We start from the raw sequence: 57,671 nt of genomic DNA, 5'->3' as shown, positions 1-57,671 counted from the left end.
GGTTTCCCCGATTTCCCCGGTGTTCCGGGTTTCCCGTCGTCCTGGGCCGACCCCGCGGCGGAGGGGGCGCCGGAGCCGGGGGCCGAGGAGGAGACGGCGGGCGCGGCCCGGTCGGACCCGCCACCCGAGTCGTTCCCCACGGCCAGCCACACCAGCCAGCCGGCCAGCGCGCCGGGGACGAGCGCGGCGACGGCGACGGTGAGGGGGCCGCGCCGAAAACGCCGCGGCTGGGGCGGATCGAAGTCAGGACCTACGTACGACACGTCAGCCACCCTAGCGGGCGCCCACCGCGTCCACGGGGCCCGCGCCGACGCGAGGCGTACCGGTCCGGAGCCACGGGCCGGTGCCGCCGCTCTCCGCTCAGGGGGCGTGTACCGGCCGTACGGGCGGCAGGCACCGGGCGTTGGTTCAGCGCAGGGCCTCGATGGCTTTCACGACGAGGGCGCGGGCCTCTGCTCCGTAGACCGCCATGGAGCGCAGGCGTTCGAAGGCTTTCAGGTACTGGGCGACCTCGGCTGGTTGGGTCACGTTTACCTCCGCCGATACAAGCTCCACGGACACCAGCTTGTCGTCGTAAACGTGAAAGGTCTCTTCAGGCCAGTGGGTCCGTCTGGTCGCTGCCGGGATGACGCCGAGGGAGACCGGAGGCAGGGCGCCTGCCGTGAGGAGGTAGCCGAGCTGGGCGGCCATGGCGTCGGGGGCGGCGATCTGGCAGTGCAGCACCGACTCCTCAACGACAACCGCCAATCGACGCCCCTGCTCGTGGATGACGCGGGACCGTTCCGTCCTGGCGTGCGCCGCTTCCACGCTGTCGTCGACGGGCAGATCGTGGATCGTGGCGGCCATGCCCAGAACGGCGCGCGCGTACCCCTCTGTCTGAAGCAGGCCAGGGACAAGGCTTGAGGAGTAGATGCGGAAGCACTGCGTCTTCCGGAAGTTGGTCGCACGGGTCTCCTGGATGCGCCGGAGCCCGGAGCGGACCTGGTCGCGCCATTGCCGGTACAGGGATTCGGCGTTGACGGACTGGATGACGAGGTCCTGCGCCCGGTCCTCGGCCCCGGTGGCGGTGCACCACCGGCGAATGTCCGTTGCCGAGGGACCGGTGAGCGCGTTCTCGATGCGTGAGGTCTTGGAGTAGTGCCAGCCGCACGCGGCAGCCAATTCCACGACCGTCAGGCCGGCTTCCTTGCGGAGGTCGCGCAGGCTGTCGGCGACGGTCTGGCGTGCGGCCTGGGCGGAGGAGGAAGGCGAGGCGGGCATGGACTGGCTGCCGGTGCTTTCTGTTCAGCGGATCGTGTACTGGTCGTGCGGAATGGCCCTGTCCCAGACGGCGCCGAATGCCTCGGAACACAGTTTTGCTGCGGCCGGGTCTTCGGAGACTTCGTGCCCGACGATAGCGCCGTCGCCTGAGAAGTAGCCCCAGCGGATCACCTGGTTGTCGAACAGCCAGAAGTCGTTGCCGGGCAGCGCGATGTCCGAGGCGCGTCGGCGGGGAAGCCAGCGCACCTCTTCCCCCGCCTGCAGGTTGACGACCGTTGAGGCGTGCTCGTAGCGGATGTAGTCGGTGACCGGTTCGGACACGATGCGCGCCCGTCGTACGGAGACGCCCCGCCCGACAGTCTGCGAGACGAGAGCGACCCAGGGGGCCCACTCCGACGAGCCGGGGTCCGTGTCGAGGCGCCCGGTGTCGAGCCAGACTTGGAAGTCCTTGGCTTCCGCGGCTGTCCCGTACCGATCCCGCATTTCCAGATGGACGGCGGACCGCGAGCAGCTGCGCATCAGTTCAGCGATCGTCGGTTCGCTCGACGGCATCGCATGCCTCCCTGATCATCGCCGCCATCCTCGCGGGGATACGGATCACCGCTTCGTCCTTGGGGATGCCGACAGCGTGGCCGGGGACCTCGAAGGTGGCGCACTCCGCTTCGAGTTCGGGACCTGGCTTCCAGCCCTGGAGGACGAGTTCGTTCGCCTCTTGGTCGACCCAGACGGTGGGCGAGTCTGCTGCCTTCGTATCGGGGTCGATTCCGATGAACCGTAGCGACATGGTGTTCTCCGTCCTCGGGATGTGCAGTCCTTTGCTCAACCGTCACGCGGTCACGCCCCGCCAGTCAAGGGCGTGAATTCGACAACTCCCTTGATAGGAGCGTCATTCTGCAAACAACTGCACATCGCTGGGCCCTGGCTCGCCCCGCCTCCTAACGTCGTCACCAAGTGACTTTCCAAGGAGCTGCTCCAGCACCCCCACCTCGTGTCCGAGCAGCCCTCGCCGACGGAGGCGTATGGATGATGACTACTCAGGAACCGCCCGTCACCCTCGGCCTGCCGCTCGAGGCGCCCAGGCCCGTTCCGGGCTGTGGGGTCTGTCGGGCCCTCGCGCGTCAGCGAGTTCAGGCCGTGCGGGACGGTGATCTGTCCCGGGCGACGGACTGCAGCGTCGAGTTGCGCAACCACCCCCACGGGGACGGGACGCCATGACAGGCACCCGCCGGGAGCGGCGCGACCACGCGGGCGACTCGAGCCGTCCGCAGCGTGTGTCGCTCGCCGGCGAGAGCAGCCCCTCGCGGACGGCGTACCGCGCGCTCCTCGACCACGGCTCGGCCTGTCCCGCCTGCCGCGCCAACCAGCCCTGCGCGCCCGCGCGGACCCTGCACAGAGCCTGGCGTGAGGCCGGGCGTGACGCCGGACGGGACGGGGGGCGAGGGTCGGGGCGGTCTACCGGGGTGTGACGGGCCGGGCCGTCAGATCCCCGCCCCCGTCCGCCGCAGCACCCGCAGGGAGTCCGTCGCGGTCGTTTCCGTGAACGCGCCCGATTCCAGGGCCCGGAGGTACACCCGGTACGGGGCCTGGCCGGTGAACTCGTCCACGGGGTCGGGAAAGACGTCGTGGATGACGAGGAGGCCGCCCTCGGCTACATGGGGGGCCCAGCCCTCGTAGTCGCCCGTCGCGTGTTCGTCGGTGTGGCCGCCGTCGATGAAGACCAGCCCGAGCGGCGAGCGCCAGAACGCCGCGATCTGCGGGGAGCGGCCGACCAGCGCGACCACGTGGTCCTCCAGGCCCGCCCGGTGCAGCGTCCGCCGGAACGTGGGCAGCGTGTCCATGCGCCCGATCTCCGGGTCCACCGTCGACGGGTCGTGGTACTCCCAGCCCGGCTGCTGCTCCTCGCTGCCCCGGTGGTGGTCCACCGTGAGCGCGGTCACGCCCGTCTGCCGCGCCGCGTCGGCGAGCAGGATCGTCGAGCGCCCGCAGTACGTGCCGACCTCCAGGAGCGGCAGCCCGAGCCGCCCCGCCGCCAAGGCTGCCTCGTGCAGCGCGAGCCCCTCGGCCGTCGGCATGAACCCCTTCGCGGCCTCGAAGGCGGCGAGGATCTCGGGCTTGGGGGCCGCGGGCATGGGGTCTCCTCCATCGGAGCGGACAGCGTCAACGGTGCGCCCGCCGCGCGCACTGCGCCAGGGCGGGACGACCCATCGTGCACCACACCCCCGCCGCGGACACGACGGGGGTGTGGGATCACCAGGGCAGGCCGGTACGGGACAGGTACCGGTACAGGGCAGGCACCGGCACAGGGCAGGCACCGGCACAGGGCAGCCACCGGCACAGGGCAGCCACCGGCACAGGCAGGCACCGGTACAGGACAGGCGCTGGCACAGGGCAGGCACCGGATCAGGGGAGACGCCGGCTCGGGAGGCGAGCCGGTTCAGGAGAGACGCCGCCTCAGGCGGTGACGTCCGCGTTCTCGGCGGGCAGCGGCAGGTCGAGGTGGACCGGCAGCTCGTCGCCCGCGTGGGTCGCCGACGAGGCGAGCGGACCGTGGCCCGCGGCCCGGGCGGCGAGCACGTACGCGCCCCGCTCCGGCACGGCGAGCGCGTAGCCCCCGTCCTCGCCGGAGAGCGTGGCGCCCGCCTGCCGGCCCCGCCGGTCGATCAGCGTGACCTTGGCGCGCGCGACCGGATCGCCGGACGCGTTCAGGACCCGGCCGCGGAAACCGCCGAGCACCTCGTGCGCCCGCTCCAGCGCCGCGTCCTCCTCGCTGCTCGCGCGCAGCTGCGGCGCGGACGCCTGCCGCTGGCGGGGCAGGAAGAGCGCCATCACCAGGCCGACCGCCACGGCCCCCGTGGCGATCATGAACGACACCCGGAAGCCGTGCATGGTCGGGATCGCGACGCCGCCGACGTGGTTCGCCGTGTTGGCCAGCACCATGCCGATGACCGCGCTCGACACGGACGTGCCGATGGACCGCATCAGGGTGTTCAGGCCGTTCGCCGCGCCCGTCTCCGACGCCGGGACGGAGCCGATGATCAGGGCGGGCAGCGAGGAGTAGGCCAGGCCGATGCCCGCGCCCAGGACCACCGCGATGACCAGGGACTGCCACGCGGCGTTCATCAGGCCGAGGCCCGCGCCGTAGCCGATCCCGATGATCACCATGCCGATGATCAGGGTGACCTTGGGTCCGTACTTCGCCGACAGCCGCGCGTACACCGGCGCCGTGACCATCATCGTCAGGCCGAGCGGCATCACCAGCAGACCCGCGCTCACCATCGACTGGCCGAGGCCGTAGCCGGTGGCCTTCGGGAGCTGGAGGAGCTGCGGCAGGACCAGCGAGACGACGTAGAAGGAGACGCCGACCATGATCGAGGCGAGGTTGGTGAAGAGGACGGCCGGGCGGGCCGTGGTGCGCAGGTCGACCAGCGGGGCCTGGATACGCAGCTCCATCACGCCCCACAGCAGCAGGACGGCGACGGACGCGCCGAACAGGCCGAGCGTGGTGGGCGAGGTCCAGCCCCAGTCGCTGCCCTTGGTGATCGGCAGCAGGAAGAGCACGAGCCCGGCGGACAGGCCTATCGCGCCCAGCACGTCGAACGTGCCCTGGGCCCGCATCGGGGACTCCGGGACGACGAGCAGGGTCAGGACGATGGAGAGGACGCCGAGGCCGGCGGCGCCGTAGAAGAGGGCGTGCCAGTCGGCGTGCTGTGCGACGAGGGCCGCCGCGGGCAGCGCGAGACCGCCGCCGACGCCGATCGACGAACTCATCAGCGCCATCGCGGAGCCGAGCTTCTCGCGCGGGAGCATGTCGCGCATCAGGCCGATGCCCAGCGGGATCGCGCCCATCGCGAAGCCCTGGAGCGAACGTCCCACGATCATCGGCAGCAGCGCGCTGGTCAGGGCGCTGACCAGCGCGCCGACGACCATGATGGCCAGGCTGGTCAGCAGCATCCGCCGCTTGCCGAACAGGTCGCCGAGGCGGCCCATGATCGGGGTGGCGACGGCGCCCGAGAGCAGGGTCGAGGTCAGGACCCAGGTGGCGTTGCTGGGCGCGGTTCCCAGCAGGGCCGGCAGGTCCTTGATGACCGGCACGAGCAGGGTCTGCATCACCGCGACAACGATGCCCGCGAACGCGAGCACCGGCACGGTCGCGCCGCTCGGCCTCCGCGCGGGCTGGTCGGTCGTCGTCTGCGTCATTGCGTGGGGCCTCCAGGCCGTAAGCGTGAGAAAGCGAGCACTCGCCGGATCGGCCCACTGGCAAGCGGGCCCGGACGGGCGGCCCACCCCGGGGAGTGGGCCACTCACACGAGTGGCCCACTCCGGAGAGCGGACCCTGTGTGCGATACGTGCAAGGGGAACCCGGTGCGCCCAGGCAACTATTCCGGCGCTTTGGCGTGCCGACGAAATCTTGACCGTTCCATGAGGATCTGACCCGCCATCAGGCCTACCGTCGAACTGGAACGTGTTCTAGTCTGGCGCGGATCCGCGCACCCTGCCTGCCACGAGACCAGGAGCGCCGCTGCCATGAGCGCCAAGAGGGCCAGGACCGGCGTGCCCGCCGGGAAGTCGTATGTCGCCGGGGTCGGGATGACCCGCTTCGAGAAGCCCGGGTCCCGGGACCGGGCGTACTGGGACATGGTCCGGGAGGCCGGTTCCGCCGCTCTCGCGGACGCGGGGATCGCGTACGGCGAGGTGGAACAGGTCCCCGTCGGCCACTGCCTCCAGCCCTCCACCGCCGGCCAGCGCGCCGCCTACGAACTCGGCCTGACCGGTGTGCCCGTGTACAACGTGAACAACAACTGCGCGACCGGCGCGAGCGCGCTGATGCTCGCGCGGCAGCTGGTCGAGGGCGGTATCGCGGACTGCGTCCTCGCGCTGGGCTTCGAGAAGATGAAGCGGGGCGCCCTCGGCTCGGGCGCCGACGGCGGTGACTTCGCCACCTCGCCCGTCGCCCGGCACTACGGGATCATGGCGGCCCGGCACGGCTTCGAGACGACCCCGCCCACCGCGCAGATCTTCGGCGACGCGGCCCGTGAGCACATGGAGCGGTACGGCACCACGGAGGCCCAGCTCGCCGCCGTCGGCGCCAAGAACCACCGGCACTCGGCGAACAATCCCTACGCCCAGTTCCAGGACGTGTACTCCGTCGACCAGATCCTCGCCGCCCCGGTCGTGCACCGGCCGCTGACCAGGCTCCAGTGCTCGCCCACCTCCGACGGGGCGGCGGCAGCGGTCGTCGTCTCCGAGAGGTTCGCCGACCGCCACGGTCTCGGGGACCGGGCCGTCGAGATCCTCGCCCAGGCGATGACCACCGACACCGAGGAGTCCTTCGCCTCCGGCTCCTGCGTCGACGTCGTCGGCCTGCCGATGTCCCGCGAGGCCGCACGCCAGGTCTACGAGCGCTCCGGACTCGGCATCGAGGACGTGGACGTCGTGGAGCTGCACGACTGCTTCTCCGTCAACGAACTGCTCACCTACGAGGCGCTCGGCATGTGCGAGGAGGGCGCGTCCGGCAAGCTCGTCGAGTCCGGCGCGACCACGTACGGCGGGCGCTGGGTGGTGAACCCCTCGGGCGGCCTGATCTCCAAGGGGCATCCACTGGGCGCGACCGGCATCGCCCAAGTGGCCGAGCTGGTCTGGCAGTTGCGTGGCGAGGCGGCGGCCCGCCAGGTACCGGGCGCACGGGTCGGCCTGGCCCACAACATCGGCCTCGGCGGCGCGGCCGTGGTCACCCTGCTGCGCGGGACGGCCTGAACCGGGGCACCGCACCGGGCGGTGCGGTGCGCCGGGGCGGGCGTGAGCAGGGGGGCGTTGGCGTTGCGTACGGGAGCCCGCGCCGGGCCGCGGGGAGTCCGCATCGGGCCGCGCACGGGGGCCCGCGCCGGGCCGTACAGGCTCCGACACGGCCTAGGTCCGGTGGCTTACGACCGGGTGCGTCGAAATCCCGATGCCAGGAGCGTTCGCGGGTTGAGAGCATGACACCCATGCTCCGAGCCGCTGAAGACACCCGAAGATCCGCGCCGGTCGCGCCGCCCACCTGGCTGGTGGTCGCGCTCGCCTGCGCGGGACAGTTCCTCGTCGTCCTCGACGTGTCCGTCGTCAACGTGGCGCTGCCGTCCATGCGGGCCGACCTGGGGCTGAGCGCACCGGGGCTGCAGTGGGTGGTGAACGCCTACTCGATCGCCTTCGCCGGGTTCATGCTGCTCGGCGGCCGGGCCGGCGACCTGTACGGCCGCAAGCGGATGTTCCTGGTCGGGCTCGCCCTGTTCACGCTCGCCTCGGCCGGCGGAGGCCTGGCGCAGGAGGGCCCGCAGCTCCTGGTGGCACGGGCCGTGCAGGGGCTCGGGGCCGCCGTGCTCGCGCCCTCGACGCTGACGATCCTGACGTCCGCCGTCCCGGCCGGCGCCGCACGGGCGCGGGCCATCGCGACCTGGACGGCGGTCGGCGCCGGGGGCGGCGCGGCGGGCGGACTCGTCGGCGGGCTGCTGGTCGACGGGCTGTCCTGGCGCTGGGTCCTGCTCATCAACGTGCCCGTCGGCGCCGTCGTCCTGGCCGGCGCGGCCCGCTGGCTGGTGGAGAGCCGGGCCGGGAACGGGCGCCGCCTGGACCTGCCGGGCGCCCTCCTGGTGACCGCCGGACTCGCCACCCTCGCCTACGGGATCGTCCAGACGGAGGCCGAGGGCTGGGCGTCGGCCGCGACGCTGGTGCCGCTCCTCACCGGACTCGCCCTGATCGGGGCGTTCCTGGCCGTCGAGGCACGGACCAAGGCGCCGCTGATGCCCCTGGCCCTGCTGCGGGTGCGGTCGGTGGCCTCGGCGAACGCGGCGATGCTCGTCAGCGGCTCGGCCATGTTCTGCATGTGGTTCTTCATGACCCTCTACGCGCAGAACGTCCTCGGCTACTCGCCGCTGGGCGCGGGCCTCGCGCTGATGCCCAGCTCGCTCGCGGTGGTCCTCGGCTCCAAGGTGGCGCCCCGGATCATGCCGTTGATCGGGCCGCGCACGGTCGCCGTCCTCGGCACCCTGCTGGCCGCCGCCGGCTTCGGCTGGCAGTCCACGATGACGGCGGACGGCACCTATGTCACCGCGATCATGCTGCCGGGCATCGTCATGATGGCCGGCGCGGGCCTCGCCGGGACCCCCCTCGCCGCCCTCGCCACCTCCGGCGCCACACCGCAGGACGCGGGCCTGGTGTCGGGGCTGATCAACACCTCACGGGTGATGGGCGGTTCGCTCGGCCTCGCCGTCATGTCCACCATCGCGGCGGCCCGCACGGCCGGTGACCCCTCCGCCGGTGCCCTCACCGCCGGCTACGCCCTGGCCTTCCGCACCAGCGCCGTCCTCCTGCTGGCGGGCGCGGCCCTGATGCTCGTATGGCTGCCGCCGAGGACGTCCCGGGAATAGCGTCCGGGGAATGACGTCCCGGGAATGATGTCCCGGGAATGGCCTCTCGGGAATGACGTCCCGGAAATGAGGCAACGCGATCGGGCCCCCGTGGACTCCTTCACGCATCGAGGAGGTGTTCATGGGGGATCGGAAGCAGTCCCGGGACGAGGAGTTCCACCGGTTCGTCCTCGGCCGATGGCCACGGCTGACGCGTACGGCGTTTCTCCTGACCGGCGAGCAGCACGCCGCCGAGGACCTGGTCCAGACGACGCTGGAGCAGGTCTACGTCGCCTGGCGCAAGGTCGCCGCGGCGGACGAACCGGAGGCGTACGTACGCCGCGTGATGATCAACGCGCACGCGCGCAGACACCGCAGACGACTCAAGGAGTTCCTGGCGCCCCGGGACGACTCGGGCCTGACCCACGAGGTCCCCGACCGAGGGGACCCGATCGGGCGGGCCGACGACCGCGGCGCCCTGCTCACCGCGCTCGCCCAACTGCCCCCACGGCAGCGGGAGGCGGTCGTCCTGCGCTACTGGGAGGACCTGAGCGAGATCCAGACGGCCGCCGCGATGGGCTGCTCGGTGGGCGCGGTGAAGAGCAACACGGCCAAGGGCATCGCGAAACTCCGGGCCGTACCCGGCCTGGCCGACGTGACGACGTACGGAGGGCGGGCGTGATGGGCGCGGAAGGGCGGACGGACCACGACACGGCGGCGGACCAGGGCATCGCCCGGCTGCTCGCCGAGGCGGCCGACGGGGTGCGGATCGGCGCCGTCCCCTACCGGGAACTGGTGCGCGGCGGACGCCGGCGCAGGGCCCGCCGGTGGGCGCTGGCCGCGGCGGCGGCCCTCGTCGTCGCCGGTTCCACCGGCGTGCTGGCGTCGGCCGGCGGCGCGGGCGGCGAAGGGCGCCGGGTGGTGCCCGCCGCGACCACCCCGGCACCCCCGGACTACCGGCAGGCGGACAAGGCGCGGAGCACGGCCGTGGCGCGCGGGACCGACCACACGGGGGCCTGGACCGTGGAGGCCCTGGTGTGGGAACCGCCGCGGAACGCCGCGGAGGCGCGCGCCCAGTTGACGACCATGAAGGGGTACGGACTCGCCCCCGCCGGCGTCCACACCCCCGCGGACCTGGTCGGCAAGGGCTGGTACTACGGCCGGCTGATGCGGGACGGCGGGACGGCGCTGACCTTCGTGAACGCGCCGGAGGAGAAGGGCGGCGCACCGGCCGCCGGGCAGGTCGAGGCCGCCGCGACCCTGCTCGACCCGGATGCCGGGGGCGGCTCCCGGCGGCTCCTCGTCGGCCGGGTCGCCCCGACCGTACGGGAGGTCACCTGCACCTGGGCCGACGGCACGAAGGTCAGGGCAGCGCCCGCCGCACCCGGCACGGGCCTCGTCGGCGACTTCGAGGACCTGATCCGTCCGGTGGAGGGCTCACGGGCGAACTGGTTCACCTGCGTGGCACCGGCCGGCGCGGACTACCGCTCGGGGGAGGCGCGGGTGACCAAGGAGGGGGCGGGGGAGTAGGGGGGCAGCGGGCCCACCGGAGACCCAGCGGGCCAGCGGGCCAGCGGAGACCCAGCGGGCCAGCGGGCCCACCGGAGACCCAGCGGGCCAGCGGGCCCTTCGGAGACCCAGCGGGTCGGCGGGCCCTTCGGAGACCCAGCGGGTCGGCGGGCCCTCCGGATACCCAGCGGGCCGGCGGGCCCTCCGGATACCCAACGGGTCGGCCGGGCAACGGCGTTGCCTCTTACAGCCACCCCTGTTGGCGGGCCTCGCGCATCGCCTCCATGCGGTTGCGGGTGCCCGTCTTGCCGATGGCGGAGGAGAGATAGTTGCGGACCGTGGACTCCGAGAGGTGGACGCGGGCGGCGATGTCCGCGACCGTCGCACCGTCCGCCGACGCCTTCAGGACGTCGCACTCGCGCGGGGTGAGCGGACTGGGCCCGGCGCTCAGCGCGGCGGCGGCGAGCGCCGGGTCGATCACCGTCTCCCCGGTCAGCACCCGGCGGACCGCCTGCGCCAGTTCCTCCACCGGTCCGTCCTTGACGAGGAACCCGGCGGCGCCCGCCTCCATGGCCCGCCGCAGATAGCCGGGGCGGCCGAACGTGGTGAGGATCAGCACCCGGCAGTCCGGCACCTGTTCGCGCAGCGCGGCGGCGGCGTCGAGCCCGCTCATGCCCGGCAACTCGATGTCCAGCAGCGCCACGTCGGGCCGGCTGACGAGCGCGGTGTCCACGATCTCGTCGCCCGCCGAGAGCTGCGCGACCACCTCGATGTCCGCCTCCATCCCGAGCAGCAGGGCCAGCGCCCCGCGCATCATTCCCTGGTCCTCGGCGAGCAGCACACGGATGGACTTGGCGGGGCGGTGGTCCCGGGGCATCTCGTTCACGGGCCAAGGGTAGGCGCCGGACACGCCTACCGGCCCGGTCACCGCCCCCTCGCCACTCGGGGTTTCCCCCGGCGAGGCCGGGCCCCGGCGCAGGGCTCCTGGCCGTCCCCGGGTCCGGCACCGCCGTATCCCTGCGGCGCGACCGGCGCGACCGGCGCGACCGGCGCGACCGGCGCGACCGGCGCGACCGGGGTGCGTACCGGCGTCCCTCGCGGGGCCCGAGCCGGTCCCCGCCCCCCGGCGCCCCGGGGCACACCCCCGCCCTACCCCGCTATCCCCGTCAAGTCCGCCGCCCCCACCGGCAGTTCCGCTCTCACTCGGAAGCCGCCGCGTGGGGTGCGGCCCGCCTCCAGGGAGCCGCCCGCCGCCGCCAGACGTTCGGTGAGGCCCTTCAGGCCGGTGCCGGTGGTGCCGGTGGTGCCGGTGGTGCCGGTGGTGTCGTCCGTGCCCGGGTGGGGGCCGGCCGTCCCGGTCTCGGTGCCGTTGTCCGTGACGGTCAGGCGGACCAGGTCCGGGGTGCCGTCGACGGTGATCTCGCAGCGCGTCGCGTCGCTGTGGCGCACGATGTTGGTGACGGCCTCACGCAGCACCCAGCCGAGCAGCGCCTCGGTCTGCGGCACGAGCGGCGGCCCCGACCGCCGGACGACCGGTTCCACCTCGGCCGCCGACAGCGCCGAGCGGGCGCGGTCCAGCTCGGTGGCGAGGCTGCCCTCCCGGTAACCGGTCACCGCCTCGCGGATCTCGGTGAGCGCCTGCCGGCCCACCGACTCGATGTCCGTGACCTGCACGAGCGCCGCGTCCAGGTCGCGCGGGGCCAGCCGGCGGGCCGCCTCCGACTTGACCACGATCACGGACAGCGTGTGCCCGAGCAGATCGTGCAGGTCCCGGGAGAAACGCATCCGCTCCTTCTCGACCGCCTGCCGCGCCAACTCCTCCCGCGCCGCCCGCAGTTCCCGCACCGCCTCGGAGAGGGAGAGGATCGCGGCGGTCACCATCGTCGACAGGAACGTGCCGTACGCGACGTTCAGCGCGCCCCAGCCGGCCTGGAAGGCGGACACCACCGCGGCGAGCACGGTCAGGGCGAGGCCCGCCTTGCCGAGCCACGGACCGCGCAGCACCGCCCCGGTCGCCAGCCCGAGCAGCGGGAAGAAGTACAGCCAGCTCCCGCCGTAGCCGATGGCGAGCCCGCAGGTGATCACGCCCATCACGACGAGCGCCGCCCGGGTCGAGACCGACTCCCGCTTGTCCTTCACGAACGCCCGGAACGTGACGTAGATGTACAGCGAGTTGAAGAGGAACAGGCCAAGACCGCCGATCCAGGGGCTGGGGGTCTTGCCCTGGAGCAGGTTGGAGAAGGAGCCGAGGCCCATCAGCAGCCAGGGCAGCAGCGAGAACCCGGTGGGCGGCGGGCCCGCGTCCTCGGGCACCTTCCCGCCGCCGCGGCGCGCCGCCCGCCGGTCGGCCTTGAACCGCTCCATGTCGGCCTTCCAGACGGCTCGCTCCGCACGCCACGCCCGCACCTGGCAGGCGAGACCTCTCGTCCAGGACATGTTCCGCTCCCCGTTCAGACGGTCCGTGCGGACCGACGGTACGAGATCACGGCGTACGAACCGAAAGCCAGCAGCCAGGCCGTCAGCACCGCCACCGCCGCGAGCGAGGGCGCCCGGCCCTCCGTGACCGACACCCCGAGCTGCGCGAACCGGTTCGTGGGCGTGTACACCGTTATGGACCGCAGCCAGCCGGGGAAGAGGGCCGGCGGGAACCACAGGCCGCCGATCACCGCCAGCCCCAGGTTGCACACCATGTTCGCGACGCCCGTGGTCTGCGCGGTCAGCCGGTAGCCGTTGCCGAGGCCGAGCAGCGTGAAGGGGACCGAGCCCGCCCACAGCAGCACGGCGGTCGCCGCCCACTGCCAGGCGTCCAGCCGTACGCCGTTGACCAGGCCGCCCGCCGCCAGTACCGCCACGATCGCCGGCAGCACCGTCACCGAACCGGTCAGCGCCCGCCCCAGCACCACCTGGCGCGATGTCATCGGGGTGACCCGCAACTGGCGCAGCCAGCCGGTCACCTTGTCCTCGGCGACCCCGCCGCCCGTGTTGAGCGCCGAGCCCACCGCGCCGTACGCGGCCATCCCCACCATCGACGCCGTCTTCCACGCGCCGTCGTCCCCGCCCCCCAGGTTGGTGAACAGCAAATACATCATCACCGGCATCGCCACGCCGCCGATCACGAAGCCGGTGTCGCGCAGCGTCCGGCGCACTTCGAGCCGCAGATAGTCGAACATCACACCGTCTCCAGAGCGTGCGAGGTGAGGGCCAGGAAAGCGTCGTCCAGGGAGGCGGGGGCGACCTCCAGGCCGCGTATCGCCCCCTGTCCCGCCAGCGCGATCACGGTCGCGTCCGGATCGTCCGTGCGCAGCCGGGCCCGGTCCCCGCGCACCTCCACCGCCACCACGCCGGGCAGCAGCTCCAGGCCCGCCGAGCCGCGCCCCGCCAGGTCGACGGCGACCAGACCGGCGCCCGCCGACCGCCTGAGCTGCTCCCCGGTGCCGTCCGCGACGATCCGCCCCCGGTCGAGGACGACGATCCGGTCGGCGTGCGTGTCGGCCTCCTCCAGATAGTGCGTGGAGAAGAGCACCGTGTGACCGCGCCGGGCGTAGGTCCGCATCGACTCCCAGAACGCGTGCCGCGCCTCCACGTCCAGCGCCGCCGTCGGCTCGTCGAGGACGATCAGCGCGGGGTCCCCGGCGAGCGCCACCGCGAACCGCACCCGCTGCGCCTGCCCGCCGGACAGCCGGTCCACCCGCCGCCCCGCCAGCTCCTCGACGCCCGCCAGCCGCAGCGTCTCCGCCACCGGCAGCGGCGCCGGATAGCGGCCCGCGACGAAGGAGACCAGCTCCCGCACGGTCACGCGCGGCACGGGCCGGGTCTCCTGGAGCATCGCCCCGACCTTCCCGGCCCGCACCGACTCCTCCGGCCGGCCGCCGAACAGCGCGACCACGCCCTCGTCCGGTGTGTCCAGGCCGAGCAGCAGCGAGATCGCCGTCGACTTGCCCGCTCCATTGCGTCCCAGCAGCGCCACCGTCTCGCCGCGTGCCACGTCCAGGTCGATGCCGGCCACCGCGCGCACCGCGCCGAACGTCTTGACCGCCCCCGTGAAGGACACGGCCGGTGGTGTCCCCGTCGTCTGTGTCATGACTACGACGCTAGGGGCGCGCCGCGGCCGGCGGCAGATGCGGTTGTCAGCAGTCGGCCGGTACAAATGTCATGGTCGACGTCCTCCGACCGCGCCGCCCCGGTCCCGCCCGGCGGACCGCGGGCACGCCCCGACGCCGTATCTGACATGGCGTCAGCGGTCTTCACAACTGCCGGGGGCTCGGCTATACAGGGGTTCGCCGGACTGGAACGCGTTCTAGAACGGGCGGGTTCCCCGGCCCCGGTGTCGACCTCGGTGCGGCCGACGGTGCGGACGTCCGCACCGAGGTCTTTCACGCAGTCGCAGTCGCAGTCGCAGTCGTAGGCGTGGTTGCTGTTGCAGTCGCAGTCGTAGGCGTGGTTGCTGTTGCAGCCGCTTAGGTGGTTGTAGGCGCTGTCGCAGCCGAGTTCAGCCGAGTTCAGCCGAGTTCAGCCGAGTGCAGTCCAGTCAGGAGCCCCATGCCCATTGACGCCGCCAAGGCCGTCGCCGCCGAACCGCGGACCGGCCAGATCGCCTGGACCCACAAGGACGTCCAGCTCTACCACCTGGGCCTCGGCGCGGGCGTCCCCGCCACGGACCCCGACGAGCTGCGCTACACCCTCGAATCCAGGCTGCACGTCCTGCCGAGCTTCGCCACCGTCGCGGGCGCCGGGTCCCCGGGCGTGATCAGCGGTCTGTCCATGCCCGGCGTCGACGTCGACCTCGCCCGCGTGCTGCACGGCGGCCAGAGCCTGCGGCTGCACCGCCCGATCCCCGCCGAGGGCACCGCGACCGCCACCGGCCGGATCGCCGCCGTCTACGACAAGGGCACGGCGGCCATCCTCGTCATGCGGACCGAAGTGGCCGACGCCGAGGGCCCGTTGTGGACGAACGACGCCCAGATCTTCGTACGCGGCGAAGGCGGCTGGGGCGGCGACCGCGGCCCCTCCACCCGCCGCGAAGCACCGGCGGGCGACCCCGACCGGACCGTCGAACGCCCCGTCCGCGAGGAGCAGGCGCTCCTCTACCGCCTCTCCGGCGACTGGAACCCGCTGCACGCCGACCCCGAGTTCGCCAAGCTCGCCGGGTTCGACCGGCCGATCCTGCACGGGCTGTGCACGTACGGCATGACGCTCAAAGCCGTGGTCGACACCCTCCTCGGCGGCGACGTCACCCGCGTCCGCTCGTACACCACCCGCTTCGCCGGCGTCGTCTACCCCGGCGAGACCCTGCGCGTCCGGATGTGGCGCGAGGACGGCGCGGTCCGGGTCGCGGTGAGCGCGGCCGAACGGGACGACGCGCCGGTCCTTGCCGACACCACCGTCGAGCACACCTGAGCGTCCTGGACGCCGTGACTGTCGCACGAACCGTACCGAGGGGAGCCGCACCATGCGCGCAGCCGTACTGCACGAGACAGGGCAGGACAAGCTCGAAGTCCTCGACGACGTCGAGGCGGTGGGCTTCGGGCCCGGAAAGGTACGCATCCGGATCCGGGCCACCGGCCTGTGCCACTCGGACCTGTCCGCGATGAACGGCGTGCTGCCGCAGCCCGCCCCGTTCGTCCCCGGCCACGAGGGCGCCGGCGAGATCATCGAAGTGGGCGACGGAGTCGGCCACTTGAAGGCGGGGGACCGAGTCGTCGTCTGCTGGCTGCCGGCCTGCGGAGCCTGTCCGGCCTGCAAACGCGGCCAGACCGAACTGTGCCTGGCCGGCTTCATGAACGCCGGCACCCCCAACTTCCGCCGCGCCGGCGGCGATGTCTTCGGCTTCGCCGGCACCGGCACCTTCACCGAGGAGGTCGTGGTCGACGCGGGCTGCGCCGTCCCCGTACCCGACGACGTGCCCTTCGACATCGCCGCCCTGATCGGCTGCGGCGTCACCACCGGACTCGGCGCCGCCCTCAACACCGCCGATGTGGAAGCCGGTTCGTCGGTCGCCGTCATCGGCTGCGGGGGCGTCGGCATCTCCGCGATCCAGGGCGCCCGCCTCAAGGGAGCCGCCGAGATCGTCGCCGTCGACCCGGTCCCCGCGCGCCGCGAGGCCGCCCTCCGCTTCGGCGCCACCCAGGCCGTCGCCCCCGATCAACTCGGCGACGCCAAGCAGTCGGTGACCGCGGGGGAGGGCTTCGACTACGTCTTCGAGGTCGTCGGCAAGTCGGCCACCGCACGCACCGCCTACGACCACACCCGGCGCGGCGGCACCCTCGTCGTCGTCGGCGCCGGTGCCATGGACGACTTCCTCCAGCTCAACATGTTCGAGCTGTTCTTCGACGAGAAGCGCATCCTGCCCTCCATGTACGGCGGCGGCGACGTCCTGCGCTCCTACGAACGCACCATCGCCCTGTGGCGCGCGGGCCGTATCGACCTGGAGAGCCTCATCACCCACCGGGTGCCGCTCGCCGGGATCAACGAGGCCCTCGACCAGATGCGTTCGGGCACCGCCCTGCGGACCTGCATCGAGATCTGACGCCCCGCCAGCGCCCCCGCCGCCGCTGAGCCAGCGTCCCCGCCGCCGTCGAGCCAGCGCCGCCATCGCCGTCGAGCCAGCGCCCTTACGCTGTCCCGCCCCCCCCACGCTGTTCCGACCGCAACCCCGCACCGCTCCCGACCACCGCTAAGGACCCTGATGTCACTGCCACTTGACGGGCTGACCGCGATCGTCACCGGCGCGGGACGCGGTCTCGGCCGGGCCGAGGCGCTGGAACTCGGACGGCTCGGCGCCGCCGTCGTCGTCAACGACTACGGGCAGCCCGGACGGGACGGCACCGGCGAGGCCTCGGCCGCCCCCGCGGAGCAGGTCGCCGCCGAGATCCGCGCCGCGGGCGGCCGGGCCCTCGCCCACACCGGAGACGTCTCCGACCACGAACAGGCCCGCGAACTGGTCGAGTCGGCCGTCACCGGCTTCGGACGGCTCGACATCCTCGTCAACAACGCCGGCATCCTGCGCGACCGCATGATCTTCTCGATGACCGAGGACGAGTGGGACTCCGTCATCCGCGTCCACCTCAAAGGACACTTCAACACCACCCACTTCGCCGCCGCCCACTGGCGCGCCCGCTCCAAGGCCGCCGGGGCACCGGTGTACGGGCGGATCGTCAACACCTCCTCGGAGGCATTCCTCGCCGGCTCCGCCGGCCAGCCCAACTACGCCGCCGCCAAAGGCGGAATCGTCGGCCTGACGACCTCGACGGCCCTCGCGCTCGCCAAGTACGGCGTCACCGCCAACGTCATCTGCCCGCGCGCCCGCACCCGGATGACGGAGGACGTCTTCGCCGGATTCGGCCGCCCCGACGACGGACTCGACCCGCTCGCCCCCGAGCATGTCGCCCCGCTCGTCGGCTACTTGGCCTCACCCGCCGCCGCGCACGTCAACGGACAGCTCCTCGTGGTGCACGGCGGCATGGTCGCCGTGGTCGAACGCCCGCGCGTGGCGGCCAAGTTCGACAGCAAGCAGGACACCTTCAGCCACGACGAACTCGACGCGCTGCTCACGCCCTACTACGCCGACCGGCCGCGCGGCGAGACCTTCGCGGCGGCCGAGGTGCTGGGCCTCAGGAGGGACCGGGACGGCTCTTCTCACTGAGCGGCCGTCCGGGAGCCGCACACGCGACGGCCCCGCTCGTCATGGTGCGAGCGGGGCCGCCGTGTGCTGCGTCGTGCCGTGCTGTGCTCTGCCGTGCTGTGCCGGGCCGGGGGCCGGTCAGGATGCATCCGGCCGGCTCTCTGGCCTTCAGACCTTCAGACCTTCAGGCATCCAGGCCTTCGGGTATCCACGCCTTGACCTTTCGGACTTTCGGCCTTCGGTTCGTCAGCCTCCGGCCTTCCGGCCTTCCGGCCTTCCGGTCTTCCGGTCTTCAGGCCGTCGTGCCGGACTGGCCGGACGGCTTGCGGTGGCGCCCCTGGGGGGTCGCCTCGGCGTCGTGGCCGGAGACCGGACCGCGGTGCTTCCCGTGGCCGTCCGACCGGACCTCCGACGCCTCGTGGACGTCCGAGCCCCGCGTTTCCCTGGTGCTGGTTTCGCTCATGAAAGTGTTCACCCCGTATGCAAGATCCTTCTTTTCAGCCGGGGGATTCTAACGCGCCGTCATCGCCTGGGCGCCGGAGGGTGACGTTTCTTCATCCTCTCCGCCGGCTTTCTCCCCGTCCCCGGCGACGGGCGGCGCGGCCTCGCCCCCGGGGACCGGACCGCTGGGCATCGGCGGGCCCGCGTGCAGGGGGCGGCGGTGGGTCGGGCGGAACTCCGGCTGGGCGGGGGGCGTTTCGGGGCCGACGCTCGTTTCCGCCGGGCGCACCTCGACCTCGACCGGCAGGGTCGCGATGAACCCGGCGCCGAGGCTTCTCCCCGGCGGGGGAGTGTCGGCGACCTTCGTCCAGAGGGCGGGCCTGGGCTCGCGGGCCGGTTGCCCGGCGGGCGCGGATTCCGGGGCGCCGGCGTGATGGCGTACGCCCGTGGCGGGAGCGGTCTGCCCGGTGTCGGGCGCCGAGACGGCCCCGGAATCGGGTCCGGGGACGAACCCGGAGTCGGGCCCGGAGACGAACTCGGAGTCGGACCCGGTGTCGGGCGCTGTGGCGGACCTCGCGTCGGACCCGGAAGCGGGGTCGGCCGTGTCCGTCCCCGGGGGCTGTTGCCGGGCCGCGTCCACGAGGGCCGTCGGCTGGGCTGGGCGGGCCGCGGAGGCGTGGACCACCGGTCCCGCGCTGACCACCGCCTGCCGGGGCGTCGCCAACTTGCTTTCGAGGGGCGCCTGTTGAAGCGGTACGGGCCGGGGCGCCGGGCGCTCCGGGGGAGCCGTGTCCTCCGGGTCCGCTTCCCGCGCCGCCGGGGCCACCGTCAGCCGCTCGACCCCGCACGGCACGGCCCCCGAGGCGTACGGCAGTTGGAGCACGCCCTCCCTGGTCCACAGGCCTGTTCCGGCCAACCACCCCTCGGGCGCGGGCCGGTGGTCGATCCGGCGCTCCGAGGGCCGCCACATCCCCACCCAGGTGCCGCCCGGCCCGTCGAGGCGCAGGGCGACCGCGCAGGCCTCCGGGGTCAGCACCTGGCCCGGCTGGATGGCGAACGGCGTGATCGAGCAGCCCGTAGCGCTCAGGCACTCCGGGAAACGGACCGGCAGGGTGCTGCCGAGCACACCCCAGCCGAGCCGTTCGCGGCCGGGAGAAGGGGCGTCGGAGCGGATCAGGAGAAGTCCGCTGTCGGCGTCCGCGAGGAGCAGCCGGTCGTTGCTGTGCTCGGCGATCTGGAGGAGCGGCGAGACCTCTCCGCCGCGCTCCAGGTCGACCACCACGGTCTTGGTGCGGCCCCCGTGGAACCGGTCCAGCGCGAGCAGCCGGCCCGTGGCGTCCAGCCACACCCCTCCCGAACAGTGCCCCGGCACCTCCGCGAGATGCTCGGGACCGAACGCGCCGCCCGCCACCAGCCACACCGCCGTGGACCCCCGTCCCACGGCGAGGGCGTAGGCCCGCTCCCCGTCCGGCGCGGGCGGCAGCAGCCGCAGCCGGGTGCCGGCGTCGGGGCACTCCACCGCGCCGAGCGGCAGTTCACCGGTGCCGGGGCCGGTGGGGTAGAGCAGCGAGAACGTGTGCCGTCCGTCCGCGATCCGATGGATCAGCACCCTGCCGTCCGTCAGCGGCAGCACCTCGGTGCCCGGCTCCTCCGGCTGATGGGAGGGCAGCGGAACGGCGTAGGGCTCCGGCCCGTCCAGCGTCCAGCGCTCCGGGTACCAGGACTCCCCGTCGCTGGTCAGCCGCGCCCCGTACGTCCCGTCCGCGGTGATGACACAGGCGGGCGGAGCAGCCCACCCGCTCGCGACGTCGTCGTCCTCGTCGCCCATCCCGTCCTCGCTCGCCACCACGGGCTCCGTCGCACCGGCCGTCATCGTTCGGTCACCTCCGGCGACGAAGCTAGTTTTCGCACGCACAGACGGGGGACCGACGGGCTGTGGCTTCACACATAAGGGTGGCCATGTCGGGATTCGCCTGAGGGAAGGGGGGCGGATGTGCTGAGCCGGGGGTGACCGGGCTGGGTCCGTCGCCGGGTTCGCCGCAGCTTCCCCGGTCCGCCGTCGGGGTTCGCCGTGGGCCGCCTCTCGGGGCTCCGCCGCCGGTCCGCAGCAGGGTCCCTCACCGGCTCCACCGTCAGTCCGCCGCAGGGCCGCCCCCCGGGGTCTACCGGCCACCCGCCGTCGGCCCATCGTCGGCCCATCGTCGGTCCGCCGCCGGTCCGCCGTCGGGTCCGGTCCCGGCTCCGCCGTCCGGGCGCGGGTCCCGGGGTCCGCGGCCGGTCGGGGAGGCACCCGGGCCAGGTAGCCTTTCCCCGTGCCCCGTCTGTCTGAAGTCATCACCGCGCTCGAATCCCTCTGGCCCCCTCAGTCGGCCGAGAGCTGGGACGCGGTCGGCACCGTGTGCGGCGATCCGGACCAGGACGTCGCGCGCGTGCTGTTCGCCGTCGACCCGGTCCAGGACATCGTCGACGAGGCGGTGAAGCTGGGCGCCGACCTGCTGGTCACGCACCACCCGCTCTACCTGCGCGGTACGACGACCGTGGCGGCCGGCACCTTCAAGGGCCGCGTCGTGCACACCCTGATCAAGAACGACATCGCGCTGCACGTCGCCCACACCAACGCCGACCGTGCCGACCCGGGAGTCAGCGACGCCCTGGCCGGAGCGCTGGACCTGCGGGTCGTACGGCCCCTCGTGGCCGACCCCACCGACCCCGAGGGGCGCCGGGGCCTCGGCCGGGTCTGTGAGCTGGACCACCCGCTGACCGTGCGCGAGCTGGCCGAGCGGGCCGCCGAGCGGCTGCCCGCCACCGCGCAGGGCATCCGCGTCGCGGGCGACCCCGAGGCGCTGGTGCGCACCGTCGCCGTCAGCGGCGGCTCGGGCGACAGCCTCTTCGACGACGTACGCGCCGCGGGCGTGGACGCCTTCCTCACCGCGGACCTGCGCCACCACCCGGTCTCCGAGGCCCGCGCGCACAGTCCTCTCGCGCTGCTCGACGCGGCGCACTGGGCCACCGAGTGGCCCTGGTGCGAGCTGGCCGCCGCCCAGCTCGACGAGATCTCCGACCGGAAGGGATGGGGACTGCGTGTCCACGTCTCCCGGACGGTCACCGACCCCTGGACCGCCCACGCGGCCTCACACAACGACACATCAGGAGCCCCCAACTGAACGCCGAGCCCGCCGACCAGATCCGACTTCTCGACGTCCAGGCGCTCGACGCCCGCCTGCAGCAGCTCGCGCACCTTCGGCGGTCGCTTCCCGAGCACGCCGAGATCGAGTCGCTGAACAAGGACCTCACCCAGATCCGGGACCTGCTCGTCGCCGCGCAGACCGAGGAGAGCGACTGCGCCCGCGAGCAGACCAAGGCCGAGCAGGACGTCGACCAGGTGCGCCAGCGTGCCGTCCGCGACCAGCAGCGGCTCGACTCGGGTGCCGTCACCTCCCCGAAGGACCTGGAGAACCTCCAGCGCGAGATCACCTCGCTCGCCAAGCGCCAGGGCGACCTGGAGGACGTGGTCCTGGAGGTCATGGAGCGCCGCGAGTCCGCGCAGGAGCGGGTCGCCGAGCTGACCGGGCGTGACGCGTCCGTGCAGGCGAAGATCGACGACGCGATCGGGCGGCGCGACGCGTCGTTCGAGCGGTTCGACGCCGAGGCCGCCTCGGTGACCAAGGAGCGCGAGGTCATCGCCGCCAGCGTGCCCGCCGATCTCCTCAAGCTGTACGACAAGCTGCGCGAGCAGCAGGGGGGCGTCGGCGCCGCCCGCCTCTACCAGCGCCGCTGCGAGGGCTGCCGCCTGGAGCTGAACATCACCGAGGTCAACGAGGTGAAGGCGGCGTCCCCCAACACGGTGCTGCGCTGCGAGAACTGCCGTCGCATCCTGGTGCGTACGTCCGAGTCCGGCCTGTAGGGGTCGGGAGTCAGGGAGTCCGTCGCGTGCGGGAGTTCATTGTCGAGGCCGACGGGGGTTCCCGGGGCAACCCGGGGCCCGCGGGCTACGGCTCGGTGGTCATCGACGCGGCCACGGGGGAGACGCTGGTGGAGCGCGCCGAGTACATCGGCGTCGCCACCAACAACGTCGCGGAGTACCGCGGGCTGCTCGCCGGGCTGCGGGCGGCCCGTGATCTCGACCCCGAGGCGCGGGTCCTGGTCCGGATGGACTCCAAGCTGGTCGTCGAGCAGATGTCCGGCCGCTGGCAGATCAAGCACCCCGCGATGCGCCCGCTGGCGGCGGAGGCGGCCGGCATCCTCCCGCGCTCGCAGGTCACCTACGAGTGGATCCCCCGAGAGAAGAACAAACACGCGGACCACTTGGCCAACAAGGCAATGGACAGGGCGGCGACCGGCGAAGCCGAGATCCCGGGCGAGCGGCCCGATTCCCCCGGCGGCGAAGCCGCGATTCAGGCAGGGCGGCCCGAGTCCCCCGGCGCCGAAGCCGCGAAGCCAACCGACGACAGCCGAGCCGCCAGAACCGACGACAGCCGAGCCGCCAGAAACGACGACAGGCGAGCCGCCAGAAACGTGGCGACCGTCGGCTGGGGCTCACCCCCCGACATGGGCGCCCCCGCCACCTTCGTCCTCCTGCGCCACGGCGAAACCCCCCTGACCCCCCAGAAGCGTTTCTCGGGCAGCGGCGGCAGCGACCCCTCCCTCTCCGCGGTGGGCCGCGACCAGGCCGAGCGCGCCGCGAAGGCCCTGGCAGCGCGCGGCACCATCCAGGCCGTCGTGGCCTCCCCCCTCGCCCGCACCCGGGAAACCGCGGCCGTCGTGGCCGAGCGCCTGGGTCTCGACGTCGCCGTGGACGACGGTCTGCGCGAGACGGACTTCGGCGCCTGGGAAGGCCTCACCTTCGGCGAGGTACGCGAACGCCACCCGGACGACCTGAACTCCTGGCTCGCCTCCCCGGACGCCCAACCGACCGGCGGCGGCGAGAGTTTCGCCGCGACGGCCCTGCGGATGGCGGAGACCCGCGACCGGCTGACCGCCGCCTACGCGGGCCGTACGGTCCTGCTCGTCACCCATGTCACCCCGATCAAGACCCTGATCCGGCTGGCCCTGGGCGCCCCGCCGGAGTCCCTGTTCCGGATGGAGCTGTCGGCGGCGTCGCTCTCGGCGGTGGCCTATTACGCGGACGGCAACGCGAGCGTCCGCCTTTTCAACGACACCTCCCACCTGCGCTGACTCACTCCCGACGGGCGATTTCCAGGCGTACGGACTCCTGGTGCGCGGGCTGCGGGCGTACGGACTCCGGGAGTACGTGAGTACGGGAGTACGGGCTTCCGGCGTACGGGCTCCTGGTGCCCGGGCTCCCGGCGTACGGGTTCCTGGTGCGCGGGCGCGGGCTCCCCATGTGCGGCGTCCCGGCGCGCCGCCCGGCCCCGGACGGAGGATCTCCGCGCTCTCCCGGTCGGCCGGAAGAAGCGCCTCCAGGTGGAGTTCGGCACGCAGCAGGCCGCAGGCGGGCCCTGACACCTGCCGGCGGCCCCCCCCGGCACCTGCTAGATGGATCGCCCCGCCGCCACCCCTAGCGGCGCAACGCCGAAGCCTCCCTGGCCAGTTGCTCCACGCGCTGCCAGTCGCGCGCGGCGACCGCGTCCGCCGGGAGCATCCAACTGCCGCCCACGCACCCCACGTTGGGGAGCGCGAGATAGTCCGGCGCGGTGTCGGGGCCGATGCCGCCGGTCGGACAGAACCGTGCCTGCGGGAGCGGCCCCGCCAGCGACTTGAGGTACGCGGTGCCGCCGGCGGCCTGGGCCGGGAAGAACTTCATCTCGCGCACCCCCCGCTCCAGCAGCGCCACCACCTCCGACGTGGTCGACACCCCCGGCAGGAACGGCACCCCCGACGTCTTCATGGCGTCGAGGAGCGCGTCCGTCCAGCCCGGGCTGACCAGGAACCGGGCGCCCGCCGCGACCGACTCCGCCACCTGCTCCGGCGTCAGCACGGTGCCCGCGCCGACCACCGCGTCCGGCACCTCCGCCGCGATGGCCCGGATCGCGTCCAGCGCGGCCGGGGTCCGCAGCGTCACCTCGATCGCGGGCAGCCCGCCGGCCACCAGCGCCCGCGCCAGCGGAACGGCGTCGGCGGCGTCCGCGACCACGACGACGGGGACGACGGGCGCGAGATCCAGGACGGAGGCGTGCGAAGACGGGGGCAGCGGCGAAGTCATGCGCACATCCTGCCCGGGGTGTGCAGCATGCGCAAAGGTCGTTGCGCATGCTGCAATGAGGCTGTGTGGGGCGGCTTGTGCCCGCCGGCTCAGTGGATCTCCGTCACCACCACGTCGAGCGCCCAGGGCCGCCCCGCCCGGCCGGGGGCCTCCGCCTCCACCGTGTATCCGAGGTCCCGCAGCGCCTCGACCAGCTCGGCCGGGTTCTTCGGCGCGGTCCCCGTGCCGAGCAGGCTCCGGATGATCCGGCCTTTGGTCGCCTTGTTGAAGTGGCTGACGACCGACCGCTTCTCGACGCCGTCCACGACCTGCGCGTGCAGTACCCGTACCGTCGCCGTCCGCTCCGCGACCTCGCCCTTCGGCTTCCAGGCCGCCGTGTACGCCGAGGACCGCAGGTCGAGCACCAGTCCGTCGCCCGCCGCCTCGGGCAGCGCGGTCGCCATCGGCGTACGCCAGTGCCCGCCGAGCGCGCCGAGACCGGGCAGCTTCACGCCCATCGAGCAGCGGTAGGAGGGGATCCGGTCGGTCACCCGGACGGCGCCCCACAGCCCGGAGAACACCAGCAGCGACCGGCCCGCGCGGCGCTTGGCCGCGGTGTCCAGCGAGGCCAGGTCCAGGGCGTCGTACAGCACCCCGGTGTAGATCTCGCCCGCCGGACGGGCGCCCGCGGTCCGCAGCTCGGTGTTCTTCGCGATCTCCCCGCGCAGCCCCTCGCTCAGCCCGAGCACCTCACGGGCCTTCTCCTCGTCGGCCGCGCACAGCTCGACCAGCTCGTCCAGAACGGCCTGGCGGGCCTGCGTCAGGCCGGGCAGCGACAGCGACTCCAGCTTGAGCGGGGTGCCCCGGCCGGAGGGGGCCTTGCCTTCGGAGGGCGGCAGCAGCACGAGCACGGTTGGTTCTCCTCACGGTGGATATGGCCCGGCGCCAGCCTAAACGGTGCCCCCGGCCCACCCGGACGGCCCGGGCACCCGCCGACACCTGCACCCGGCGTGCCCGCCGACACCTGCGCCCGGCGTGCCCGCCGACACCTGTGCCCGGCCTTCCCGTCGGGGACGGAATTCCGCGTTCCCGCCGGAGACGGCACCCGACGGCACCCGACGGCACCCGCCGTGCCCGCCGACACCGGCATTCGGCGTGCCCATCGGGAACCCGCCGCCTAGGCTCGGACGCATGCCTCGCCGTCGCGTCCGTCTCACCGGTGCACCGCAGGCTCCGCTGCGAGCCGCCCTCAGCGCGTTGCGAACCGAACTCGGGGTGCCCGAGGCCTTCCCGGCCGAGGCGCTCGCGGAGGCCGCCCGGCCGCCCCGCCCGCCCTCGTACGACGCCACGGACATCCCCCTGTTCACCATCGACCCGCCGACCTCCCGGGACCTCGACCAGGCGATGCACCTGTCCCGCCGGGACGGCGGCGGTTACCGCGTCCGGTACGCCATCGCCGACGTGGCCGCCTTCGTCACCCCCGGCGGAGCCCTGGACGCCGAGGCCCACCGCCGCGTCATGACCCTCTACTTCCCCGACGAGAAGGTCCCCGTCCACCCGCCCGAACTCTCCGAGGGCGCCGCCAGCCTCCTCCCGGGCCAGGACCGCCCCGCCGTCCTGTGGACCATCGACCTCGACGCCGACGGCCGTACGCTGACCACCGACGTCCGCCGCGCCCTGGTCCGCAGCCGCGCCAAACTCGACTACGCGCACGTCCAGCGGCAGATCGACGCGGGCACGGCGGAGGAACCCCTCGCCCTGCTCAGGACGGTCGGCTCGCTCCGCGAGACCCTGGAGGCCGAACGCGGCGGCATCTCGCTGAACGTGCCCGAGCAGGAGATCGTCGAGAAGGACGGCACGTACGAACTCGCCTACCGCGCCCCGCTGCCCGCCGACGGCTGGAACGCCCAGATCTCCCTGCTCACCGGCATGGCGGCGGCTGACCTGATGCTCGACTGCGGCACCGGCGTACTGCGTACCCTGCCCGCCGCGCCCGACGGGGCGGTCGGCCGGCTCCGCCGCACCGCGAAGGCCCTGCGCATCGACTGGCCGCACCACGTCTCGTACGCGCGGCTCATCCGCTCCCTCGACCCGCGGCTGCCGCACCACGCGGCCTTCCTCCAGGAGTGCACCACCCTGCTGCGCGGCGCCGGCTACACCGTCTTCCGTGACGGCGAGCGTCCCGAGGCCACCGCGCACGCCGCCGTCGCCGCGCCCTACACGCACTGCACGGCCCCGCTGCGCCGGCTCGTCGACCGCTACGCCGCCGAGATCTGTCTCACGGCCGCCGCCGGACAGCCCGTTCCCGAGTGGGTCCTCACGGCCCTGGACGCCCTCCCCAAGGAGATGGCCGACGGTGGGCGGCGCGCGGGCACCGTCGAGCGCGAGTGCGTCGACATCGTGGAGGCCGCCCTCCTCAAGGACCGGGTCGGCGAACTCTTCGAGGCCTGCGTGGTCGACGTCCAGGAACACCAACCCACGGTCGGGACAGTCCAGTTGGAGTCCCCGGCGGTCTACGCCCGGATCGCCGGCGGCACCTCCCACCTGCCCCTGGGCGAACGCCTCCGGGTCCGCCTCACCCAGGCCGACCCGGGCACGGCCAAGGTCGAGTTCGCCCCCGCGTGACCGTGACGGCACCGGCACCGGCACCGGCACCGGCACCGGCACCGGCATCCGCACCGGCAGCGGCCTCGGCGCACCGTAACGGCGTGAACGGCCCCGCCCACCGCGAGCCCGTCGACCCGCCGACCTGTCGGCCTGTCGGCCCGTCGACTCGTCGACCCATCGGCCCGTCGGTCCGTCCGGCGAACGCCGCCCGGCATGAAACGGTACCCGCCCGCGTTACCCCTTCCGGCGGTGCCGACGTGCGGCGTCGGACGGACACGGGGGAGTACGGGACGGTGACGGACGACGACGCCGGGACGGTGCTGCCCCTGTCCGGCCGCGAGGAGGCCCGCTGGACCCGGGCCACCCTCGGACGCGACGGACACCCGCTCGACCTGCTGACCGCGCGCTTCGACCAGCACCGCTACGCGCCGCACGCCCACGACGAGTTCACCATCGGGGTGTGCGTCGGCGGCTCGGAGATCATCGACTACCGCGGCGGCCACCTCCACGCCGGACCCGGCTCCATCGTCGTCCTCGCACCCGGCGAGATCCACACCGGCGGACCCGCCGCCTGCGACGGCTACGCCTACCGCGCCCTGTACGCCGAGCCGTCCCTCCTCACCGAGGCCACCCTCGGCCCGCTGCCGCACTTTCGCGAAGCACTCCTCGACGACCCCGAACTCGCCGCCGCGCTGCGCTCCGCGCACACCGAACTGAGCGCCTGCCCCGACCCGTTGGAGGCCGAGTCGCGCTTCCCGTGGCTGCTGGCCGCGCTCGTCCGCCGCCACTCCACCGCCCGCCCGGACCGCGACGAGATCCCGGGCGCCGCACGCGTCGCCGCCGCCGTACGGGACCGGCTGGCCGGCGAACTCCAGGCCCCGCCCTCCCTCGCCGCCCTCGCCACCGACCTCGGCCTGTCCCGCTACCAGCTCCTGCGCGCCTTCCGCACGACGGTCGGGATACCGCCGTACGCCTGGCTGGCCCAGCACCGGGTGCACCGGGCCCGCCGGCTCCTGGAGTCGGGGCTGCGCCCCGCCGAGGTCGCGGGCCTCGTCGGCTTCGCGGACCAGGCCCACCTGACCCGCTGGTTCCGGCGGGTGCTCGGGGTGACACCGGCGGCGTACCGCGCGAGCGTGTTCCCCCGATGACCGGGCGCGTCCGCCGCCGGTGAGGGAGGCGCAACAGCGTTCAAGACAGGCCACCGGCGGGCGCCCGACACTGCGCGTATGACTGCACGTGGCTGGTTCCTGTTCTCCCTGATGGGCGTGGTCTGGGGCATCCCCTACCTGATGATCAAAGTGGCGGTGGACGAGGTGTCCCCGTCCGTGGTGGTGTTCACGCGCTGTGCGATCGGCGCGGCCCTGCTGCTGCCGTTCGCGGTCCGCCAGGGCGGCCTGACCCGGACCGTCCGGGCGTACTGGCGGCCGATGCTGGCGTTCGCGTGCATCGAGATCATCGTGCCGTGGTGGACGCTGACCGACGCGGAACGCCATCTGTCCAGCTCCACCGCCGGGCTGCTGATCGCCGGTGTGCCGATCGTCGGCGTGGCCGCGGCGCGGCTGCTCGGCGACACGGAACGGCTGGGCGCCCGGCGCGTGGCGGGCCTCGCCCTCGGCCTGTCCGGTGTCGCCGTCCTCACGGCACCGCACCTGACCGGGGGCGACACCCGGTCGCTCGGCGAGGTGCTGCTGACGGTCGTCGGCTACGCGACGGCGCCGGTGATCGCGGCCCGCCGGCTCAAGGACGTTCCCTCGCTCCACCTGACGGCGCCGTGCCTCGCCCTGGCGGCCCTGGTCTACGCCCCCGCGGCACTGCTCACCCGCCCGGCCACCGTCCCCTCCGCCGACACCCTGGCCGCCCTCGCGGGCCTCGGCGTCATCTGCACGGCGGTGGCCTTCGTGGCGTTCCTGGAGCTGATCAAGGAGGCGGGCCCGACGCGGGCGACCGTGATCACGTACGTCAACCCGGCGGTGGCCGTGGCGGCGGGCGCGCTGTTCCTGGGCGAGCCGCTGAGCACGGCCGTGCTGGTCTCCTTCACCCTCATCCTGGCGGGCTCGGTCCTCGCCACCGCGACCGCCGGTCCGCGCCGCGCCGTCCGGCCGGTACCATGGTCGACACGGCAGACGAGCCGGGCGGACGGCCGCGTGGAGGTCCTTGTGGACCTTCCCGAGGAACGTCCGGGCTCCACAGGGCAGGGTGGTGGCTAACGGCCACCCGGGGTGACCCGCGGGACAGTGCCACAGAAAACAGACCGCCGGGGACCTCGGTCCTCGGTAAGGGTGAAACGGTGGTGTAAGAGACCACCAGCGCCTGAGGTGACTCAGGCGGCTAGGTAAACCCCACCCGGAGCAAGGTCAAGAGGGAGCACCCCGGTGCTCCTGCGCGGACGTTCGAGGGCTGCCCGCCCGAGTCCGCGGGTAGACCGCATGAGGCCGGCGGCAACGCCGGTCCTAGATGGATGGCCGTCTCCCCGGCCGCCGCGAGGCGCCCGGGCGACAGAACCCGGCGTACAGCCCGACTCGTCTGCCGCTCACCCAGGGCCTTCCGCGCCACGCGTCCACCGCTCGGCGTCCCTCCCGTCCTGCCAGGGGGCGGGCCGGCAGTTCCTCGTCGAACCGCACTCGCGTGCTGCCATGGTTCCGGGCAGGCGCGTCGACGGGCGTGCTCTCCAGCGGCGCTGTCAGGAAGCCGGAGGCTTACGGTGCCTGCCGGTCCCGGGGCCGAGGTTCGGGGTCGCCGTAGGAGTGGGGGTTGAGTCGGCCTCGGTGTGAGGGAACAGGATGCTTCTTGCTTCCGACAGATTCGCCGCAAAGCCGTACGGCTCCCACAGATGCCCGTTCCACCGCTGGATCGCGCGAGGCGCACCGGGGTTCAGATGCGACGCCCGCGGGCCGTCGCCGGTCACGAGGGGTACGGCACGGAGCTGCCCGATCCTCGCGTCCCGGCGCTCGGCCCACTCGGCGAGCGGTTCGTCGTCCATGGCGAAAGCGTAGTGGGTCGGGTGATGCGGTCTTCCGGCGTTCCGCCGGGCGACGAAGGAACGTTCCCATTTGTCCCGCAGGGCCGTCGGCCGCCTCGACGGACGGTCCAGGTCTCGCAGCCGACGGAGAGCGCGGGCATCCACTGCTCCGTGAAGGTGGCGATGCAAGCACCCTCCCCGCGTGTCCGCGCAGGTCGTATGCCTTCAGAGCGTGCTCGAACCGGCGCCGGGTGCGGGCCGGGAGGCGGCGGCCGGCCCCGGCGGTCGTGCGAAGGCGGCTTCGGACAGTTTCGCGTCCTGAAGCCGCAGCCCGCCGGTCCGGCCTTCCGGTCACACGTAAACGCCCTCCCCGCCCATTCAGGCGGGAAGGGCGCTCGCGTCGGCTCTACCCGGTCGCCGTGAGGCGTCCGGGCGAGCGAACCCGGCGGACGGCCCGACTCCTCCGTCGCCGGGGGCGTGAGGAGGCCGTGGTCCGGTGGGGGTGGGAGGTCAGGGGGAGTCGGCGGCTATCCAGGCGTCCAGTTGTTCGCGGGTCGTCGTCGGATCCGCGATCAGTTCGGCCAGGTCGTCGTCGGCCCGGTTGCGGGTCGAGACGGCCGGGCAGCGCCGGCAGGCCTCGACGCCGGTCTGGCTCCACCACTGGCACTTCGTCCGCAGATGGCAGCGCGGGACGCCGGCCTCGGACGCGCGCGGCGTCGCGAGCACGCGTTCGACCAGGGTGCAGTCGTCGCCCCGGCGGTTGACGCAGTCGGAGACGCAGTGCGAGGCGAACCGCAGGATCCGCCTCGGTTCGACTCCCTCGGGCACGTCACCCAGCACCTGCGACGCCGGCACCGGGTCGGCCAGATAGACCACCCGGCCCTCCTGACCGGACCGCACGCCCAGGACGACCGCCTCGGGCGCGTGCGCGTCACCGCTCGGACACCAGCTTGTCGGAGACTCGTCCTTGTCCACGGTCCTCGGCCTCCTCGGATCAGCAGGGGGCCACAGCGGACCGGCCGACGGTGTTCTCGCTCAGCGCGCCGCCGCTCTCCCGCGCCGCGGCCTGCTGGATGCTCGCCTTCAACTGCTGTACCGAGGTGATGCGTTCGGCCTTCACGGGGGCCGGGGCGGCGCTGGCCGTGGCCGAGCCCGCCGCCAGGAGGCCGGCGGCCAGGAGAGCCGCGGCGCCGGTCGCCGCCGCCGTACGGGACGAGTTCTTCATGTCCACTCCTTCTGCTGGGGACGTGGTCCGTGGCCGGAGGCCCCGCGGTCGGAGGTCTCCGGTTGGCGCTTCTCGGTGGTGGCGAGGAACATCCGGCCCGAACGCGCGACCGCGTCGGATTCGCAGCCGCTCACGAATGCAGGAGACTATGCGCCGGGCCGGACGGCGGGCGGCAGTTGCGGCGGCGGTTGACCGGCAGTCGGCCTTGCGCCGGAAGTCGACGGGTGCGGGAATGGCCGGTTTCTTTCCCATCCCGGCGGAATTCCCGTCGGGCTGCGGGCCATTGGCGGGAGCGTTCGCGTCAATGCCGGGGGTTCTTCCGGTCATTCCCGGAGTGCTTCGGGGCATTCCCGGAAGGCCGCGGACCGCCCGTATTGCCGTCCGGCAGTTGCGCCCCGGAGGACGGGCGGGCCTATTCCTCCCTCATTCGTCTCCCGTCAGCCACCCTCTCGCCACGGCTCGGCAACCCGCCTGGAAACGGCTGCGGGCACCCAGCAACTCCATCAGGTCCGCGGCGATACGCCGGGCCGTGCGCGGGGAGACCCCGAGCCGTTTGGCGACCACCTCGTCGGTCAGGCCGCGGCTCAACAGCCGTAGCGTCTCGGCCTCCTGGGGTGTCAGACCGCGCTCGTTGCGGTCGCGCGTCGCCGTCCCGAGGGGCACGGCGTTCTCCCAGATGGTCTCGAAGAGGGCGCTGAGCGCGGTGAGGGTGCCGCTTGCGGTCAGCACCAGCGCGCCGGCCCCGCTGTCCTCCTCGTCCGTCGGCACGATGGCCGTGCGCCCGTCCAGGATCATGAGACGGATGGGCAGCGACGGGGCGGTACGCACCTCGCCGCCGAGACCGGTCAGCCACTTCGCGTACGTGGTGGTGGCCGGGCTGTTGCGCACGCTGTCCAGGTAAACGGTCCGCATCCGCACCCCGCGTTCGAGCAGTTCCAGGTCCTGCGGATGGGCCGCGTCCATGTTCTCCGCGGTCTGGGCGCCGTCGGGGGCCAGCGTCATCACATCGGACGTGACGTCCTTGACGAGGATGCTGATCCGGTCGCGTATCTCCTCTATGCCGTCGAGGTGTTCGACCTCATCGGTGATGTGCCGCGGCCGGGCCAGCGAGAACTCCGCCGTCAAGTGGGCTGCTGCGAGCCGGAGTTGCTCGATGCGCTGCTGCTCCGAGGCCAAACGTTCCTGCTGGCGCGCGATGAGCGCCTGGACGCCGATCTCGGGATCGACGGCCCGGAACGAGTGGGGAGCGTCGAACGACGTCCGGATCAGCGCCAGTTCGCTGAGTGTGTCGAGTGCCCCGCGCAGCTCCGCGTCCGAAAGGCCGAGGTCCGCGCGCAGTTCCTCCAGGCCGGACTGCGGGCGGGCCAGCAGGGCGCGATAGACGGATTCACAGGTGCGGTCAAGACCGAGCGCAGCCAAAAGCATGCTCTCCCCCGGGTTGGCGGCTGTACCACGACGGGTCATCCAAGCACGCATTCCGGGGTGTCACCAGTTGTCGGAAAAACCATGACGGCATCATTGCCCCGCCGAGTGGCCCTTTCCGGCCCTGGCAGAAAACGTCCACCTTTCCCGCTTGCCGGTCATCGGTTGCTTCCCAAGGGTCGAAGGATGCATCTCATCCATGTGCGTCTGCACACGCCCCGCGACTTCCGGCTGCCGGAGGATCTGGCGGCACAATTCATCGCGCAGGCGACGCCCGCGGAGGGCGTCGAGCACGTGAGCGTCCACCCGGGCACCGCCCACGGGCTGACCGTCGGGCTCTATGTCGTGGCCGAGTCGCTCCTGATCGCGGAAGAGGTCGCTCTCGCGGTCTCCCGCCGCACCGTCGAACATGTGCCCGGACTGGGCCGAAGCCGCATCACGAGCTGCTCGGCGGCGCTCGTGGGGGCGTACTTCGACCGCCTGCTGGAAGGCCCAGGTGGTGATGGACGGAGTATGCGGCTGCCGGATGAGGACACGTCCGAGAGCTGACATTCCCCGGGCGGCGGGCCGAAAGTGGTGACACCGGAAGGCGCCGGACCCCAGCGGGGGACACGCCACCGGAAGCCGGGGGAGCCACCCGCCCCCGGCGTGAACCCACCGACATTCGCCGCACGTTCTGTCAGGAGGCCGTTCCATGTCCGCTATGCCCAGCTTTGTCGCCAAGTTCGCCGTCACCCTCGCCCTGGTCGCCGTCCCCGCCGCCGGTGTCGCCGCGGTCGCCACGCACTCCCCGTCCACCGGCACCCGCGTGGTGGCCGACGACGGTGCCACCCCCACCGCCACCCCGACGGCCGGCAAGGACACCACCGGCTGGCAGTGACCGTCCGCACCCACCACCGAGACCGGGGGACAGGAACCGTGACCACGCTTGCCAAGACCAGCCCCTTCGGATCCCTGCTGCAGTTCCACCGCATCCGGGAGGGCTACACCCAGCAGCAGCTCGCCGACTTCTCGGCGCTGAGCGTCCGCGCCATCCGCGACCTCGAACACGGGCGCGTCGAACGGCCGCGGCAGGACACCGTACGACTGCTGGCGGACGCCCTGCGGCTGAACGAGGAGAGCCGCGACGCCTTCGCCAAGGCCGCCCGCGCCGCCGAGCCGGACCGCGCCGGCGCCCCCGAGTGGGCCGCCCCTCGCTCGCACACCGGGTTCGAGTACGCGACCATCCTGCTCGCCTCGCTGTCTCCCGACGCCGGTGACGGCACCTGGGAGACCGCCCTCAACGACATGGCCAAGCAGTCCTGGCGGCTCCTCGCCGTGGACGAGGGCGTGGCCTTCCTGGAGCGCCGGCTCGACCCCTGTTGAGCGTCCGGCCCGCCCCGGGCCGAGTCCGTGGCGTCGATCCACCGAACGACAGAGCCCGTTGGCCGATCCGCCGCGCGGCAAGGGTCGTTCGCTGATCCGCCCAGCGACGACGGTCGTTCACCAACCCGCCCGCCCGGAACGCCCGTTGGCCAGTCCGTCGGACGGAGCCGCCCGTCGCCAACCCGTCGGACAGAGACGCCCGTTCGCCAACCCGCCCACCGGAAAAGCCCGTTCGCCAATCCGGCGCACGGAAAATCCCGTTGGTCGATCCGGCGCACGGAAACGCCCGTTGGTCGATCCGTCGGACGGAGACGCCCGTTCGGCGATCCGCCACGCGAAAACGGGCGTTCGCCGGTCCGTCGGACGACGCGAGCGTTCGATGCGCGTGAAGTTCCGCGAATCTGCCGTACGCAACTGCCGACCGGCCGAAAAACCCCGCATTAATCTCACGCTGAAATCAGCCGGAGTGGCCGGCCGCCGGATCCGATCGGTCCGGCCGGTCCGCCCTTTCAGAGAATCGAGACCGCACATGGCAACGGCCCTGACGGAAACGGCCCTGACGGAAGCGGCGGCACCCCACCGGACGCGTCCGCCGAAATCCCCGCAGGAACATCTCTCCGACCCGGTCACCCGTGACGTCCTGCGTGTTCAGCACCGCATGCTGATGGCGATACGCGCTCATCTGGACGAGGCCGGTTTCGTGGAACTGCGCGCGCCGATCATCGGCCCCGTCACCGACCCCGGGGTGCGGGGCGCCAAGCAGGTCGACATCGACTACTACGGCCGCCGCTACAAGCTGATGACCAGCGCGATCCTCTACAAGCAGGCGTCGCTGCACGCCTTCGACAAGATCTTCTGCATCGCGCCCAACGTCCGCCTGGAGCCCCCGGAGACCGCGGACACCGGCCGTCACCTGGCCGAGTTCCACCAGATCGACGTCGAGGCCGCCGGTCACGACCGCGAGGACATCATGCGGGTCGCCCAGGGCATCGTGGTCACCGCGGTCCGCGAGGTGGCCGCCACCATGGGGGAGGAGCTGGCCCGGCTCGGCCGGGACACGAGCAGCTTCCAGGACGTGCTGGCCGGCCCCTTCGACGTGATGTCGCACGCCGACGCCGTGGCCCGGGTGGACGGCGACCCGCACGCCGAGATCGCCTGGTCCGACGAGGCGCGGCTGTCCCGCCAGTCCACCCGCCCCTTCTTCGTCACCGACTACCCGAAGGGCTCACGCGGCTTCTACGACCGCGAGAGCCGGGAGAACCCGGGCGTGCTGCGCAATTTCGATCTGCTGCTGCCCGAGGGATACGGCGAGATAGCCAGCGGCAGCGAACGCGAGCACGAATACCAGCGGATCGTGACCCGTATGCGGGAGACCGGGGAGAACCCCGCCAAGTACGGCTGGTATCTCGACATGGCCCGCGCCGGTATTCCGGCCAGCGCCGGATTCGGTATCGGCCTGGAACGCCTCACCCGCTATGTCACCGGTGTCGAATCGGTGTGGCAGGCCAGTGCCTACCCGAAACTCCCGGGCATCTACTCGGCCTGATCCGCGGCCGGGTCCGCGGACAGGCGCGCGGCCGTGTCCGCGGATAGGCCCGCGGATAGTCCGCCAATACGTCCGCGGATACGTCCGCGACCTGATCCGCGAGCCGCCCCGTGGCCTGATCCGCGGCCCGCCGGCCGTCCCCGCACTTCCCGTTCGTGAGATCCGTCAGCCCCAGACGTCTACCCCAGACAAGGTGGAGTGGAAAGCCATGCCGACCCATCGTGACGCGGACATGCCCGACGGCGGCATCTCGTCGACCGGAGCCGAGGCCCGGCAGGGAAGCGGAGCGCTGGGCGACAACAGCCCGACCGGCCCCACTGGGGCCAACTCCCTCCCGACCGGGGCCAACTCGACCGGTGGGACCGGGGCCAACTCCGCCGACCCGACCGGGGCCAACTCGGCCGGCGCGCCCGCCGGGGTGCGCCCGGATCACGGCGGCCACGTAGTGGCCGCGTTCGCCGCGCAGGTCCGGCGGGCCCCCGACGCCGTGGCCCTGCGCGGGGACGGCGTCCGGCTCACGTACGGCGAACTCGACCGTGCCGCCAACCGGTTGGCGCACCGGCTGGCCGGTCTCGGCGTCGGCGACCGCGCCGAGACACCCGTCGCCGTGCTGATGGAACGCTCCGCCGAACTGGTGGTGGCGCTGCTCGCGGTCCTCAAGGCGGGCGCCGCCTATGTGCCGCTGCACCCCTCCTACCCGGCCGCCCGTATGCGCGCGGTCATCGAGCAGACCGGCGCCCCGGTCCTGCTCACCGACCGCGCCACCCACCCGGGCGACCTCTTCCACGACCTGGTGACCACGCTCGCCGTGGACGACGACCCCGCCCTCGCCGGCTGCCCCGCCACCGACCCCGGCACGGTCATCGACCCCAGCGGGCTCGCCTACGTCATGTTCACCTCCGGCTCCACGGGCGCGCCCAAGGGCGTAGCCGTGACCCACCGGGACATCCTCGCCCTCGCCGCCGACCACTGCTGGGACGGCGAGGCGCAGCGCCGGGTCCTCGTCCACTCCTCGCACGCCTTCGACGCGGCCACCTACGAACTGTGGGTGCCGCTCCTCGCCGGCCACGAGGCCGTCCTCGCCCCGCCCGGCCAGCTCGACCCGCGCACCCTGCGCCGCCTCGCCGAACAGCACGGCGTCACCAGCCTGTTCCTGACCACCGCCCTGTTCAACCTGGTCGCCGAGGAGGACCCCGAGGTCTTCGGCCTGGTGCGGCAGGTGTGGAGCGGCGGCGAGGCCTGCTCGCCGGAGGCCATCCAACGCGTCCTCGACCGCTGCCCGGACACCGAGTTCGTCCATGTCTACGGGCCCACCGAGACCACCACGTTCGCCACCTGCCTCGGGCTGCGCCCGCCCCACCGCGTCGGCGCGACCGTGCCGATCGGGCGGGCCATGGACGGCATGGCCGCATACGTCCTCGACGACTCCCTGCGCCAGGTGCCCGAGGGTGCGACGGGCGAGCTGTACCTCGCCGGCGCGGGAGTCGCCCGCGGCTACACCGCCCGGCCCGCCCTGACGGCCGAACGCTTCGTGGCCTGCCCGGACCGTCCCGGCGAGCGCATGTACCGCACGGGCGACCTGGTACGTCTGCTGCCCGACGGCGTGATCGAGTTCGTGGGCCGCGCCGACGCCCAGGTGAAGATCCGCGGCTTCCGTATCGAACTCGGCGAGATCGAGGCCGTGTTGGGCCGACTCCCGGGCGTCGGACAGCGCATCGTCGTCGTCCGCGAGGACCGGCCCGGCGACAAGCGCCTGGTCGCCTACGTCGTCCCGGACGAGTCCGGCACCCCGGACCCCGACCAGCTCGCCGAGCGCGCGGCCGAGGAACTGCCCCCGTACATGGTGCCCACCGCGTTCGTGGTGCTCGACTCGCTCCCGCTCAACTCCAACGGCAAGGTCGACCGCAAGGCCCTGCCCGCCCCCGCCGCGCACACCGAGGACCTACGGGCGCCCCGCACGCCCGACGAGGAAGTCCTCTGCCAGCTCTTCGCCCAGATCCTCGGTCTCGAACGCGTCGGCGTCGACCAGAGCTTCTTCCGCCTCGGCGGCCACTCCCTGCTCGGTTCCCGGCTGATCAGCCGTATCCGCAGCGCCCTCGGCGCCGAAGTCACCTTCCCCATGCTGTTCGCCGCGCCCACCGTCGCCGAACTCGCCGCCGCCCTGCGCGAGAGCGGCGCGCGCCGGCCCGAACTGAAGGCCGCCGGCCGGCGGCCCGACCCGGTGCCGCTGTCCTTCGCCCAACTGCGCCTGTGGTTCCTGCGGGAGTGGGAGGACGGCGGCTCGACATACAACATCCCGCTCGCCGTACGGCTGCGCGGGCCCCTCGACGCCGCCGCCCTCGAAACGGCCCTCAACGACGTGGCCCTGCGTCACGAGGCCCTGCGCACCCTGTTCCCCGCCGTCGACGGCGAGCCGCGTCAGCACATCCTCAAGGCCCCCGGCCTCACCCTGGGCGTCACCCCCGCGAGCGAGGACCGGCTGCCCGCGCTGCTCACCGGCGCCGCCGGTCACGTCTTCGACCTCGCCACCGAACTCCCGCTGCGCGCCGAGCTGTTCGAGCTGGCCGACGACGACCACGTTCTCGCCCTCACCCTGCACCACATCGCCGGCGACGGCTGGTCGATGGCCCCGCTCGCCCGCGACCTGAGTACGGCCTACTCGGCGCGTGTGGCCGGCCGCACCCCCGACTGGGCGCCGCTGCCGATCCAGTACGCCGACTACACCCTGTGGCAGCGTGACCTGCTCGGCGACGAACGCGACCCCGGAAGTCTCGCCGCCCGCCAACTCGGCTACTGGCAAGAGGCTTTGGCCGACCTCCCCGAGGAGCTGGAGCTGCCGGTGGACCGGGCGCGTCCGGCGGTGGCGTCGCACCGGGGTGCGTTGGTGCGGGCGCGTTCGGACGCCGAACTGCACGCGGGTCTGGTGCGGTTGGCGCGGGAGAGCGGGACGACGCTGTTCATGGTGTTGCAGGCGGCGGTGGCCGCGCTGCTGAGCCGGCTCGGCGCGGGGACGGACATTCCGCTGGGAACGGCGGTCGCCGGTCGCACGGACGACGGCCTGGACGACCTGGTGGGCTTCTTCGTCAACACGCTGGTGCTGCGTACGGATGTGTCGGGTGACCCGACGTTCCGGGAGCTGCTGACCCGGGTGCGGGCCGCCGACCTGGAGGCTTACGCCCACCAGGATCTCCCCTTCGAGCGGGTGGTCGAGGCGGTCAACCCCGCCCGGTCCACCGCACGGCATCCCCTCTTCCAGACCATGCTCGTCCTCCAGAACAACATCGACGGGGTCTACGAGTTCGCCGGCGCCCGGGCCGCAACGCAGCCCCTGGACCACCCGGCGGCCAAGTTCGATCTCACGTTCTTCGTGGAGGAGGAGGCCGGGGCGGACGGGCGGCCGGGTGGGCTGCGCTGGGACGTGGAGTACGCGACCGACCTCTACGACGAGACCACGGTCGCGGCCATGGTCGACCGGCTCACCCTGCTCATGGAGGCCGTCGTCACCGACGCCGACATACCCCTCACCTCGGTACCGCTGCTCGGCACGGAGGAGCGACGGGCCCTGGAGCGGTGGAGTGGTGTCGGATCCGGTGGGGTGGATGACGGTTCGGGGTCTGGTCGTTCGGTGCCCGAGGTGTTCGAGGCGCGGGTGCGGTTGGTGCCGGGTGCGGTGGCGTTGGTTCAGGGTGGGGTGGAGCTGACGTATGGGGAGGTGAACGGTCGGGCGAACCGGTTGGCCCGGCATCTGCTGGATGTGGGTGTGGTGGCGGGTGATGTGGTCGGGGTTCATCTGGAGCGTGGGCCCGAGCTGATCGTGTCGCTGTTGGCGGTGTTGAAGGCGGGGGCGGCGTACACGCTGCTGGACCCGGCCTTCCCGGTCGAGCGGCTGGCCACCGTCGTCACCGACGCCGGCGTCCGTGTTCTCGTCACCCGCGACGATCTCGCCCGCCCACTGCCCGCCTCCGGGCCGCGCCGTGTCCTGCTCGACCGTGACGCCGAACTGATCGCGGCGCGGGACGACTCCAACCCCGCGGTGGTGTGTGGTGCGGGGGATGCGGCGTGTGTGATGTTCACGTCGGGTTCGACGGGCCGGCCGAAGGGCGTCGTTGCTCCGCATCGGGCTTTGGTGTCGACGTTCGTGGGCCCGGATTATCTGGAGTTCCGTTCTGACGACGTGTATTTGCAGTCGTCGCCGGTGTCGTGGGACGCGTTCGCGCTGGAGGTTTTCTCCGCGCTGTTCCACGGCGGGCGGACGGTTCTGCCGGTGGGTTCGCGCACTGACCTGGATGAGATCGCGGCGCTGGTGGCCGGCTCCGGTGTGACGGTGTTGCAGTTGTCGGCGAGCTTGTTCAACGTGCTGGTGGACGATTATCCGGGGCTGTTCGCGGGGTTGCGGACGGTGATGACGGCGGGTGAGGCCGCGTCGGTGTCGCATGTGGCGCGGGTGCGTGAGCGTCACCCCGGGCTTCGGGTCCTCAATGGTTATGGTCCGGTGGAGTCGATGGGCTTCACCACCAGTCACCTCGTGGGCGGGGTGGTTGAGGGTGCGGGGTCGGTGCCGATCGGTGTGCCGTTGGCCGGTAAGCAGGTCTTCGTTCTGGACGAGCGGTTGCGGCCGGTTCCGGTCGGGGTGCCGGGTGAGTTGTATGTGGCGGGCTCGGGTCTGGCGCATGGCTATGTGGGGCGTGCCGGGCTGACGGGGGAGCGGTTTGTTCCGTGCCCGTTCGGTGGTCCGGGCGCGCGTATGTACCGCACCGGGGATGTGGGGCGCTGGCGCGCGGACGGTGCTCTGGAGTTCCTGCGGCGTGCGGACGAGCAGGTGAAGGTGCGCGGGTTCCGGATCGAGCCGCGGGAGATCGAGGCGGTCCTGACCCGGTACGAGCGGATCGTGCAGAGCGCGGTGGTGGTACGGGAGGACCGGCCCGGTGACAAACGCCTCGTCGCCTACGCCGTCCCCGGCCCGGACTCCGCGACCGTGGACCCCGCCGCACTACGGGACTTCACCGCCGCACGCCTCCCCGAGTACATGGTCCCCGCCGCCTTCGTCGTCCTCGACGCGCTCCCGCTGACCCCCAACGGCAAGCTCGACCGCAAGGCCCTCCCCGCGCCCCTGATCGGCGGCGACGCCGAGGGACGCGCACCGCGCACCCCGGAGGAGGAAGTCCTCTGCGGACTCTTCGCCGAGATACTCGGGGTCGAACACGTCACCATCGACGACAGCTTCTTCCGCCTGGGCGGGCACTCGCTCCTCGTCACCCGCCTGATCAGCCGCATCCGCAGCACCCTCGGCGCGGAGGTCGGCGTCCGTACCCTCTTCGCCACCCCGACCCCGGCCGGCCTGGCCGCGGGACTGCGCACCGACGACGTACGCACCCGCCCCGCGCTGAGGCCCGTCGAGCGACGCCCCGAACGGATTCCGCTGTCGTACGCCCAGCAGCGGCTGTGGTTCCTGCGGGAGTGGGACGAGAGCGGAGTCACCTACAACGTGCCGCTCGCCGTACGGCTGCGCGGTTCCCTGAGCCACGAGGCACTGCGCGCGGCCCTCAACGACGTCGCCGTACGCCACGAAGCCCTGCGCACCATCCTCCCCAACCCCGACGGCGAACCCCACCAGTACATCGTCCCCGACCCCGACGTGCCGTTCGAGGTCCGGCCCTGCGACGTGGACGAGGTGGCCGAGGCGGCACGGCGGGCCGGCGAGCACGTCTTCGACCTGGCCGTCGAACTGCCCATCCGCGCGACCCTGTTCAGGATCGCCGAGGACGACCACGTACTGCTGCTGGTGCTGCACCACATCGCCGGTGACGGCTGGTCCATGGGCCCGCTCACCCGCGACCTGGGCATCGCCTACGCGGCACGCGTGGCCGGAAGGGCGCCCGACTGGGCGCCGCTCCCGGTGCAGTACGCCGACTACGCCCTGTGGCAGCGGGAGTTGCTCGGCGACGAACGCGACGAGGACAGCCTCGCCCTGCGCCAGCTCCGCCACTGGACGGACGCCCTGTCCGGCATGCCGGAGGAGCTGGAGCTGCCGGTGGACCGGGCGCGTCCGGCGGTGGCGTCGCACCGGGGTGCGTTGGTGCGGGCGCGTTCGGACGCCGAACTGCACGCGGGTCTGGTGCGGTTGGCGCGGGAGAGCGGGACGACGCTGTTCATGGTGTTGCAGGCGGCGGTGGCCGCGCTGCTGAGCCGGCTCGGCGCGGGGACGGACATTCCGCTGGGAACGGCGGTCGCCGGCCGCACCGACGACGGCCTGGACGACCTGGTGGGCTTCTTCGTCAACACGCTGGTGCTGCGTACGGATGTGTCGGGTGACCCGACGTTCCGGGAGCTGCTGACCCGGGTGCGGGCCGCCGACCTGGAGGCTTACGCCCACCAGGACCTCCCCTTCGAGCGGGTGGTCGAGGCGGTCAACCCCGCCCGGTCCACCGCACGGCATCCCCTCTTCCAGACCATGCTCGTCCTCCAGAACAACGCCGCCGCCACGCCGGCCGTCCCGGGAGTCCACAGCGAACGGCTGCCCCTGGAACACCGGGTGGCCAAGTTCGACCTGACGTTCTTCGTGGAGGAGGAGGCCGGGGCGGACGGGCGGCCGGGTGGGCTGCGCTGGGACGTGGAGTACGCGACCGACCTCTACGACGAGACCACCGTGACCACCATGACCGAGCGCCTGCTCGTCCTCCTGGAGGCCGCGGTCGCCGACCCCGACCTCCCCGTGGCCGCCATCGGGCTGCTCGGTGAAGGCGAGGAGCGGCGGGTCGTGGGGGAGTGGAGTGGTGTCGGGTCCGGTGGGGTGGACGACGGTTCGGGGTCTGGTCGTTCGGTGCCCGGGGTGTTCGAGGCGCGGGTGCGGTTGGTGCCGGATGCGGTGGCGTTGGTTCAGGGCGGGGTGGAGCTGACGTATGGGGAGGTGAACGGTCGGGCGAACCGGTTGGCCCGGCATCTGCTGGATGTGGGTGTGGTGGCGGGTGATGTGGTCGGGGTTCATCTGGAGCGTGGGCCCGAGCTGATCGTGTCGCTGTTGGCGGTGTTGAAGGCGGGGGCGGCGTACACGCTGCTGGACCCGGCCTTCCCGGTCGAGCGGCTGGCCACCGTCGTCACCGACGCCGGCGCCGAGGTCGTGGTGTCCGACAGCCGGCTCGCCGAACGGCTGCACCCCGGACCGCGGTTCGTCCTGCTCGACACCGAGGCGCACGCCGTGGCACGCCACTCCGCCGAGGATCTGGACGTGGTGTGTGGTGCGGGGGATGCGGCGTGTGTGATGTTCACGTCGGGTTCGACGGGTCGGCCGAAGGGTGTGGTGTCTCCGCATCGGGCTTTGGTGTCGACGTTCGTGGGGCCGGATTATCTGGAGTTCCGTGCGGATGACGTGTATTTGCAGTCGTCGCCGGTGTCGTGGGACGCGTTCGCGCTGGAGGTGTTCTCGGCGCTGTTCCACGGCGGGCGGACGGTTCTGCCGGTGGGTTCGCGCACTGACCTGGATGAGATCGCGGCGTTGGTGGCCGGCTCTGGTGTGACGGTGTTGCAGTTGTCGGCGAGCTTGTTCAACGTGCTGGTGGACGATTATCCGGGGCTGTTCGCGGGGTTGCGGACGGTGATGACGGCGGGTGAGGCCGCGTCGGTGTCGCATGTGGCGCGGGTGCGTGAGCGTCACCCCGGGCTTCGGGTCCTCAATGGTTATGGTCCGGTGGAGTCGATGGGCTTCACCACCAGTCACCTTGTGGGCGGGGTGGTTGAGGGTGCGGGGTCGGTGCCGATCGGTGTGCCGTTGGCCGGTAAGCAGGTCTTCGTTCTGGACGGGCGGTTGCGGCCGGTTCCGGTCGGGGTGCCGGGTGAGTTGTATGTGGCGGGTTCGGGTCTGGCGCATGGCTATGTGGGGCGTGCCGGGCTGACGGGGGAGCGGTTTGTTCCGTGCCCGTTCGGTGGTCCGGGCGCGCGTATGTATCGCACCGGGGATGTGGGGCGTTGGCGCGCGGATGGTGCTCTGGAGTTCCTGCGGCGTGCGGACGAGCAGGTGAAGGTGCGGGGGTTCCGGATCGAGCCGCGGGAGATCGAGGCGGTCCTGACCCGGCACGAGCGGATCGTGCAGAGCGCGGTGGTGGTACGGGAGGACCGGCCCGGTGACAAACGCCTCGTCGCCTACGTCGTCCCCACCGACGGCAGCCGCCTCGACACCGAGGAAGTGCGCCGGTTCGTCGGCGGCACCCTGCCCGAGTACATGGTCCCCGCCGCCTTCGTCGTCCTCGACGCGCTGCCGCTGACCCCCAACGGCAAGCTCGACCGCAAGGCCCTGCCCGAACCCCTCGTCGGCGGCGACGCCGAGGGGCGCGCACCGCGCACCCCGGAGGAGGAAGTCCTCTGCGGACTCTTCGCCGCGGTGCTCGGCATCTCCCGCGTCGGCGCCGACGAGAACTTCTTCACCATCGGCGGCCACTCCCTGACCGCCACCCGTCTGATCAGCCGTATCCGCAGCACCCTCGGCGCCGAACTGGGCATCGGAGACCTGTTCGCGGCCCCCACGCCCGCCGCGCTGACGGCACGTCTCGGACAGGGGACCTCCCGGCCGAGGCCGGCGGCGGTGGCGGTGCGGCCGGAGCCGATGCCGTTGTCGTACGCGCAGCAGCGGTTGTGGTTCCTGCGGGAGTGGGAGGAGGGCGGGTCGACGTACAACATTCCGCTGGCGGTGCGGCTGCGCGGCCAGGTGGACCGGGACGCGCTCCAAGTGGCCCTGGACGACGTGGTGTTGCGGCACGAGTCGTTGCGCACCCTCTTCCCGGCCGTCGACGGGCAGCCCCGCCAGCTCGTCACCACCGGCGCCCGCGTCCCGCTCGCCGCGAGCACCGTGACCGAGGCGGAACTGCCCTCCCGGCTGGCCGGGGAGGCGGCCCACGACTTCGACCTGGAGTCCGAACTCCCGCTGCGCGCGGCCCTGTTCGAGATCGGTGAACAGGAGCACGTGCTCGTGCTGGTACTGCACCACATCGCCGGTGACGGCTGGTCGATGGCGCCCCTGGCCCGCGACCTGAGCGCCGCCTACGCGGCGCGGGTGACCGGCCGTACCCCCGACTGGGCTCCGCTGCCGGTCCAGTACGCCGACTACACCCTGTGGCAGCGGGACCTGCTCGGCGACGAGAACGACCCCGACAGCCTCGCCGCCCGCCAACTCGCCTACTGGCAGGAGGCCTTGACCGGGCTCCCCGACGAGCTGGCCCTGCCTGCCGACCGGCCCCGGCCCGCCACGCCCAGTCACCGGGCCGAGGCGGTGGACCTCTTCGTGCCCGCCGAACTCCAGGCCCGCATCGGCGGCCTGGCCCGCGAGACCGGGACCACCCTGTTCATGGTGTTGCAGGCGGCGGTCGCGACCCTGCTGAGCCGGCTCGGCGCGGGCACCGACATCCCCCTCGGCACGGCCGTCGCCGGTCGCACCGACGACGGTCTGGACGACCTGGTCGGCTTCTTCGTCAACACCCTTGTGCTGCGCACCGATGTGTCGGGTGACCCGACCTTCCGCGAGCTGCTGACCCGGGTGCGGACCGCGGACCTGGAGGCGTACGGGCACCAGGATCTGCCGTTCGAGCGCGTGGTCGAGGCGGTCAACCCGGCCCGGTCCACCGCACGGCACCCCCTCTTCCAGACCATGCTCGTCCTCCAGAACACCGGCGACGGAACCTACGACTTCGCCGGGCTCGGCACCTCCGCCGAGCCCCTGCACCACCGCGCCGCCAAGTTCGACCTGAGCATCGGAGTGGAGGAGACCTTCGACGAGGCGGGGCGGCAGGCCGGACTCAAGGCCGAGTTCGAGTACGCCACCGACCTGTTCGAGCGGGCCACCGTGGACGACCTGGCCCGGCGCTTCCTGCGGCTCCTGGAGGCGCTCACCGCCGCCCCGGACACCCCCGTCAGCCAGGCCGAACTGCTCACCGCCGACGAACTGCACCGCGTCCTGGACGAGTGGAGCGCCACCGTCCCGGCCGAGGTGTGGCACGAACTGGCCGGTGTGCCCGCCCCCGACCGGCCGGCGGCCTACCTCCTGGACGACCAGCTGCGGCCGGTGCCGGCCGGAGTCAGCGGCGACCTCTACCTCACCGTGCCCGGCCCCTCCGCCCCCGCCGGGGACAGGTTCGTCGCGGACCCGCACGGCGGAACCGGCACCGTGATGTACCGCACCGGAAGGCAGGGCCGCTGGCTCACCGACGGGCGGCTCGACATCGGGACACCCCAGCGGCCGGGCCCCGCCGGTCCCGGCGCCGCCGGTCCCGTCGGCCCGGACGAGCCCGCCCCCGCCCACCGCCCGCGCACCCCCGAAGAGGAAGTCCTGTGCGCCCTCTTCGCCGAGACGCTCGGCGCCCCGCACGTCGGCGTCGACGACAACTTCTTCGCCCTCGGCGGCTACTCGCTCCTCGCCACCCGGCTGATCAGCCGCATCCGCACCGTGCTGGGCGTCGAGGTCGGCATCCGGGCCCTCTTCGGCAACCCGACGGTCGCGCAGCTCGCCGCACACCTGCGCGCCGAGAACACCTCCCGGCCGAGGCCGGCGGCGGTGGCGGTGCGGCCGGAGCCGATGCCGTTGTCGTACGCGCAGCAGCGGTTGTGGTTCCTGCGGGAGTGGGAGGAGGGCGGGTCGACGTACAACATTCCGCTGGCGGTGCGGCTGCGCGGCCAGGTGGACCGGGACGCGCTCCAAGCGGCCCTGGACGACGTGGTGTTGCGGCACGAGTCGTTGCGCACCCTCTTCCCGGCCGTCGACGGGCAGCCCCGCCAGCTCGTCACCACCGGCGCCCGCGTCCCACTGTCCGCCTCCGTGTGCCCGCCGGTGGAACTGGCCGGACACCTCCGGCGCGCCGCCCGGTACGCCTTCGACCTGGCGGCCGAACTCCCGCTGCGCGCAACCCTGTTCACCCTCGGCGCCGACGACCACGTCCTGATGCTGGTGCTGCACCACATCGCCGGTGACGGCTGGTCCATGGCCCCGCTCACCCGCGACCTGAGCACCGCCTACGCGGCACGCGCGGCCGGCCGCGCTCCCGACTGGGCTCCCCTGCCGCTCCAGTACGCCGACTACACCCTGTGGCAGCGCGACCTGCTCGGCGACGAGAACGACCCCGACAGCCTCGCCAGCCGCCAACTCGCTTATTGGAAAAAGGAGTTGGCCGGGCTGCCCGATGAACTCACCCTGCCGACCGACCGGCCCCGGCCACCCGTGCCGAGCCACTCCGCCGGAGCCGTCACGGCAGGCGTACCCGCCGAACTCCATGCCGGACTGCTGCGGTTGGCGCGGGAGAGCGGGACGACCCTGTTCATGGTCTTGCAGGCCGCGGTCGCGACCCTGCTGAGCCGGCTCGGCGCGGGGACGGACATTCCGCTGGGAACGGCGGTCGCCGGTCGCACCGACGACGGCCTGGACGACCTGGTGGGCTTCTTCGTCAACACGCTGGTGCTGCGTACGGATGTGTCGGGTGACCCGACGTTCCGCGAGCTGCTGACCCGGGTGCGGGCCGCCGACCTGGAGGCGTACGGGCACCAGGATCTGCCGTTCGAGCGGGTGGTCGAGGCGGTCAACCCGGCCCGGTCCACCGCACGGCACCCCCTCTTCCAGACCATGCTGCTCCTGAAGAACGGGTCGGGCGGCGGACTGGAACTGGCCGGCACCACGGCCTCCGAGCACCCCGTCGACGTCCATGTCGCCGAGTTCGACCTGCTGTTCGGCGTCGAAGAGGCCCACACCGCCGACGGCGACCCGGCGGGACTGCGCTGGACGGTCGAGTACGCCACCGAACTCTTCGACCACGACACGGCGCGGACCCTGACCGACCGGCTGGTGCGGCTGCTGACCGCGTTCGTCGCCGACCCGGACACCCCCGTCGGACAGGCCGAGGTGCTGTCGCCCGAGGAACGGGACCTCGTCCTCGGTGCCTGGAGCGGCCAGGAGCCGACGACCCCGCCCGCCGACCGGCCCGTACACCGGTACTTCGAGGAGCAGGCCGCGGCCCGGCCCGACGCCGTGGCGCTCGTCCTCAACGAGCGGACGCTGACGTTCGGCGAACTCAACACCCGCGCCAACCGGCTCGCCCACGAACTGATCGGGCGCGGCGCCGGACCCGAGGACCGGGTCGCCGTCCTGCTCGACCGGTCCATCGCCTCGGTCGTGGCGCTGCTCGCCGTCCTCAAGGCGGGGGCCGTGTATCTGCCACTGGACACCGGGCACCCCGCCGAACGCGTCGCCCACGTCCTGGAAGACGCCGGCGCCCGCCTGCTGATCAGCACCGCAGGCCTCGCCCAGGCCCTCGCCCCCGACACCGTGCCCGTACTGCGCGCAGACCGCGAGCCGACGGGCCCCGGGCACGACCCGCGGGTGCCCGCGCCGCACCCCGCGCACCCCGCCTACGTCCTGTACACCTCCGGCTCCACCGGGCGCCCCAAGGGCGTCGTCGTGGAACACCGGGCCCTCGTCAACCTGCTGCGCAGCCACGAGACGACCCTGTTCGCCGCGCACACCCGGGCCACCGGCCGGCCTGCCGCCCGGGTCGCCGTCACCGCGCCGCTCACCTTCGACGCCTCCTGGATGGGACTGCTCGCCCTGTTCGCCGGGCACGAGCTGCACCTCCTCGACGACGCCACCCGGCGCGACCCGGCCGCCATGGTCGGCTACGTCGGCCGGCACGGCGTCGACTTCCTCGACACCACACCGACGTACGGCCTGGAGATGCTGGAGCACGGGCTGCTCGGCACCCCCGAACTCACCCCCCGCACCCTGACCTTCGGCGGCGAGGCCATCCCCGAACCCCTGTGGCGCAGGCTGCTCGCCGAGCCGGACGTGACCGCCCACAACTTCTACGGCCCCACCGAGTGCACCGTCGAGACACTGACCACCCCCCTGCGCGGCACCTCCACCCCCATCGTGGGCCGGCCCCTGGAAGGCGCCCGGGTGTACGTCCTCGACGAGGCGCTGCGGCCCGTGCCGGCCGGCGTCACCGGCGAGCTGTACATCGCCGGACGCGGCCTCGCCCGCGGCTACGGCGGGCGGCCCGGGACGACCGCGGAACGGTTCGTGGCCTGCCCGTTCGCGGACGGCGAGCGCATGTACCGCTCGGGCGACCTGGCGCGCTGGCGCGCCGACGGCAGCCTGGAGTTCTGCGGGCGCGCCGACGACCAGGTGAAGGTGCGCGGCTTCCGCATCGAGCCCGGCGAGATCGAGGCCGCCCTCGGCCGGCACCCGGACATCGCGCACGGCGCCGTCGTGCTCCGCGAGGACCGGCCCGGCGACCGGCGCCTGGTGGCCTACGCCGTGCCCGTGCCCGGCAGCGCCCCCGACCCGGCTGACCTGCGCGCCTTCCTCGCCGGCACCCTGCCCGAGTACATGGTGCCCGCCGCGTTCGTCGTCCTCGACGCGCTGCCCGTCACCGCCAACGGCAAGCTCGACCGGCGCGCCCTGCCCGCCCCCGAGTACGGCGGCCTGGGACGGGCGCCCGAGAGCGAGCTGGAACGGTCCCTGGCCGCCCTGTTCGAAGACGTCCTCGATGTGCGCGGCACCGGCGTGGACGACAGCTTCTTCGACCTCGGCGGACACTCCTTCCTGGCCGCCCGGGTGGTCGCCCGCATCCGCGCGCTGCTGCCCGACGTCCTCGGCGACCTGACCCTGCCCGGGTTCTTCCGCACCCCCACCGTGGCCGCCCTCGCCGCCCGCGCCGACGGCCGGGACACCACCGGTTCCGACCTGCTGCTGCCGCTGAGCACCTCCGGCAGCGAGGCACCCCTGTTCTGCGTCCACCCCGTCACCGGGCTCGCCTGGTGCTACGCGGGACTGGCCGCCGCCCTGGACGACCGGCCGGTCTACGGCCTCCAGACCCGCCGGCCCGGCGCCGACGAACGGGCCCTGCCCGCCCGCTGGGAGGACCTGGTCGACGACTACCTGGCCCGCATCCGCGAGGTGCGGCCGAAGGGTCCGTACCACCTGCTCGGCTGGTCCCTCGGCGGGAACATCGCGCACGCCCTGGCCTGCCGGCTGCGCGCCGAGGGCGAGGAGGTCGCCCTGCTCGCCCTGATGGACTCCTATCCGCTGCGCGCCGCCGCCCTGGACACCCGGTTCGACCCCGACGACATCGCCGGGTTCCTCCGCCGGGAGGGCACCGCCGACGCCGGTCTCGACACGGCGTTCGACGAGCCGTTCGTGGCCTCGCTGGCGGCCGCCGCCGCCCACACCGTCGCCCTGGCCGAGGAGGCCGAGCCGGGCGTGTTCGACGGCGATCTGCTCCACTTCACGGCCACCGAGCAGCGCGATGCCGCCGCCCCCGTCGCGGCCGACTGGCGGCCCCACGTCACCGGCCGCATCCACGGCCACGACATCGCCTGTGCCCACCTGGACATGACCCGTCCGCGGCACCTCGCCGAGATCGCCGCCCTCCTGGTCCGCACCCCGCACCGGGACTGACACCGAGGAAAGAGCCGATCCATGATCGAAGAGACCGTTCTGCAATACGAGTTGTCCGACGCCGAGGTGGACCGGATACGCGAGGAGGCGGGCCGGCTGGCCGCCTCCCTGTCCGACCCGGCCGACCCCGCCCGCTACGACGACAACCGGTTCGCCGACGCCGGACTGCCGCCGCGGCTGAAGACGTTCCTGGAGAACTTCCGGCGCACCGAACCGGCCGCCGGGCTGCTCATCCACGGCTTCCCCGTCGACGACCGGGCCGTCGGACCGACCCCCGGCCACTGGGACCAGCTCACGGACCCCGCGGCCACCCTGGAACAGGAGCTGTTCCTCGCCATGTGCGCCACCGCGCTCGGCGACCCCTTCACCTGGTCCACCCTGCAACTCGGCCGCATGATCCAGAACATCCTGCCGATCCGCGGCGACGAGGAGCGCCAGAGCGGCCACGGCAGCGCCACCCTGCTGGAGTTCCACACCGAGGACGGCTTCCACCCCGGCCGCTGCGACTATCTGTTGCTGTTCGGGATCCGCAACCACGACCGGGTGCCGACCATCCTCGCCTCCGTCCGCGACGTGAAGCTCAGCCGCGAGGACCTGGCCCTGCTGATGCGCCCGCTGTTCCACATCTTCCCGGACGACGAGCACATCCGGCAGTTGCGGCTGCGCCACCCCGACCATCCCGCGCTCGCCCGCATGGAGCAGATGCTGCACTCCCCGGACGCGGTGCCCGTCCTGTTCGGCAACCCCGACCGGCCCTATCTGCGGATCGACCTGCCCTTCATGCGCTGCGCCTCCGACGAGCCGGCCGCCGAACGGGCCGTGCACACCCTGATGGCCGAGCTGGAGCGGGTGCAGCACACGGTCGTCGTGGAACAGGGCAGCCTGCTGATCGTCGACAACTACCTGGCGGTGCACGGCCGCAAGCCCTACCCGGTGCGCTACGACGGCCGCGACCGCTGGCTGAAGCGGATGATCGTCAGCCGCGATCTGCGCAAGGCGGCCCCGGTGACCCAGACGACGCGCGGCCGGGTGCTGTTCTGACCGCGCCCGCCCCCGGCGCCCCCGCCGCCCCCCGCCTCTTTCCGACCCGCACGTGCCATCAAGGAGTCAGACATGCGCACCGTCGTCATCACCGGCGCGTCCAGCGGCATCGGCCGCGCCACCGCCCTGCGCTTCACCGAGGCGGGTGACCACGTGGTCAACCTGGACATCAAGGCGCCCGAGACGGACGGCCACCCGGCCGGCCGCTGGATACGCGCCGACACCGCCGACTGGGACGCCGTCCGCGAGGCCCTCGCCGACGTCCACCGCGACACCGGACGCCTCGACGTGGTCATCGCCAACGCCGGCATCAGCGTCCGGCACGGCGTCCTCGACATCCAGGAGAAGGACGCCCGCCGCATCACCGACGTCAACCTCCTCGGCGTCCTCGGCGTCTGGCAGGCGGCCGCCCGCGTCATGACCGGCCAGGGACACGGCGTACTGCTCGCCACGGCCTCCGTCAACGGCCGCAGGGGATACCCCCACTACGCCGACTACAACGCCACCAAGGCCGGCATCATCGCCCTCACCCAGACCTTCGCGCTGGAGCTGAGCCCGGTGGTGCGCACCGCCTGCGTCAGCCCCGGCGGAGTCCTCACCCCCATGCAACTCGCCGAGTACACCGAGGAGATGCTCGCCGACACCAACGCGCGCATCCCCGCCGGCCGGCACGCCGACCCCGCCGAGATCGCCGCCGCCTTCTTCTACCTGGCCTCGGCGGAGGCCGGCTTCCTCACCGGCCAGGAACTCGTGATCGACGGCGGGGAGACCGCCGGCGCCACCACGTCCGCGTACGGCACCGCCGTACGGGCCGGACACTGACCGGACGGGGGAGCGCTCCGCATGCAGACCACCGCCCCCGCCGAGGGCCCCGTCCGGGGCGCCCCGGCCACCGGGCTCGACATCGTGGTGACCGGCACCTCGTCCGACGCGCACACCTGGAACCTGATCTACCTCGAACTCCTGCTCACCGAATGGGGACACCGGGTCACCAACCTCGGGGCCTGCGTCCCCGACGACCTCGTCGTCACCGAGGCGCTGGCCCAGTGCCCCGACCTCGTCGTGGTCAGCAGCGTCAACGGCCACGGCGCCGCCGACGGACAGCGGCTGATCACCCGCCTGCGCGCCGAACCCCGGCTCGCCCGGCTCCCCGTGGTGATCGGCGGGAAACTCGGCACCGGGGAGGAGACCACCCGCGCCGGGCTGCCCCGGCTGCGCGCCGCCGGGTTCACCGAGGTGTTCGAGGAGAGCGCCGGGACCGCGCCCTTCCGCCGCTACCTCGACACCCTCACCGCCGGGGTGTGCCGCTGATGGACGCCCCGAACACCCCAGGGTTCGGCGCGTTCGTCCGCGGCGCGCGCGAACTCGTCGTCCAGCCCCGCATGGGCTTCGGCTCACCGGAGCGGATGCGCCGGGGCCTGCTCGCCACCCGCGACGCGGACGCCACCGCGGTCGGCACCCTCACCCTCGACAGCTACACCCGGGTCGGTGACCTCACCGCCGCCCGCCGCGCCGTCGCCGAGGGCACCGACCTCAACGGCTACCCGCTGCTCACCCACGGCCCGGCCGCCACCCGCCGCATGCTCGACGGGATCGACGGCCCCGCCTTCCCCGTCCAGGTACGGCACGGGTCCGCCGCCCCGCAGAACATCGTCCGCGGCCTGCTCGCGGCCGGACTGCACGCCACCGAGGGCGGACCCGTCTCCTACTGCCTGCCCTACAGCCGCACCCCGCTCGCCGAGGCCGTGGACAACTGGACCCGGGCGTGCGAACTGCTCGCCGAGGCCCGCGGGCCCGGTCTCGAACCGCATTTGGAGACCTTCGGCGGCTGCATGATGGGCCAGTTGTGCCCGCCCGGACTGCTCGTCGCGCTGTCCCTGCTGGAAGGCATGTTCTTCGTCCGGCACGGACTGCGCAGCATCTCCCTGAGCTACGCCCAGCAGACCGACCCGCACCAGGACGAGGAGGCGGTACGCGCGCTGCGGGCGCTCGCCGCCGACCTGCTGCCCGCCGTGGACTGGCACGTCGTCGTCTACACCTACATGGGCGTCTATCCGCGCACCCCGTCCGGCGCCCGCGCCCTCCAGGACCGGGCGGTACGGCTCGCGGTGCGGGCCGGCGCGCAGCGGCTCATCGTGAAGACCACGGTCGAGGCGCGCCGCATCCCCACCGTCGCCGAGAACATCGCCGCCCTGGAGACCTCGGCGGACACCGCCCGCGCCCTCCGCCCCGGGGGACCGGGCGCGCCCGACGACGACGGCCGCGGCAGCCAGGTGTACGCCGAGGCCCGCGCCCTGGTCGAGGCGGTGCTCTGTCTCGGCCCCGACCTCGGCCGCGGCCTGCTCACCGCGTTCGGCCGGGGCTGGCTCGACGTGCCGTACTGCCTGCACCCCGACAACGCGGGCCGCAGCGCCGCCTTCATCGACGAGCGGGGCCGGCTGGGCTGGAGTTCCGTCGGCGCCATGCCGATCGGGCATGTGGTCGACGCCCGCCCGGCCGCCGCCCTCACCAGCAGCGGCCTCCTCGACGCGCTGCACTACGTCGAGACCCGCCTGGACCTCGGCGAACTGGCCGTCACCGGCCCGGACCGCGAGCCCGCCCCGGCCCGCTCATGACGCCGGCCCGCTCATGACGCCGGCCCGCGCACCCGCGCACCACGCCGGCCCGCCCGTACGGCCGGCGCACCCCAGCAGCCCACCCCCACGAGGGAGCGATACGACATGAGCGCACTGCACGCCTCCGGCTTCCCGGAGGACGAGATACGGGCCAGGGCCCGGCAGGGCGCGGCCCGCGTCTTCCCGCCCGCCTCCGCCTATGGCCACGAACTGTTCGGCGCCGACGGGCCGAGCGGGCACGACGCCTTGGACCGGACCCGGCTGGTGCCGCCCGCCTTCGTGCCGCGCCGGCTGGAGAAACTGATCGAGCTGGCCCGCGAACCCCTCTACCGGGACGTGGACACCGCCACCGACATCGGCGGCTTCCCGGCCCGACTGCCGCTGTACGTCTCCGCGTTCGGCTCCACCCAGGTCGCGAGCCGCGACCTGGGCGTGGCCGCCGCCCGGCAGGCGGCCCGGCTCGGCATCCCGCTCGTCGTCGGCGAGAACATCGGCCCCGTCAACGGCACCGGGCGGCTCGGCGAACGCGAGGGCCGCACCCTGCTCGGCCGGATCGCCGCCTACCAGGACGCCCTGGACGGCGGCGCCGGCGGGGTGGCCGTCCAGCAGTCGACCGAGGACGCCGACGCCGAGATCTGGAACCTCGTCTACAGCGACACCTCCGTACGGCCGCTGCTGGAGGCCGGTCGGCTCGCCTTCGAGCTGAAGGTGGGCCAGGGCGCCAAACCGGGACTCGGCGGGATGACCGTCGTGGACGCCGCCGACGCCGAGCGGCTCCAGGAGCAGTACGCCGTCGAGCCCGTGCTCGGCGACGGCACCTCCCGCGTGCTGCGCAGCGGCAGCCCCGGCACCTTCACCGAGGAGATCCTCGCCCACCAGGTCCGGCTGATGCGCAACAACTTCCCCCGGGCGAGGATCTGGGTGAAGCTGCCCCCCGCCCGCGACGTACGGGAGGCGGCGGCCACCGCCTGGGCGGCCGGCGCCGACTCGGTCACCGTCGACGGCGCCGAGGGCGGCACCGGCTGGGCCCCGCTCGCCTTCCTCGCGGACGTGGGCCTGCCGCTCGCGGAGTGCCTGCGCCGGGTGCGGCCGGGACCCGAGGAGTGCCTGCTCGTCAGCGGCCGGATGTGGGAAGGCGCCCGCGCCGCCAAGGCGCTGGCCGCCGGGGCGCGCGCGGTGGGCCTCGGCCGGGCCGCGCTGCTCGCCGTGGACGAGGACCCCGAGGCGGGACTCGAACACCTGGTGGCCGCCCTCGCCCTCGAACTGCGGCTGATCGTCAGCGCGTTGGGCAAGTACCGCCCCCGCGACCTGGACCAGGACGACCTGTGGCACCCGGACACCCCCTACCCGGCGCCCCGGCCGCTGCCCGCCACCGCCCCGGTGTCCTGACCGGCCGCGCGCCGGAGGCGGAAACTTCCCGCCACCTGCCTGGTCAACTGCCTCTTCGGCGGCCGGGACGTTCCTACGATCGACGCAAGTCCGGGCCGCCGCGCCCGGTACCCCGCACCGACCAGCCGTCCGACCCACGACAGACGGGACAGCACGATGCCGAACCCCTTCGAGAACGAGAACGGACAGTACCTGGTCCTCGCCAACGACGAGGAGCAGCACTCGCTGTGGCCCGCCCAGATCGCCGTACCGGCCGGCTGGCGCACCGTCCACGGTGTCGACAGCCGGGCCGCGTGCCTGGAGTACATCGAGACCAACTGGACCGACATCCGCCCGGCGAGCCTCGCCCGGGCCATGGACCGGACGGCCGGCTGACGATGACCGGCCAGTTGCTCCAGGACACCACGGTGGTCCGGCCCGTACCCCGGCCGGACGCCACCCGCTCCCTCGTCTGCCTCGGCTTCTGCGGCGGCGGCACCGGCTCCTACCGGCCGTGGCTGCCCTCGCTCGGCGAGGACACCGACCTGGCCCTCGTCTGCTACCCGGGCCGCGAGGGCCGCTTCGCCGAGGAGTTCGCCCCGGACTGGGACACCCTCGCCGAGGACGCCACCGACGCCGTGATCCGCGCCGCCGCCGCCGCGCCGGACCGCCCCTACCGCCTGTTCGGCCACAGCATGGGCGGCTGGATGGCCTTCGACGTCACCGTCCGGCTCGCCGAGCGCGGCGCCAGGCTGCCCGAGCTGCTGATCGTCTCGGCCTGCAACGCGCCCGACCGGGGCGTCACCGAACGCGACCGCTTCCCGCGCCTCGAGGACACCCAGGGCCGGCTCGTGGAGTGGATGCGCACCATCGGGCTGCTGCCCGAGTACGCGCTCGACGACCCCGACCTGCGGGAGATGGCGATCGAGCTGATGCGCGCCGACATCACGGTCCGCGACTCCTACCGGCCCCGGCCCGGCGTCACCACCGCCGTCCCCGTGCAGGTGCTCTACGGCGAGGACGACGCGGTCATCGAACCGGCCGTCGCCGAGCAGTGGGCGCGCTGCGCCATCGGCGGACTGCGCGTGGACGCCCTGCCCGGCGGCCACTTCTACACCCCGTCGGTGTGGGAAGCCCTCCCCGGACACTTCGCCGACGCCGGCCTGTCCGCCGCCGCCGACCCGTCCGCCGCCGACCCGGAGGAGAGCCCGCGATGACACCCCACTGGCTAGAGGAACCCGGAGCCCCGGTCACTGCCGTCGTGGACGGCCTGCCGGACGCGACCGCCGCCGCCGACTGGATCGACACCTACCGGGACGCGCTGCGCCGTGTCCTGACCCGGCACGGCTCGCTGTACCTGCGCGGCCTCCCGGTGCGCACCGCCGCCGACTTCGCGCTGGTGCGGGACGCCCTGTTCGCCGAGCGCGCCAAGTACCAGGAGAAGGCCACCCCGCGCAGCGACTTCGGCGACGACGTGTTCTCCTCCACCGACCTGCCGCCCGCGCAGGCCATCCGGATGCACAACGAGAACAGCTACACGCTCACCTTCCCGGGCCTGCTGCTGTTCGGCTGCCTGACCGCCCCCGCCGAAGGCGGCGCGACCCCGGTCGCCGACGTCCGCCGGGTCCTCGCCGAGCTGCCCGCCGACCTCGTCGACCGCTTCCGCCGGCACGGCTGGTCCCTGGTGCGCAACTACGCCGAGCACATCTCGCTCGACTGGAGGACCGCGTTCGCCACCGACTCCCGCGCCGACGTGGAGCGTTACTGCGCCGCCAACGCCATCGACGTCACCTGGGGCGACGACGACACCCTGCGCACCCGGCAGGTCCGCTCGGCGACCGTCCACCACCCGGAGACCGGTGAGGAGGTCTGGTTCAACCACGTCGCGTTCTGGAGCGAGTGGGCGCTCGACCCCGATATCAGGGACGTCCTGGTCGGCGAATTCGGGCGCGACGGACTGCCGTTCGGCACCGCCCTCGGCGACGGCACCCCGCTGACCCCCGAGGAGGTGGCCGTACTGGACGCGGTCTACGAACGCGCCACCGTACGGCGTGCCTGGCGGCCCGGCGACCTGCTCCTGGTCGACAACGTCCTGACCGCGCACGGTCGTGACCCCTTCCGCGGCGACCGGAAGATCGTCGTCGGGATGGGCGAACCGGTCGCCCTCGCCGACTGCGCGCCCACCCTGCCCGTCGCCCCGCCCGCCCTGGCCGGCCGCGCCTAGGTACCGCCGTCCAGGCCCAGCAGCCCGGGACCTGCTGTCCAGGTCCAGCAGCCCAGGACCTGCTGTCCAGGTCCAGCAGCCCGGGACCTGCCGTCCAGGCCCAGCAGCCCAGGCCCAGCAGCCCGGGACCCGCCGTCCAGGCCCAGCCGTCCGGATCAGGCGGCGGTACGCGGCACAGGGCACCCGCCCAGCGCCGACCGGCCCCGCACCCCGCACCGCCCGCACCCGCACCGCCCGCACGCACCGTCGCGCCTGGCCCGCACCCCGCGCCGCCCGGCCCGCACCGCGTGCACCTCGCACCGCCCGGCACGCACCCTGTGCCGTCGTCGCCGTCGCCGTCGCCGTCGCCGTCGCCGTCGCCGTCGCCGTCGCCGTCGCCGTCGTCGTCGCCGTCGCGGCGTCACCCGAGCAGGTCTTCCGTACGCGGCAGGCCGGCGCCGCGGAGCCCGGCACGCCTCGCCGGCAACCTCGCCTCCGAGCTGATCGCCAAGGGCAAGACCTGGGGCAGCTACAACGAGA

The 57,671-nt window shown here is 73.1% G+C and carries 42 protein-coding genes, 1 other RNA gene and 3 pseudogenes (1 of these 46 running past the window's edge); 27 read left to right on the top strand and 19 right to left on the bottom strand.

Translation table 11 applies throughout. The annotated features are described in order from the left end of the window. From AB0912_RS12605 to AB0912_RS12580, 6 genes are all read right to left on the bottom strand, one after another. Window positions 1-263: the 5' portion of an N-acetylmuramoyl-L-alanine amidase gene (locus AB0912_RS12605; RefSeq protein ID WP_366698627.1), read on the bottom strand. Its footprint begins 745 nt before the window's first position; only the first 263 of its 1,008 coding nucleotides appear in the window; it begins with the start codon at window positions 261-263; its stop codon lies beyond the left edge, outside the window. A gap of 145 nt (window positions 264-408) precedes the next feature. Further along, window positions 409-1,260, bottom strand: a complete 852-nt coding sequence (locus AB0912_RS12600) for a helix-turn-helix transcriptional regulator (RefSeq protein WP_366698625.1) — start codon at window positions 1,258-1,260, stop codon at window positions 409-411. Between the two features lie 24 nt (window positions 1,261-1,284). After that, window positions 1,285-1,812, bottom strand: a complete 528-nt coding sequence (locus AB0912_RS12595; protein WP_366698623.1) for a DUF6879 family protein — start codon at window positions 1,810-1,812, stop codon at window positions 1,285-1,287. After that, window positions 1,784-2,044 carry a hypothetical protein gene (locus AB0912_RS12590; protein ID WP_366698621.1) on the bottom strand — a complete coding sequence of 87 codons (261 nt, stop codon included), beginning with the start codon at window positions 2,042-2,044 and terminating at the stop codon, window positions 1,784-1,786. Before AB0912_RS12590 ends, AB0912_RS12595 begins: the two co-directional genes overlap by 29 nt. 694 nt (window positions 2,045-2,738) lie before the next feature. Next, window positions 2,739-3,389 (bottom strand): class I SAM-dependent methyltransferase, encoded by a 651-nt coding sequence (locus AB0912_RS12585; protein WP_366698619.1) that lies wholly within the window; start codon window positions 3,387-3,389, stop codon window positions 2,739-2,741. Between the two features lie 322 nt (window positions 3,390-3,711). After that, window positions 3,712-5,457 carry an MFS transporter gene (locus tag AB0912_RS12580; RefSeq protein WP_366698617.1) on the bottom strand — a complete coding sequence of 582 codons (1,746 nt, stop codon included), beginning with the start codon at window positions 5,455-5,457 and terminating at the stop codon, window positions 3,712-3,714. 327 nt (window positions 5,458-5,784) lie between these two features. Between AB0912_RS12580 and AB0912_RS12575 the strand changes: the two genes are divergently transcribed. The 4 genes from AB0912_RS12575 to AB0912_RS12560 all read left to right on the top strand — a co-directional run bounded on the left by AB0912_RS12575 (window position 5,785) and on the right by AB0912_RS12560 (window position 10,172). Further along, complete coding sequence (locus tag AB0912_RS12575; RefSeq protein WP_366698615.1) at window positions 5,785-7,014, top strand: lipid-transfer protein; 1,230 nt, start codon at window positions 5,785-5,787, stop codon at window positions 7,012-7,014. A gap of 221 nt (window positions 7,015-7,235) precedes the next feature. Further along, window positions 7,236-8,663, top strand: a complete 1,428-nt coding sequence (locus tag AB0912_RS12570) for a DHA2 family efflux MFS transporter permease subunit (RefSeq protein ID WP_366698613.1) — start codon at window positions 7,236-7,238, stop codon at window positions 8,661-8,663. Between the two features lie 121 nt (window positions 8,664-8,784). After that, window positions 8,785-9,324: a SigE family RNA polymerase sigma factor gene (locus tag AB0912_RS12565; RefSeq protein ID WP_366698611.1), complete on the top strand. Its 540-nt coding sequence runs from the start codon at window positions 8,785-8,787 to the stop codon at window positions 9,322-9,324. Next, the gene (locus AB0912_RS12560) at window positions 9,324-10,172 is read left to right on the top strand and encodes a hypothetical protein (RefSeq protein ID WP_366698609.1); all 849 of its coding nucleotides are present in this window, start codon (window positions 9,324-9,326) and stop codon (window positions 10,170-10,172) included. The genes AB0912_RS12565 and AB0912_RS12560 overlap by 1 nt, the downstream gene beginning before the upstream one ends. Window positions 10,173-10,395: 223 nt before the next feature. On the opposite strand, the gene AB0912_RS12555 is transcribed toward AB0912_RS12560, so the two are convergent. The 4 genes from AB0912_RS12555 to AB0912_RS12540 all read right to left on the bottom strand — a co-directional run bounded on the left by AB0912_RS12555 (window position 10,396) and on the right by AB0912_RS12540 (window position 14,232). Then, window positions 10,396-11,028, bottom strand: a complete 633-nt coding sequence (locus AB0912_RS12555) for a response regulator transcription factor (protein WP_366698817.1) — start codon at window positions 11,026-11,028, stop codon at window positions 10,396-10,398. Between the two features lie 272 nt (window positions 11,029-11,300). Beyond that, on the bottom strand, window positions 11,301-12,587 hold the full coding sequence (locus AB0912_RS12550) for a sensor histidine kinase (protein WP_366698607.1): 1,287 nt from the start codon (window positions 12,585-12,587) through the stop codon (window positions 11,301-11,303). Between the two features lie 14 nt (window positions 12,588-12,601). Next, window positions 12,602-13,321 carry an ABC transporter permease gene (locus tag AB0912_RS12545; protein WP_366698605.1) on the bottom strand — a complete coding sequence of 240 codons (720 nt, stop codon included), beginning with the start codon at window positions 13,319-13,321 and terminating at the stop codon, window positions 12,602-12,604. Then, window positions 13,321-14,232 (bottom strand): ABC transporter ATP-binding protein, encoded by a 912-nt coding sequence (locus tag AB0912_RS12540; RefSeq protein WP_366698603.1) that lies wholly within the window; start codon window positions 14,230-14,232, stop codon window positions 13,321-13,323. The genes AB0912_RS12545 and AB0912_RS12540 overlap by 1 nt, the downstream gene beginning before the upstream one ends. Window positions 14,233-14,690: 458 nt before the next feature. Here AB0912_RS12540 and AB0912_RS12535 point away from each other — a divergent pair, with 458 nt between their 5' ends. The 3 genes from AB0912_RS12535 to AB0912_RS12525 all read left to right on the top strand — a co-directional run bounded on the left by AB0912_RS12535 (window position 14,691) and on the right by AB0912_RS12525 (window position 17,793). Next, window positions 14,691-15,548 (top strand): MaoC/PaaZ C-terminal domain-containing protein, encoded by an 858-nt coding sequence (locus AB0912_RS12535; RefSeq protein WP_366698601.1) that lies wholly within the window; start codon window positions 14,691-14,693, stop codon window positions 15,546-15,548. Window positions 15,549-15,600: 52 nt separating this feature from the next. Beyond that, complete coding sequence (locus AB0912_RS12530; protein WP_366698599.1) at window positions 15,601-16,677, top strand: Zn-dependent alcohol dehydrogenase; 1,077 nt, start codon at window positions 15,601-15,603, stop codon at window positions 16,675-16,677. A 159-nt stretch (window positions 16,678-16,836) separates the two neighbouring features. Further along, the gene (locus tag AB0912_RS12525) at window positions 16,837-17,793 is read left to right on the top strand and encodes a 3-oxoacyl-ACP reductase (protein WP_366698597.1); all 957 of its coding nucleotides are present in this window, start codon (window positions 16,837-16,839) and stop codon (window positions 17,791-17,793) included. A 271-nt stretch (window positions 17,794-18,064) separates the two neighbouring features. On the opposite strand, the gene AB0912_RS12520 is transcribed toward AB0912_RS12525, so the two are convergent. Both AB0912_RS12520 and AB0912_RS12515 read right to left on the bottom strand, forming a co-directional pair. After that, window positions 18,065-18,235: a hypothetical protein gene (locus AB0912_RS12520; RefSeq protein ID WP_366698595.1), complete on the bottom strand. Its 171-nt coding sequence runs from the start codon at window positions 18,233-18,235 to the stop codon at window positions 18,065-18,067. A gap of 699 nt (window positions 18,236-18,934) precedes the next feature. Continuing rightward, a pseudogene (locus tag AB0912_RS12515) lies at window positions 18,935-20,041 on the bottom strand (hypothetical protein); the annotation flags it as partial. Window positions 20,042-20,525: 484 nt separating this feature from the next. Here AB0912_RS12515 and AB0912_RS12510 point away from each other — a divergent pair. From AB0912_RS12510 to AB0912_RS12500, 3 genes are read left to right on the top strand one after another with little or no spacing between them, the layout of a single operon-like run. Beyond that, complete coding sequence (locus tag AB0912_RS12510; protein WP_366698593.1) at window positions 20,526-21,377, top strand: Nif3-like dinuclear metal center hexameric protein; 852 nt, start codon at window positions 20,526-20,528, stop codon at window positions 21,375-21,377. Next, the gene (locus AB0912_RS12505) at window positions 21,374-22,117 is read left to right on the top strand and encodes a C4-type zinc ribbon domain-containing protein (RefSeq protein ID WP_366698815.1); all 744 of its coding nucleotides are present in this window, start codon (window positions 21,374-21,376) and stop codon (window positions 22,115-22,117) included. The genes AB0912_RS12510 and AB0912_RS12505 overlap by 4 nt, the downstream gene beginning before the upstream one ends. A 26-nt stretch (window positions 22,118-22,143) precedes the next feature. Beyond that, window positions 22,144-23,388 (top strand): bifunctional RNase H/acid phosphatase, encoded by a 1,245-nt coding sequence (locus AB0912_RS12500; protein ID WP_366698591.1) that lies wholly within the window; start codon window positions 22,144-22,146, stop codon window positions 23,386-23,388. Between the two features lie 343 nt (window positions 23,389-23,731). On the opposite strand, the gene eda is transcribed toward AB0912_RS12500, so the two are convergent. Beyond that, window positions 23,732-24,376, bottom strand: a complete 645-nt coding sequence (gene eda / locus AB0912_RS12495) for a bifunctional 4-hydroxy-2-oxoglutarate aldolase/2-dehydro-3-deoxy-phosphogluconate aldolase (protein WP_366698589.1) — start codon at window positions 24,374-24,376, stop codon at window positions 23,732-23,734. 89 nt (window positions 24,377-24,465) lie between these two features. Beyond that, window positions 24,466-25,266, bottom strand: a complete 801-nt coding sequence (gene yaaA / locus AB0912_RS12490) for a peroxide stress protein YaaA (protein ID WP_366698587.1) — start codon at window positions 25,264-25,266, stop codon at window positions 24,466-24,468. A 280-nt stretch (window positions 25,267-25,546) separates the two neighbouring features. Between yaaA and AB0912_RS12485 the strand changes: the two genes are divergently transcribed. The 4 genes and pseudogenes from AB0912_RS12485 to rnpB all read left to right on the top strand — a co-directional run bounded on the left by AB0912_RS12485 (window position 25,547) and on the right by rnpB (window position 29,488). Next, window positions 25,547-26,980 carry an RNB domain-containing ribonuclease gene (locus AB0912_RS12485; RefSeq protein WP_366698585.1) on the top strand — a complete coding sequence of 478 codons (1,434 nt, stop codon included), beginning with the start codon at window positions 25,547-25,549 and terminating at the stop codon, window positions 26,978-26,980. A 308-nt stretch (window positions 26,981-27,288) separates the two neighbouring features. Beyond that, on the top strand, window positions 27,289-28,110 hold the full coding sequence (locus AB0912_RS12480; RefSeq protein ID WP_366698813.1) for an AraC family transcriptional regulator: 822 nt from the start codon (window positions 27,289-27,291) through the stop codon (window positions 28,108-28,110). 78 nt (window positions 28,111-28,188) lie between these two features. After that, window positions 28,189-28,968, top strand: a pseudogene (locus AB0912_RS12475) (EamA family transporter); the annotation flags it as partial. 118 nt (window positions 28,969-29,086) lie between these two features. After that, window positions 29,087-29,488: RNase P RNA component class A (rnpB, locus tag AB0912_RS12470), an RNA gene on the top strand. Between the two features lie 154 nt (window positions 29,489-29,642). Here rnpB and AB0912_RS12465 read toward each other — a convergent pair. From AB0912_RS12465 to AB0912_RS12445, 5 genes are all read right to left on the bottom strand, one after another. Then, a complete protein-coding gene (locus AB0912_RS12465; RefSeq protein ID WP_366698583.1) occupies window positions 29,643-29,942 on the bottom strand; it encodes a DUF6087 family protein in 300 nt (99 codons plus the stop codon). A gap of 489 nt (window positions 29,943-30,431) precedes the next feature. Then, entirely contained in the window at window positions 30,432-30,896 is a 465-nt protein-coding gene (locus tag AB0912_RS12460) for a hypothetical protein (protein WP_366698581.1), read from the bottom strand. Between the two features lie 19 nt (window positions 30,897-30,915). Next, window positions 30,916-31,146 carry a hypothetical protein gene (locus tag AB0912_RS12455; RefSeq protein WP_366698579.1) on the bottom strand — a complete coding sequence of 77 codons (231 nt, stop codon included), beginning with the start codon at window positions 31,144-31,146 and terminating at the stop codon, window positions 30,916-30,918. Next, window positions 31,143-31,280: a hypothetical protein gene (locus AB0912_RS12450; RefSeq protein WP_366698577.1), complete on the bottom strand. Its 138-nt coding sequence runs from the start codon at window positions 31,278-31,280 to the stop codon at window positions 31,143-31,145. The genes AB0912_RS12455 and AB0912_RS12450 overlap by 4 nt, the downstream gene beginning before the upstream one ends. A 289-nt stretch (window positions 31,281-31,569) precedes the next feature. Next, window positions 31,570-32,571: a helix-turn-helix domain-containing protein gene (locus tag AB0912_RS12445; protein ID WP_366698575.1), complete on the bottom strand. Its 1,002-nt coding sequence runs from the start codon at window positions 32,569-32,571 to the stop codon at window positions 31,570-31,572. 183 nt (window positions 32,572-32,754) lie between these two features. Between AB0912_RS12445 and AB0912_RS12440 the strand changes: the two genes are divergently transcribed. From AB0912_RS12440 to AB0912_RS12380, 13 genes and pseudogenes are all read left to right on the top strand, one after another. After that, window positions 32,755-33,117 (top strand): hypothetical protein, encoded by a 363-nt coding sequence (locus tag AB0912_RS12440; RefSeq protein ID WP_366698573.1) that lies wholly within the window; start codon window positions 32,755-32,757, stop codon window positions 33,115-33,117. A 145-nt stretch (window positions 33,118-33,262) separates the two neighbouring features. Next, a complete protein-coding gene (locus AB0912_RS12435; protein ID WP_366698571.1) occupies window positions 33,263-33,448 on the top strand; it encodes a hypothetical protein in 186 nt (61 codons plus the stop codon). Window positions 33,449-33,486: 38 nt separating this feature from the next. Next, window positions 33,487-33,717, top strand: a pseudogene (locus tag AB0912_RS12430) (helix-turn-helix transcriptional regulator); the annotation flags it as partial. A 745-nt stretch (window positions 33,718-34,462) separates the two neighbouring features. Continuing rightward, window positions 34,463-35,479: an asparagine synthetase A gene (locus AB0912_RS12425; RefSeq protein ID WP_366698569.1), complete on the top strand. Its 1,017-nt coding sequence runs from the start codon at window positions 34,463-34,465 to the stop codon at window positions 35,477-35,479. Between the two features lie 208 nt (window positions 35,480-35,687). Beyond that, window positions 35,688-49,904 (top strand): amino acid adenylation domain-containing protein, encoded by a 14,217-nt coding sequence (locus tag AB0912_RS12420; RefSeq protein ID WP_366698567.1) that lies wholly within the window; start codon window positions 35,688-35,690, stop codon window positions 49,902-49,904. A gap of 21 nt (window positions 49,905-49,925) precedes the next feature. After that, window positions 49,926-50,945 (top strand): guanitoxin biosynthesis L-enduracididine beta-hydroxylase GntD, encoded by a 1,020-nt coding sequence (gntD, locus tag AB0912_RS12415; protein ID WP_366698565.1) that lies wholly within the window; start codon window positions 49,926-49,928, stop codon window positions 50,943-50,945. A 72-nt stretch (window positions 50,946-51,017) separates the two neighbouring features. Further along, window positions 51,018-51,767: an SDR family oxidoreductase gene (locus AB0912_RS12410; protein ID WP_366698563.1), complete on the top strand. Its 750-nt coding sequence runs from the start codon at window positions 51,018-51,020 to the stop codon at window positions 51,765-51,767. A 21-nt stretch (window positions 51,768-51,788) separates the two neighbouring features. Then, the gene (locus AB0912_RS12405) at window positions 51,789-52,256 is read left to right on the top strand and encodes a cobalamin-dependent protein (protein ID WP_366698561.1); all 468 of its coding nucleotides are present in this window, start codon (window positions 51,789-51,791) and stop codon (window positions 52,254-52,256) included. Continuing rightward, window positions 52,256-53,560: a methylaspartate mutase gene (locus AB0912_RS12400; RefSeq protein WP_366698559.1), complete on the top strand. Its 1,305-nt coding sequence runs from the start codon at window positions 52,256-52,258 to the stop codon at window positions 53,558-53,560. The genes AB0912_RS12405 and AB0912_RS12400 overlap by 1 nt, the downstream gene beginning before the upstream one ends. A 105-nt stretch (window positions 53,561-53,665) precedes the next feature. Continuing rightward, a complete protein-coding gene (locus AB0912_RS12395; protein WP_366698557.1) occupies window positions 53,666-54,949 on the top strand; it encodes a glutamate synthase-related protein in 1,284 nt (427 codons plus the stop codon). Between the two features lie 156 nt (window positions 54,950-55,105). After that, window positions 55,106-55,324, top strand: coding sequence for an MbtH family protein (locus tag AB0912_RS12390; protein WP_366698555.1), 219 nt, complete (start codon window positions 55,106-55,108; stop codon window positions 55,322-55,324). Window positions 55,325-55,326: 2 nt separating this feature from the next. Continuing rightward, window positions 55,327-56,145: an alpha/beta fold hydrolase gene (locus AB0912_RS12385; RefSeq protein WP_366698553.1), complete on the top strand. Its 819-nt coding sequence runs from the start codon at window positions 55,327-55,329 to the stop codon at window positions 56,143-56,145. Next, a complete protein-coding gene (locus tag AB0912_RS12380) occupies window positions 56,142-57,152 on the top strand; it encodes a TauD/TfdA family dioxygenase (protein ID WP_366698551.1) in 1,011 nt (336 codons plus the stop codon). The genes AB0912_RS12385 and AB0912_RS12380 overlap by 4 nt, the downstream gene beginning before the upstream one ends. Window positions 57,153-57,671: the final 519 nt, after the last annotated feature.

The organism is Streptomyces sp. NPDC007084 (assembly GCF_040703595.1).
GTDB lineage: Bacteria > Actinomycetota > Actinomycetes > Streptomycetales > Streptomycetaceae > Streptomyces.
The sequence above is the reverse complement of the archived record's forward strand: the minus strand, read 5'-3'. Positions and strand labels throughout refer to the sequence as shown.

Bases quoted from the DNA above. Each gene is read 5' to 3' on its own strand.
- AB0912_RS12420 (WP_366698567.1), top strand. From the start codon at position 35,688: ATGCCGACCCATCGTGACGCGGACATGCCCGACGGCGGCATCTCGTCG.
- AB0912_RS12445 (WP_366698575.1), bottom strand. From the start codon at position 32,571: ATGCTTTTGGCTGCGCTCGGTCTTGACCGCACCTGTGAATCCGTCTAT.
- eda (WP_366698589.1), bottom strand. From the start codon at position 24,376: ATGACTTCGCCGCTGCCCCCGTCTTCGCACGCCTCCGTCCTGGATCTC.
- AB0912_RS12580 (WP_366698617.1), bottom strand. From the start codon at position 5,457: ATGACGCAGACGACGACCGACCAGCCCGCGCGGAGGCCGAGCGGCGCG.
- AB0912_RS12465 (WP_366698583.1), bottom strand. From the start codon at position 29,942: ATGGACGACGAACCGCTCGCCGAGTGGGCCGAGCGCCGGGACGCGAGG.
- AB0912_RS12565 (WP_366698611.1), top strand. From the start codon at position 8,785: ATGGGGGATCGGAAGCAGTCCCGGGACGAGGAGTTCCACCGGTTCGTC.
- AB0912_RS12560 (WP_366698609.1), top strand. From the start codon at position 9,324: ATGGGCGCGGAAGGGCGGACGGACCACGACACGGCGGCGGACCAGGGC.
- AB0912_RS12595 (WP_366698623.1), bottom strand. From the start codon at position 1,812: ATGCCGTCGAGCGAACCGACGATCGCTGAACTGATGCGCAGCTGCTCG.
- AB0912_RS12520 (WP_366698595.1), bottom strand. From the start codon at position 18,235: ATGAGCGAAACCAGCACCAGGGAAACGCGGGGCTCGGACGTCCACGAG.
- AB0912_RS12425 (WP_366698569.1), top strand. From the start codon at position 34,463: ATGGCAACGGCCCTGACGGAAACGGCCCTGACGGAAGCGGCGGCACCC.
- AB0912_RS12440 (WP_366698573.1), top strand. From the start codon at position 32,755: ATGCATCTCATCCATGTGCGTCTGCACACGCCCCGCGACTTCCGGCTG.
- AB0912_RS12600 (WP_366698625.1), bottom strand. From the start codon at position 1,260: ATGCCCGCCTCGCCTTCCTCCTCCGCCCAGGCCGCACGCCAGACCGTC.
- AB0912_RS12410 (WP_366698563.1), top strand. From the start codon at position 51,018: ATGCGCACCGTCGTCATCACCGGCGCGTCCAGCGGCATCGGCCGCGCC.
- AB0912_RS12455 (WP_366698579.1), bottom strand. From the start codon at position 31,146: ATGAAGAACTCGTCCCGTACGGCGGCGGCGACCGGCGCCGCGGCTCTC.
- AB0912_RS12590 (WP_366698621.1), bottom strand. From the start codon at position 2,044: ATGTCGCTACGGTTCATCGGAATCGACCCCGATACGAAGGCAGCAGAC.
- AB0912_RS12550 (WP_366698607.1), bottom strand. From the start codon at position 12,587: ATGTCCTGGACGAGAGGTCTCGCCTGCCAGGTGCGGGCGTGGCGTGCG.
- AB0912_RS12530 (WP_366698599.1), top strand. From the start codon at position 15,601: ATGCGCGCAGCCGTACTGCACGAGACAGGGCAGGACAAGCTCGAAGTC.
- AB0912_RS12525 (WP_366698597.1), top strand. From the start codon at position 16,837: ATGTCACTGCCACTTGACGGGCTGACCGCGATCGTCACCGGCGCGGGA.
- AB0912_RS12380 (WP_366698551.1), top strand. From the start codon at position 56,142: ATGACACCCCACTGGCTAGAGGAACCCGGAGCCCCGGTCACTGCCGTC.
- AB0912_RS12390 (WP_366698555.1), top strand. From the start codon at position 55,106: ATGCCGAACCCCTTCGAGAACGAGAACGGACAGTACCTGGTCCTCGCC.
- AB0912_RS12585 (WP_366698619.1), bottom strand. From the start codon at position 3,389: ATGCCCGCGGCCCCCAAGCCCGAGATCCTCGCCGCCTTCGAGGCCGCG.
- AB0912_RS12540 (WP_366698603.1), bottom strand. From the start codon at position 14,232: ATGACACAGACGACGGGGACACCACCGGCCGTGTCCTTCACGGGGGCG.
- AB0912_RS12555 (WP_366698817.1), bottom strand. From the start codon at position 11,028: ATGCCCCGGGACCACCGCCCCGCCAAGTCCATCCGTGTGCTGCTCGCC.
- AB0912_RS12545 (WP_366698605.1), bottom strand. From the start codon at position 13,321: ATGTTCGACTATCTGCGGCTCGAAGTGCGCCGGACGCTGCGCGACACC.
- AB0912_RS12570 (WP_366698613.1), top strand. From the start codon at position 7,236: ATGACACCCATGCTCCGAGCCGCTGAAGACACCCGAAGATCCGCGCCG.
- AB0912_RS12485 (WP_366698585.1), top strand. From the start codon at position 25,547: ATGCCTCGCCGTCGCGTCCGTCTCACCGGTGCACCGCAGGCTCCGCTG.
- AB0912_RS12400 (WP_366698559.1), top strand. From the start codon at position 52,256: ATGGACGCCCCGAACACCCCAGGGTTCGGCGCGTTCGTCCGCGGCGCG.
- AB0912_RS12575 (WP_366698615.1), top strand. From the start codon at position 5,785: ATGAGCGCCAAGAGGGCCAGGACCGGCGTGCCCGCCGGGAAGTCGTAT.
- AB0912_RS12395 (WP_366698557.1), top strand. From the start codon at position 53,666: ATGAGCGCACTGCACGCCTCCGGCTTCCCGGAGGACGAGATACGGGCC.
- AB0912_RS12385 (WP_366698553.1), top strand. From the start codon at position 55,327: ATGACCGGCCAGTTGCTCCAGGACACCACGGTGGTCCGGCCCGTACCC.
- AB0912_RS12435 (WP_366698571.1), top strand. From the start codon at position 33,263: ATGTCCGCTATGCCCAGCTTTGTCGCCAAGTTCGCCGTCACCCTCGCC.
- gntD (WP_366698565.1), top strand. From the start codon at position 49,926: ATGATCGAAGAGACCGTTCTGCAATACGAGTTGTCCGACGCCGAGGTG.
- AB0912_RS12535 (WP_366698601.1), top strand. From the start codon at position 14,691: ATGCCCATTGACGCCGCCAAGGCCGTCGCCGCCGAACCGCGGACCGGC.
- AB0912_RS12405 (WP_366698561.1), top strand. From the start codon at position 51,789: ATGCAGACCACCGCCCCCGCCGAGGGCCCCGTCCGGGGCGCCCCGGCC.